The organism is Serinibacter arcticus, assembly GCF_004786095.1.
Classification (GTDB): Bacteria; Actinomycetota; Actinomycetes; order Actinomycetales; family Beutenbergiaceae; genus Litorihabitans; species Litorihabitans arcticus.
This window is the reverse complement of the sequence record NZ_RHPJ01000001.1, coordinates 400,082-456,361: the sequence shown is the minus strand read 5'-3', so window position 1 is coordinate 456,361 and position 56,280 is coordinate 400,082. Positions and strand designations below refer to the sequence as shown.

The 56,280-nt window shown below is 73.7% G+C and carries 54 protein-coding genes and 1 riboswitch (2 of these 55 only partly in view); of the genes, 30 read left to right on the top strand and 24 right to left on the bottom strand.

The window, feature by feature from the left end; translation table 11 throughout:
- On the bottom strand, positions 1 to 110 hold the 5' end (the start) of the coding sequence (purU, locus tag SERN_RS02140) for a formyltetrahydrofolate deformylase (protein WP_135848464.1). The gene continues 733 nt to the left of window position 1, outside the view; the window shows 110 of its 843 coding nt (coding positions 1-110); it begins with the start codon at positions 108 to 110; its stop codon lies beyond the left edge, outside the window.
- Positions 111 to 160: 50 nt separating this feature from the next.
- On the opposite strand from purU, the gene SERN_RS02135 reads away from it, so the two are divergent.
- The 3 genes from SERN_RS02135 to SERN_RS02125 all read left to right on the top strand — a co-directional run bounded on the left by SERN_RS02135 (position 161) and on the right by SERN_RS02125 (position 3,039).
- Positions 161 to 712: a GNAT family N-acetyltransferase gene (locus SERN_RS02135; protein WP_135848463.1), complete on the top strand. Its 552-nt coding sequence runs from the start codon at positions 161 to 163 to the stop codon at positions 710 to 712.
- 3 nt (positions 713 to 715) lie between these two features.
- Positions 716 to 805: riboswitch (ZMP/ZTP riboswitch) on the top strand.
- A 49-nt stretch (positions 806 to 854) separates the two neighbouring features.
- A complete protein-coding gene (gene glyA / locus SERN_RS02130) occupies positions 855 to 2,162 on the top strand; it encodes a serine hydroxymethyltransferase (protein WP_135848462.1) in 1,308 nt (435 codons plus the stop codon).
- Between the two features lie 10 nt (positions 2,163 to 2,172).
- Positions 2,173 to 3,039 carry a bifunctional 5,10-methylenetetrahydrofolate dehydrogenase/5,10-methenyltetrahydrofolate cyclohydrolase gene (locus SERN_RS02125; protein ID WP_135848461.1) on the top strand — a complete coding sequence of 289 codons (867 nt, stop codon included), beginning with the start codon at positions 2,173 to 2,175 and terminating at the stop codon, positions 3,037 to 3,039.
- 167 nt (positions 3,040 to 3,206) lie between these two features.
- Here the strand turns inward: SERN_RS02125 and SERN_RS02120 are convergent, their stop codons facing one another.
- A complete protein-coding gene (locus SERN_RS02120; RefSeq protein WP_135848460.1) occupies positions 3,207 to 3,593 on the bottom strand; it encodes a hypothetical protein in 387 nt (128 codons plus the stop codon).
- A 118-nt stretch (positions 3,594 to 3,711) separates the two neighbouring features.
- On the opposite strand from SERN_RS02120, the gene SERN_RS02115 reads away from it, so the two are divergent.
- Positions 3,712 to 4,521: an exodeoxyribonuclease III gene (locus SERN_RS02115; protein WP_233251409.1), complete on the top strand. Its 810-nt coding sequence runs from the start codon at positions 3,712 to 3,714 to the stop codon at positions 4,519 to 4,521.
- 60 nt (positions 4,522 to 4,581) lie between these two features.
- Here the strand turns inward: SERN_RS02115 and SERN_RS02110 are convergent, their stop codons facing one another.
- From SERN_RS02110 to SERN_RS02085, 6 genes are all read right to left on the bottom strand, one after another.
- Positions 4,582 to 5,799 carry an ABC transporter permease gene (locus SERN_RS02110; RefSeq protein WP_135848459.1) on the bottom strand — a complete coding sequence of 406 codons (1,218 nt, stop codon included), beginning with the start codon at positions 5,797 to 5,799 and terminating at the stop codon, positions 4,582 to 4,584.
- Positions 5,796 to 6,488 (bottom strand): ABC transporter ATP-binding protein, encoded by a 693-nt coding sequence (locus SERN_RS02105; RefSeq protein WP_135848976.1) that lies wholly within the window; start codon positions 6,486 to 6,488, stop codon positions 5,796 to 5,798. The genes SERN_RS02110 and SERN_RS02105 overlap by 4 nt, the downstream gene beginning before the upstream one ends.
- A gap of 41 nt (positions 6,489 to 6,529) precedes the next feature.
- Positions 6,530 to 8,239, bottom strand: a complete 1,710-nt coding sequence (locus tag SERN_RS02100) for an efflux RND transporter periplasmic adaptor subunit (protein WP_135848458.1) — start codon at positions 8,237 to 8,239, stop codon at positions 6,530 to 6,532.
- A complete protein-coding gene (locus SERN_RS02095; protein ID WP_135848457.1) occupies positions 8,236 to 9,255 on the bottom strand; it encodes a hypothetical protein in 1,020 nt (339 codons plus the stop codon). Before SERN_RS02095 ends, SERN_RS02100 begins: the two co-directional genes overlap by 4 nt.
- Before the next feature lie 187 nt (positions 9,256 to 9,442).
- Positions 9,443 to 10,672, bottom strand: a complete 1,230-nt coding sequence (gene galK / locus SERN_RS02090) for a galactokinase (protein WP_135848456.1) — start codon at positions 10,670 to 10,672, stop codon at positions 9,443 to 9,445.
- Positions 10,669 to 11,469, bottom strand: a complete 801-nt coding sequence (locus SERN_RS02085; protein ID WP_135848455.1) for a DeoR/GlpR family DNA-binding transcription regulator — start codon at positions 11,467 to 11,469, stop codon at positions 10,669 to 10,671. Before SERN_RS02085 ends, galK begins: the two co-directional genes overlap by 4 nt.
- Positions 11,470 to 11,604: 135 nt before the next feature.
- Here SERN_RS02085 and trpS point away from each other — a divergent pair, with 135 nt between their 5' ends.
- The 3 genes from trpS (at position 11,605) to SERN_RS02070 (ending at position 14,495) form a co-directional block, all read left to right on the top strand.
- Positions 11,605 to 12,642 carry a tryptophan--tRNA ligase gene (trpS, locus tag SERN_RS02080; protein ID WP_135848454.1) on the top strand — a complete coding sequence of 346 codons (1,038 nt, stop codon included), beginning with the start codon at positions 11,605 to 11,607 and terminating at the stop codon, positions 12,640 to 12,642.
- The gene (locus SERN_RS02075; RefSeq protein ID WP_135848453.1) at positions 12,639 to 13,211 is read left to right on the top strand and encodes a 2'-5' RNA ligase family protein; all 573 of its coding nucleotides are present in this window, start codon (positions 12,639 to 12,641) and stop codon (positions 13,209 to 13,211) included. Before trpS ends, SERN_RS02075 begins: the two co-directional genes overlap by 4 nt.
- A gap of 90 nt (positions 13,212 to 13,301) precedes the next feature.
- Complete coding sequence (locus SERN_RS02070) at positions 13,302 to 14,495, top strand: YihY/virulence factor BrkB family protein (protein WP_233251408.1); 1,194 nt, start codon at positions 13,302 to 13,304, stop codon at positions 14,493 to 14,495.
- A gap of 95 nt (positions 14,496 to 14,590) precedes the next feature.
- Here the strand turns inward: SERN_RS02070 and SERN_RS02065 are convergent, their stop codons facing one another.
- The 4 genes from SERN_RS02065 to sdhC are packed head-to-tail and all read right to left on the bottom strand — an operon-like array spanning position 14,591 to position 18,082.
- The gene (locus SERN_RS02065; RefSeq protein WP_135848451.1) at positions 14,591 to 15,355 is read right to left on the bottom strand and encodes a succinate dehydrogenase iron-sulfur subunit; all 765 of its coding nucleotides are present in this window, start codon (positions 15,353 to 15,355) and stop codon (positions 14,591 to 14,593) included.
- Complete coding sequence (gene sdhA / locus SERN_RS02060) at positions 15,355 to 17,124, bottom strand: succinate dehydrogenase flavoprotein subunit (RefSeq protein ID WP_135848450.1); 1,770 nt, start codon at positions 17,122 to 17,124, stop codon at positions 15,355 to 15,357. Before sdhA ends, SERN_RS02065 begins: the two co-directional genes overlap by 1 nt.
- A gap of 56 nt (positions 17,125 to 17,180) precedes the next feature.
- Entirely contained in the window at positions 17,181 to 17,636 is a 456-nt protein-coding gene (gene sdhD, locus SERN_RS02055; RefSeq protein WP_135848449.1) for a succinate dehydrogenase, hydrophobic membrane anchor protein, read from the bottom strand.
- Positions 17,636 to 18,082: a succinate dehydrogenase, cytochrome b556 subunit gene (gene sdhC / locus SERN_RS02050; protein ID WP_135848448.1), complete on the bottom strand. Its 447-nt coding sequence runs from the start codon at positions 18,080 to 18,082 to the stop codon at positions 17,636 to 17,638. The genes sdhD and sdhC overlap by 1 nt, the downstream gene beginning before the upstream one ends.
- Before the next feature lie 183 nt (positions 18,083 to 18,265).
- Between sdhC and SERN_RS02045 the strand changes: the two genes are divergently transcribed.
- The 10 genes from SERN_RS02045 (at position 18,266) to SERN_RS02000 (ending at position 30,298) form a co-directional block, all read left to right on the top strand.
- On the top strand, positions 18,266 to 19,372 hold the full coding sequence (locus tag SERN_RS02045) for a mannose-1-phosphate guanylyltransferase (protein WP_135848447.1): 1,107 nt from the start codon (positions 18,266 to 18,268) through the stop codon (positions 19,370 to 19,372).
- A gap of 25 nt (positions 19,373 to 19,397) precedes the next feature.
- A complete protein-coding gene (locus SERN_RS02040; RefSeq protein WP_233251407.1) occupies positions 19,398 to 20,630 on the top strand; it encodes an amidohydrolase in 1,233 nt (410 codons plus the stop codon).
- Positions 20,631 to 20,828: 198 nt separating this feature from the next.
- Positions 20,829 to 21,962 (top strand): BMP family lipoprotein, encoded by a 1,134-nt coding sequence (locus SERN_RS02035; RefSeq protein ID WP_135848446.1) that lies wholly within the window; start codon positions 20,829 to 20,831, stop codon positions 21,960 to 21,962.
- A gap of 174 nt (positions 21,963 to 22,136) precedes the next feature.
- On the top strand, positions 22,137 to 23,813 hold the full coding sequence (locus tag SERN_RS02030) for an ABC transporter ATP-binding protein (RefSeq protein ID WP_135848445.1): 1,677 nt from the start codon (positions 22,137 to 22,139) through the stop codon (positions 23,811 to 23,813).
- Complete coding sequence (locus tag SERN_RS02025) at positions 23,810 to 25,138, top strand: ABC transporter permease (protein ID WP_135848444.1); 1,329 nt, start codon at positions 23,810 to 23,812, stop codon at positions 25,136 to 25,138. The genes SERN_RS02030 and SERN_RS02025 overlap by 4 nt, the downstream gene beginning before the upstream one ends.
- Complete coding sequence (locus tag SERN_RS02020) at positions 25,135 to 26,415, top strand: ABC transporter permease (RefSeq protein ID WP_135848443.1); 1,281 nt, start codon at positions 25,135 to 25,137, stop codon at positions 26,413 to 26,415. Before SERN_RS02025 ends, SERN_RS02020 begins: the two co-directional genes overlap by 4 nt.
- An 8-nt stretch (positions 26,416 to 26,423) precedes the next feature.
- Positions 26,424 to 26,885 carry a cytidine deaminase gene (locus SERN_RS02015; protein WP_135848442.1) on the top strand — a complete coding sequence of 154 codons (462 nt, stop codon included), beginning with the start codon at positions 26,424 to 26,426 and terminating at the stop codon, positions 26,883 to 26,885.
- An 84-nt stretch (positions 26,886 to 26,969) separates the two neighbouring features.
- The gene (locus SERN_RS02010) at positions 26,970 to 28,268 is read left to right on the top strand and encodes a thymidine phosphorylase (RefSeq protein WP_135848441.1); all 1,299 of its coding nucleotides are present in this window, start codon (positions 26,970 to 26,972) and stop codon (positions 28,266 to 28,268) included.
- A gap of 25 nt (positions 28,269 to 28,293) precedes the next feature.
- A complete protein-coding gene (locus SERN_RS02005; protein ID WP_135848440.1) occupies positions 28,294 to 29,151 on the top strand; it encodes a hypothetical protein in 858 nt (285 codons plus the stop codon).
- Positions 29,152 to 29,176: 25 nt separating this feature from the next.
- Entirely contained in the window at positions 29,177 to 30,298 is a 1,122-nt protein-coding gene (locus SERN_RS02000) for an adenosine deaminase (RefSeq protein ID WP_135848439.1), read from the top strand.
- 28 nt (positions 30,299 to 30,326) lie between these two features.
- Here the strand turns inward: SERN_RS02000 and SERN_RS01995 are convergent, their stop codons facing one another.
- Positions 30,327 to 32,123 (bottom strand): phospho-sugar mutase, encoded by a 1,797-nt coding sequence (locus SERN_RS01995; RefSeq protein WP_135848438.1) that lies wholly within the window; start codon positions 32,121 to 32,123, stop codon positions 30,327 to 30,329.
- Positions 32,123 to 32,965, bottom strand: coding sequence for a purine-nucleoside phosphorylase (locus SERN_RS01990; protein ID WP_233251406.1), 843 nt, complete (start codon positions 32,963 to 32,965; stop codon positions 32,123 to 32,125). Before SERN_RS01990 ends, SERN_RS01995 begins: the two co-directional genes overlap by 1 nt.
- Before the next feature lie 82 nt (positions 32,966 to 33,047).
- On the opposite strand from SERN_RS01990, the gene SERN_RS01985 reads away from it, so the two are divergent.
- Positions 33,048 to 34,616: an NAD(P)H-quinone dehydrogenase gene (locus tag SERN_RS01985; RefSeq protein ID WP_135848436.1), complete on the top strand. Its 1,569-nt coding sequence runs from the start codon at positions 33,048 to 33,050 to the stop codon at positions 34,614 to 34,616.
- A gap of 173 nt (positions 34,617 to 34,789) precedes the next feature.
- On the opposite strand, the gene SERN_RS01980 is transcribed toward SERN_RS01985, so the two are convergent.
- A complete protein-coding gene (locus SERN_RS01980) occupies positions 34,790 to 35,728 on the bottom strand; it encodes a hypothetical protein (protein WP_135848435.1) in 939 nt (312 codons plus the stop codon).
- A 297-nt stretch (positions 35,729 to 36,025) separates the two neighbouring features.
- Between SERN_RS01980 and SERN_RS01975 the strand changes: the two genes are divergently transcribed.
- From SERN_RS01975 to SERN_RS01955, 5 genes are all read left to right on the top strand, one after another.
- A complete protein-coding gene (locus SERN_RS01975; RefSeq protein ID WP_233251405.1) occupies positions 36,026 to 37,780 on the top strand; it encodes an ABC-F family ATP-binding cassette domain-containing protein in 1,755 nt (584 codons plus the stop codon).
- A 27-nt stretch (positions 37,781 to 37,807) separates the two neighbouring features.
- A complete protein-coding gene (gene dapE, locus SERN_RS01970) occupies positions 37,808 to 38,935 on the top strand; it encodes a succinyl-diaminopimelate desuccinylase (RefSeq protein ID WP_135848974.1) in 1,128 nt (375 codons plus the stop codon).
- A gap of 87 nt (positions 38,936 to 39,022) precedes the next feature.
- A complete protein-coding gene (locus SERN_RS01965) occupies positions 39,023 to 39,817 on the top strand; it encodes an LOG family protein (RefSeq protein ID WP_135848433.1) in 795 nt (264 codons plus the stop codon).
- A gap of 180 nt (positions 39,818 to 39,997) precedes the next feature.
- Positions 39,998 to 40,165 (top strand): DUF3117 domain-containing protein, encoded by a 168-nt coding sequence (locus SERN_RS01960; protein WP_135848432.1) that lies wholly within the window; start codon positions 39,998 to 40,000, stop codon positions 40,163 to 40,165.
- A gap of 20 nt (positions 40,166 to 40,185) precedes the next feature.
- Positions 40,186 to 41,787 (top strand): leucyl aminopeptidase family protein, encoded by a 1,602-nt coding sequence (locus tag SERN_RS01955; protein ID WP_135848431.1) that lies wholly within the window; start codon positions 40,186 to 40,188, stop codon positions 41,785 to 41,787.
- A 31-nt stretch (positions 41,788 to 41,818) separates the two neighbouring features.
- Here SERN_RS01955 and SERN_RS01950 read toward each other — a convergent pair whose 3' ends face one another.
- Complete coding sequence (locus tag SERN_RS01950; RefSeq protein WP_135848430.1) at positions 41,819 to 42,463, bottom strand: O-methyltransferase; 645 nt, start codon at positions 42,461 to 42,463, stop codon at positions 41,819 to 41,821.
- An 83-nt stretch (positions 42,464 to 42,546) separates the two neighbouring features.
- Here SERN_RS01950 and sigE point away from each other — a divergent pair, with 83 nt between their 5' ends.
- From sigE to SERN_RS01930, 4 genes are read left to right on the top strand one after another with little or no spacing between them, the layout of a single operon-like run.
- Entirely contained in the window at positions 42,547 to 43,170 is a 624-nt protein-coding gene (sigE, locus tag SERN_RS01945) for an RNA polymerase sigma factor SigE (RefSeq protein ID WP_233251404.1), read from the top strand.
- Complete coding sequence (locus SERN_RS01940; RefSeq protein WP_135848429.1) at positions 43,167 to 44,048, top strand: anti-sigma factor family protein; 882 nt, start codon at positions 43,167 to 43,169, stop codon at positions 44,046 to 44,048. Before sigE ends, SERN_RS01940 begins: the two co-directional genes overlap by 4 nt.
- The gene (locus SERN_RS01935; protein ID WP_199241474.1) at positions 44,041 to 45,411 is read left to right on the top strand and encodes a S1C family serine protease; all 1,371 of its coding nucleotides are present in this window, start codon (positions 44,041 to 44,043) and stop codon (positions 45,409 to 45,411) included. The genes SERN_RS01940 and SERN_RS01935 overlap by 8 nt, the downstream gene beginning before the upstream one ends.
- Positions 45,408 to 45,815: a twin-arginine translocase TatA/TatE family subunit gene (locus SERN_RS01930; protein WP_233251403.1), complete on the top strand. Its 408-nt coding sequence runs from the start codon at positions 45,408 to 45,410 to the stop codon at positions 45,813 to 45,815. Before SERN_RS01935 ends, SERN_RS01930 begins: the two co-directional genes overlap by 4 nt.
- Positions 45,816 to 45,859: 44 nt before the next feature.
- Here SERN_RS01930 and SERN_RS01925 read toward each other — a convergent pair whose 3' ends face one another.
- From SERN_RS01925 to SERN_RS01895, 7 genes are all read right to left on the bottom strand, one after another.
- On the bottom strand, positions 45,860 to 46,996 hold the full coding sequence (locus tag SERN_RS01925) for an Mrp/NBP35 family ATP-binding protein (protein ID WP_135848428.1): 1,137 nt from the start codon (positions 46,994 to 46,996) through the stop codon (positions 45,860 to 45,862).
- A 44-nt stretch (positions 46,997 to 47,040) separates the two neighbouring features.
- Positions 47,041 to 47,832: a response regulator gene (locus SERN_RS01920; protein ID WP_135848427.1), complete on the bottom strand. Its 792-nt coding sequence runs from the start codon at positions 47,830 to 47,832 to the stop codon at positions 47,041 to 47,043.
- The gene (locus SERN_RS01915) at positions 47,829 to 49,001 is read right to left on the bottom strand and encodes a sensor histidine kinase (RefSeq protein ID WP_135848426.1); all 1,173 of its coding nucleotides are present in this window, start codon (positions 48,999 to 49,001) and stop codon (positions 47,829 to 47,831) included. The genes SERN_RS01920 and SERN_RS01915 overlap by 4 nt, the downstream gene beginning before the upstream one ends.
- Before the next feature lie 10 nt (positions 49,002 to 49,011).
- Complete coding sequence (locus tag SERN_RS01910) at positions 49,012 to 49,809, bottom strand: ABC transporter permease (protein ID WP_135848425.1); 798 nt, start codon at positions 49,807 to 49,809, stop codon at positions 49,012 to 49,014.
- A complete protein-coding gene (locus SERN_RS01905; protein WP_135848424.1) occupies positions 49,806 to 50,708 on the bottom strand; it encodes an ABC transporter ATP-binding protein in 903 nt (300 codons plus the stop codon). Before SERN_RS01905 ends, SERN_RS01910 begins: the two co-directional genes overlap by 4 nt.
- Before the next feature lie 99 nt (positions 50,709 to 50,807).
- Positions 50,808 to 51,383: a DUF1003 domain-containing protein gene (locus SERN_RS01900; protein ID WP_135848423.1), complete on the bottom strand. Its 576-nt coding sequence runs from the start codon at positions 51,381 to 51,383 to the stop codon at positions 50,808 to 50,810.
- Positions 51,376 to 52,662 carry a magnesium transporter MgtE N-terminal domain-containing protein gene (locus tag SERN_RS01895; protein WP_135848422.1) on the bottom strand — a complete coding sequence of 429 codons (1,287 nt, stop codon included), beginning with the start codon at positions 52,660 to 52,662 and terminating at the stop codon, positions 51,376 to 51,378. Before SERN_RS01895 ends, SERN_RS01900 begins: the two co-directional genes overlap by 8 nt.
- A gap of 105 nt (positions 52,663 to 52,767) precedes the next feature.
- Here SERN_RS01895 and SERN_RS01890 point away from each other — a divergent pair, with 105 nt between their 5' ends.
- Positions 52,768 to 53,526: a general stress protein gene (locus SERN_RS01890; protein WP_135848421.1), complete on the top strand. Its 759-nt coding sequence runs from the start codon at positions 52,768 to 52,770 to the stop codon at positions 53,524 to 53,526.
- Positions 53,527 to 53,675: 149 nt separating this feature from the next.
- Here SERN_RS01890 and SERN_RS01885 read toward each other — a convergent pair whose 3' ends face one another.
- Entirely contained in the window at positions 53,676 to 55,226 is a 1,551-nt protein-coding gene (locus tag SERN_RS01885; protein ID WP_408640855.1) for an aminopeptidase P family protein, read from the bottom strand.
- A gap of 45 nt (positions 55,227 to 55,271) precedes the next feature.
- On the opposite strand from SERN_RS01885, the gene SERN_RS01880 reads away from it, so the two are divergent.
- Together SERN_RS01880 and SERN_RS01875 are read left to right on the top strand one after the other, a co-directional pair.
- Entirely contained in the window at positions 55,272 to 56,111 is an 840-nt protein-coding gene (locus tag SERN_RS01880) for a PHP domain-containing protein (RefSeq protein WP_135848419.1), read from the top strand.
- On the top strand, positions 56,108 to 56,280 hold the start of the coding sequence (locus SERN_RS01875; RefSeq protein ID WP_135848418.1) for a MarC family protein. It continues 445 nt past the right edge of the window; the window shows 173 of its 618 coding nt (coding positions 1-173); the start codon lies at positions 56,108 to 56,110; its stop codon lies off the right edge, out of view. The genes SERN_RS01880 and SERN_RS01875 overlap by 4 nt, the downstream gene beginning before the upstream one ends.

The following is a 56,280-nucleotide window of genomic DNA, read 5'->3' as shown; positions in this document are numbered from 1 at the left end:
TACTGCTGCGACTCCGTGATGTTGCCCTGCAACCGCGCCAGCACCCCGGCCACGGCGGCCACGATCCCGGGGCGGTCGGGGCAGGAGAGCGTGAGAATCCATGTCGTCACGTCCGTCACGCTACCGGGCTGCGGCCGCCCACTTCTGCCATGATCGAGGTATGAGCACCAGTGACGCCCTGCGCATCGACGTCGTGGACCCCGCCGACGCCGGAGAGCTCCTCACCGTGCGCCGCGCGGCCTTCGTGACCGAGGCCCAGCGGTACGGCGACCCGAACATCCCGCCCCTGACCCAGACCCTGGACGAGCTGCTCGAGGACCTCGGACGCTCCGACGTCGTCACGCTCGGAGGTTGGCAGGGCCACCGCCTCGTGGGCTCGATCCGCGTGGAGCTCGAGGGCGACCGCGCGACGCTCGGCCGACTCGCCGTCGTCCCCGACCAGCAGGGCACCGGCATCGGCACGCAGCTGCTGATGTCCGTGCTGCAGTACCTGCCGGAGCAGACCCAGGAGGTCTGGGTGTTCACGGGCAAGGACTCCAAGCAGAACCTCTCGCTGTACGCGACGCAGGGGTTCGAGCACGCCTACGACCAGCACACCGGCGAGCTCACCTACGCCTACCTCAAGAAGATCCTGGGCGAGGGCGACGACGAGGCCGCCGCCGACCCCGAGGACGCCGCGGCGACGCAGGACGCGACGCGCGCCCTGCAGTAGGCTGGTTCGCGTCGCGACTGGCGCCGGGTGGGATCGACCACCGGGGAGCGACGAGGTACGCCGATCACGGAATCGCCCGCCTGGGTCCCGCGGTCACCGGGATGCATCCGCACGCCCGTCGTACCGATGAAGGAGTCCTCCCATGAGCTCTGAGACCGACGTCCTGACCAACGCCGACATCGCGAACGCGACACTCGCCGAACTCGACCCCGAGATCGCGGCCGTGCTCGAGGGTGAGCTCGTCCGCCAGCGCGAGACGCTCGAGATGATCGCCAGCGAGAACTTCGTCCCGCGCGCCGTGCTGCAGGCGCAGGGGAGCGTGCTGACGAACAAGTACGCCGAGGGCTACCCCGGCCGCCGCTACTACGGCGGCTGCGAGGAGGTCGACATCGCGGAGAACCTCGCGATCGAGCGGGTCAAGAGCCTCTTCGGCGCCGGCTACGCGAACGTCCAGCCGCACTCCGGCGCGACGGCGAACGCCGCCGTGCTGCACGCGCTCGCCACCCCGGGTGACACCATCCTCGGGCTCTCGCTCGCGCACGGCGGCCACCTCACGCACGGCATGAAGATCAACTTCTCCGGCAAGCTCTACGACGTCGCCGCCTACGAGGTCGACGCGCAGACGCACCGGATCGACTACGACGCGCTGCGCGCCAAGGCCATCGAGTCCCAGCCCCGCGTCATCATCGCCGGCTGGTCGGCCTACCCCCGCCACCTCGACTTCGAGGCGTTCCGCTCGATCGCCGACGAGGTCGGTGCGCTGCTGTGGACCGACATGGCGCACTTCGCCGGCCTCGTGGCCGCCGGGCTGCACCCCAACCCGGTGCCGTACTCCGACGTCGTCTCCTCCACCGTCCACAAGACGCTGGGCGGCCCCCGCTCCGGCGTGATCCTCGCACGCGACGAGGAGCCGTGGGGCAAGAAGCTGAACTCCGCCGTCTTCCCCGGCCAGCAGGGCGGCCCGCTCATGCACGTCATCGCCGCCAAGGCCGTGGCATTCAAGATCGCCGCGGGCGAGGCGTTCAAGGACCGTCAGGCCCGCACGCTCGAGGGCGCGCAGATCATCGCGAACCGATTGAACGCGGCCGACGTCGCGGCCGCCGGGGTCTCGGTCCTGACCGGGGGCACCGACGTCCACCTCGTGCTCGTGGACCTGCGCAGCTCGCCGCTCGACGGTCAGCAGGCCGAGGACCTCCTGCACACCGCCGGCATCACGGTCAACCGCAACGCGGTGCCGTTCGACCCGCGCCCTCCGCGCGTCACCTCCGGCCTGCGCATCGGCACGCCGGCGCTCGCGACGCGGGGCTTCGGCGCCGAGGAGTTCACGGAGGTCGCCGACATCATCGCGACCGCCCTGATCGGCGGCGCGGCGACGGACGTCGAGGCGCTGCACGCGCGGGTGGATCGGCTGACCGCCGACTTCCCCCTGTACGACGGCCTCACGCAGTAGGGCGGCCGGCATGGCAGCCCTGATGATGCCGGGTCGGCCCGTGGCCGACGCCGTCCTGTCCTCGCTCGCGCCCCGCATCGCGGCGCTCGAGGGCGCCGGGCGGCGCCCGGGCCTCGGCACGATCCTCGTGGGGGAGGACTCCGCCAGCGCGGGGTACATCCGCATGAAGCAGGCCAAGGCGGCCGAGCTCGGGTTCACCTCGCCCCACATCCACCTCGGCCAGGACGCGACGCAGGCGGACGTGCTCGCGGCCGTGGCCGAGATGAACGACGCCGACGACGTCGACGCCGTGCTCCTCCAGCACCCGACCCCTCCCCAGATCGACTTCGACGCCGCGCTTCTGGCCCTCGACCCCGACAAGGACGTCGACGGCCTGCACCCCGTCAACATGGGCCGGCTCGCGCTCGGGATGCCCGGCCCCGTGCCGTGCACCCCGGCGGGGATCGAGGCGCTGCTGGCGCACTACGAGGTACCGATCTCGGGGCGCGAGGTCTGCATCCTCGGCCGCGGGACCACGCTCGGACGCCCGTTGGCGCTCCTGCTGAGCCAGAAGCGGCCGACGGCGAACGCGGCCGTCACCGTGGTCCACACGGGTGTGCCGGACTGGGCGGACTACACGCGCCGCGCCGACGTCGTCATCGCCGCCGTGGGCGTGCCGGGCATCCTGCGCCCCGAGCACCTCACGCCCGGGGTGACGGTCGTGGGCGGCGGGGTGCGGTACGAGGGCAAGAAGCTCCTGCCCGACGTCGACGAGTCCTGCGAGCAGGTCGCCGGTGCCATCACGCCCCGCGTGGGCGGTGTGGGGCCGACCACCATCGCGCTGCTGTTCCGCAACGCGGTCGAGGCGGCCGAGCGCCGGGCGGGTCTCGCGGCCTGAGGTCCGTCCGTCGGTCAGCCGACGAGGCCCTCGCTCCGCCACACCTCGACCCGGCCGCCCCGCCGCACCAGGACCTGGGTCGGGACCGGCAGCCCCCGCCGCGCGGCCGCGGCGGCGAGCATGCTCGCCCGGGTCCCGGCCGTGGTGGGGTCCGTGCGCGGGAGCTCCTACACGAGCACCGACCGCGGCGCGTCGAGCTGGTCCGCGAGGTGCTCCACGAAGCCCGCCAGCTGCTCGGCCTCGGCCTCCCCGAACCTCGGGGGCATCTCGATCTGGGGCAGGGCCGGCAGCTGCCGCCCGCCGGAGTCCAGGAGCAGCAGCCACCACCGGTCGACGAACGCGGTCTGCACGAGGCGGCGGACGCGGTCCTGCGCATCGGCGTCGGTCAGCACGGGACGGGTGGGGTCGATCGTGGCGGCGAGGATCTCGTCGAAGACGCGGTCGTCGAGGTCGGTCGTGCGGGTGGCGCGTGCCGTCGAGGCCGGACGAGGCGGGCGGGTTGCCCGGGCATTGGCGGCGTTTTGGGATCGTCTGGATCGCTTTGTCGATGTCATGGTCAACCGTGCCACGCCCGGGGCCACGGCCGCCACCACGGTCGTCGCGTCTGTGGACGACGTCCGTCGTCGCCCGCCGGTGCCGTGGATGTCGGCCCCGGGTGGCAGAGTGCCTGGCGTGCTGACCATCGCCACCATCAACGTCAACGGCCTGCGGGCCGCCGTCCGCCGGGGTATGCCGGCCTGGCTCGAGGAGCGTCGCCCCGACGTGATGCTCCTCCAGGAGCTGCGGGCGCCCGACGCCGTCGTGCGCGAGCTGCTGGGCGAGGGCTGGCACGTGACGCACGTCGAGGCCGCCGCCAAGGGCAGGGCCGGTGTCGCGATCGCGTCACGCCTGCCGTTCGAGGCCGTGCGCGAGGCCCTGCCGCTGCCGGACGGCGGGGAGGAGCCGGAGGGCGACGTCGGCCGCTGGGTCGAGGCGGACGTGCGGCTGGCGGACGGGCGCCTGCTGACCCTCGTGTCGACCTACCTCTACTCCGGGACGGCGGGCACGCCGTCGATGGATGCGAAGTACGCCCACCTCGACCGCGTCACGCAGCGCCTCACCGCGCTCGCCGCGCAGGAGCTGGCCGTGATCGGCGGCGACATCAACGTCGGCCACCGCGAGCTCGACATCAAGAACTGGAAGGGCAACCGCACGTCGGCGGGCTTCCTGCCGGCGGAGCGCGCCTACCTCGACCGCTGGTACGGGGAGCTCGGTCTGGTGGACGTGGCCCGCCGCGAGGCCGGCGACGTCGCCGGGCCGTACACGTGGTGGTCGTGGCGCGGCAAGGCGTTCGACAACGACTCGGGCTGGCGCATCGACGTCCAGGCGGCGACGCCGGCGCTGGCCGAGCACGTCGCGGAGTCCACGGTCGACCGCGCCGCCACCTACGACGCGCGCTTCAGCGACCACGCTCCGTACGTCGTGCGGTACGACGTGGGCTGACCGGACCCGGCTGCCCCGGACCCGGCTGCCCCAGACCCGGCTGTCTCGACCCCGGTTGGCTCAGAGCCCGCCGCGCAGCGCCGCGACCGGTTCGAGCGACGCGGCCTTGACCGCCGGGTAGGCGCCCGCGACGAGGCCGATGACGCCGCCCAGGAGCGCCGAGCCGATCGCGAGCGGCATGTCGATGATCGGCGTCCACTCCTGGGCGACGCTCACCCCCACCACGACGAACACGCCGAGAGCGGCTCCGATCAGGCCGCCGAGCAGGCCGACCACCACCGACTCCACGATGAACTGCGTCGCCACCTGACCGCGGGTCGCCCCGAGGGCGCGCCGCAGCCCGATCTCCCCGACCCGCTCCATCACCGACAGCAGCGTCACGTTCGCGATGCCGAGCCCACCCACGACGAGGGCGACCCCGCCGAGGGCGATGAACACGATGTTGATGTCGCCCCGGATGTTGCGCTGCAGCTCGCCGCCGGTGGGCGGCGCCTGCACCTCGACGTTCTCGGGGGTGTTGGGGGAGAGGGCGATCGGCACCTGCTCCGCCACGACCTCACCCGCACCCACCGCGATCCGCATCTGCAGCTCACCCGGGGCCGCGAGGCCGAAGTCGGTGCGGGCGGTCCCGAGCGGGAGGATGACGGCGTCGAGCAGGTCCTTGCGCCGGGCGGTGTCGTCCAGGATGCCGATCACGGTGTAGGCGTCCTCGCCGATGAAGATCGACGGCTGGGAGTCCACGCGGTTGATCGCGAGGCGTTCCGCGGCGCCGGAGCCGAGCACGACCACACGGTCGGAGCGGGCGTCGTGCCCGCCGTCGAACATCCGACCGGTGGCGAGCGTGGCTCGCACCCCGGCGAGGAGCTCGGGGCTGGTCGCCACGACGGCGGGGGGCACCCCGGCCACGGCCGTCGGGTCGACGATCGGCACCGCGGAGATGCGGGCACCGGCGACGTCGACGTCGGCCAGCAGTGCGGCGGCCTCGACACCGGCCAGGCGGGTGACGCGGTCGGGGGAGTCCCACGGGAGCGTCGTACGGGCGCGCGTCTCGCCGCCCATCGTCTGCGCCTCGCCGGCGCGGGCGACGGCCTGGGTCGCGCCGACGGCGTCGAACTGCCGCGCGATCTGGCCGGCACCGGTCTGGGCCATGCCCATCGTCACCACGAGCGCGGCGATCCCGAGGACCGTGCCGAGGATGGTCAGGAACAGCCGGCCGGGGCGGGCGCCGATGCCGTGCGAGGCCTCGACCGCCAGGTCGCGGACCGACAGGCGACTCATCGCAGGACCTCCAGGAGCCCGTCGGTGATGCGGACGGACCGCTGCGCGCGCGCCGCGACGTCGTCGTCGTGCGTGATGACCGCCAGCGTCAGGCCGTCGGCGTGCAGCTCGTCGAACAGGTCGAGCACCTCGCCCGACGTCGTGGAGTCGAGGTTGCCCGTCGGCTCGTCGGCGAGCAGCAGCCGGGGGTTGGTCACGACGGCGCGGGCCACCGCGACCCGCTGGCGCTCGCCGCCGGACAGCGTGGTGGGGCGGAACGTCAGGCGGTGCTCGAGGTGCACGCGCTCCAGCGCGGCGACGGCGCGGCCGTAGCGCTCGGCGCGCGGCACCCCGGCGTAGATGGTGGCGAGCATGACGTTCTCCAGCACCGTGCGGTGGGGCAGGAGGTGGAAGGCCTGGAACACGAACCCGATGCGGCCGGCGCGCAGCGCCGTGCGGCGCCGCTCGTTGACGGTGTGGCTGGGCTCGCCGTCCAGGAAGTACTCCCCGCCGGTCGGGCGGTCCAGGAGTCCGAGCAGGTTCAGCAGCGTCGACTTGCCCGAGCCGGACGGCCCGACGATGGAGAGGTAGTCGCCCTCCTGCAGCACCAGGTCGGTCGGGCGCAGGGCCACGACCGGCGGGTCGCCCGGGAAGGACCGGGTCAGCGCCCGCAGGTCGATCACCGGGGGCACGGGCGCCGCGCCGAGCACCTCGGTGCCGGCCGGATCGACCGCCGCGACGTCGGCGGTCGTCACTGACCCACCACCACGCGGTCGCCTGCCTCCAGCGGCTCCTCGCTCGAGACGATCTCGGCGTAGCCGGAGGCCGTGAGCCCCGTCGTGACGACGACGAGCTCGGGCTCCTCGGCGCCCTCGCGCGCCACCTCGACGCGGGTCTCGCCGCCGGGGCCCGCCGTCAGGGCGGCCACCGGCACGGCGAGCACCTCGCCCGCCGTCGAGCTCACGGGGATGCGGATGCGGACGTTGGTGCCGGCCAGCGCGGAGCGCTGCTCCTCGGTGAGCTCGCCGGGGAGCAGGACCACCTGGGCGCGGTCGGCCGCGGCGGCGCCCCCGCCCGTGCCGTCGGAGCCGCTCGAACCACCGTCGGAGCCGGAGGCCCCGTCGGAGCCACCCCCGCCCGTCTCTCCGGCGTCCGCGCCGATCTCGGCGATGGTCGCGGGCACCGGGACGTCGCCGACGAGGAGCTCGGCCGCCTGGCCCACGGCCAGCAGGTCGGCGTCCGCCTGGGCCAGGTTGGCGGCGATCTCGAGCGTCGCGCCCGAGATCGTCATCACGGGACCGGTGACGGTGGTGCCGCGCGCGGCGGTCACGGAGTCGATGCGGCGGGGGAACGAGGAGACGTAGACGACCTCGCTCGCGGGCATCGGGGTCAGGACGTCCTGGCGAGCGGTGTCCAGTGCGGTGTTGGCGTCCTCGAGCGAGCGCTCGGCGGCGTCGCGCGCGGCGACCTCCGCGGAGGTGTCGGGAGCGGCGAGCCCCTCCTCGCGCAGCGCCCGGGCGAGCGTGACGCCGCCCTCGGCCGAGGCGACGCTGAGCGCGCACGGCTCCTTCGGAAGGGCCGCGCCCGTCTCGGGGTCGGTCGGTGCGGGGGCGGCGGCGCACGCCTTGGCCTCCTCCAGGCCGCGCTGCGCCTCGGCCACGGCGTTGTCGAGCTGGATCCGCTCGGAGCGGGGCGCGCCGGCGGCCGCCGTCGTGACCGCGGCGCGGGCGGACTCCAGGCCGGAGGTCGCGCTGCGGACCTGCTCCTCGGCCGCCTCGAGCGACTCGGCGGCGCCCTCGGGCGGTTCGGGCGCCGGGTAGCCGGCGCGGGCGTAGAGGCGCTCGACGGCGCCGGCCATCGTGGCGTCGTAGACCTCGCCGCCGCCGGCCTCCAGGCCGAGGGAGTTCAGTGCGTCGCGCAGCTGGAGCACGTCGGGTCCCGTGGCACCCGAGCGGATCGTGCGGTAGACGGGGAAGGACCCCGGCAGGGTGACGACCGGGCGGCCGGCGACCTCGAGGACCACGGCGGCCGCGTCGATCGTCGCACCGACCTCGGGGACGGCACCGGTCACGACGGCGGGTCCGCCCAGGTCCGACGTCTCCACGGTGACCTCGACGGCGTCGTCGTAGCGCGCGTCACCGCGGGCGACCACGTCGCTCGAGAGCGCGCGCAGCTCCACGGGGACGGTGATGAGCCCGGCCTCGGGCGGCTCGGCGTCCGCCGCCGCCTGCGCGGGCGAGATCACGAAGCGTCCGAGGACGAGGCCGGCCGCCAGGGCGACGACGGCGGCGGCCGCCACCACCCAGACGGTCCGGTTCAGCGGGGTGCGGGCACCCCGCGGCTCGGCGTGCAGCGGCGCAGGAGTCACCGGTTCGGGCTCGCCGACCTCGCTGAGATCGAGCTCGCGGGTCGCGTCGTCACCGCCGGGCTCGTCCCGACCCCGGCGCCCCCGCAGCCTCACTGCTCGGCACCCGCGAGGGCCTCGGAGAACGCCTCGAGCTCGGCGCGGTTCTCGTCGACGAACTCCTGCTCGATCTCGAACTGGACGCGCATCTGCTCCGTGGCGAAGTCGGTCTCGTCCTGGCAGGTGTAGTCCGCGGTGGCGAGCGCGATCTCCTGCTCCTTGGCGGTCGCGAGCTCGTCCTCGGTGGGGCCCGTGTAGTCGGGGTCGTCCTGGTTGTCCTCCCAGAACGAGTTCTGCAGGTTCATGATGCTGTCCATCGACTCCTGCGGGGTCGCGAAGTCGGCGTGGCCGGCGTCCGCCATGCACGTCGCCCAGGCCTCGTTGATCTCGGCCATCCGGGGGTCGCTCTGCGCCTGCTCGTACGTCGCGCTCATCGCGGTCATCAGCTCCTCCCAGCGGGGGTCGGAGTAGACGTCCATCGTGGCGGCCTGGTCGCTCTCGACCTCGTACACCTGGTGCTGCGCGGAGCCGTAGCAGCCGCTGTCCTCCCAGTTGTACTCGGTCTCCATCTCGGCGTCCTCGTCGTACTCGACCATCGGCCCGCTGAGAGCCTCGTAGTAGGCGGTCTGCTCGGACTCCGACATGGACTCCACGTAGTCCTGGTTCGGGTCGACGAACTCCTCGGGGTTCTCCTCGGCCTGGTCCTCCCAGGTGAAGAAGCCGTAGCCGTTCTGGCGCGCGTTCTCGACGGCGTCGTAGTCCTCGTCCATCTGCGGGCCGAAGGAGACCGAGCCCGAGCTGTCCATCGGCGTGTACTCGAAGCCCTGCTCCGCCATGCACTCCGCCACGAGCTGCTCGATGCGGGCGCTCTCCTCCGCGTACCGGGCCTCCTCGGCCTCCTGGTCGAACTCGGCTTCCTCGCCGGTGGTGAAGAACTCGGCCAGGGGCGAGTCCTCGTAGGTGAGCTCGCCGCCGTCGCCCGAGCCACCGCCGTCGCCCGATCCACAGGCCGTGAGGCCGAGCGCCAGAGCCGCGGCAGCGGCCGGCATCCAGATGGTCCGTGAATGTGACATCGATGTCTCCCTTACCTGGTAACCCCCGAGTGAGGTCACCATATCCGTCCGGACGGTCCCGGGCGGTGGATCCAGGGTTGCGTTTCGATTGCGTTTGCACATCGTCCCGGGGGATGAGCGCGGTAGGACGCGGGTACGACGACGGCGTGACCCCGAGCGGGGCCACGCCGTCGTCGTCGGACCGCGGTCAGGCGGCGGGGCCGGCCGCCCGCGAGGTGAGGAAGGCCGGGGCGCCGAAGCCGTGGTCGGCGTAGGCGGCGACGACGGCGTCGGCCACCGCCGCGCTGGTCCCCGCGGGGACGAGCGCGATCGACGAGCCGCCGAAGCCACCGCCGGTCATGCGCGCACCGAGGGCGCCGGCGGCCCGCGCCGCCTCGACGGCGACGTCCAGCTCGGGCACGGTCACCTCGTAGTCGTCGCGCAGCGACGTGTGCGAGGCGTCCATCAGGACGCCGAACGCGCCCCAGTCGCCCGCCCGCATGGCCACGTGCGCCCGACGGGTCCGGTCGATCTCGGTGAGCACGTGGCGCACGCGACGGCGCGCGACGTCGTCGGTCAGCACGGCGTCCGCGGCGGCGACGGCGCCGTCGACCCCGCCCTCGGCCGCGTCGAGCCAGTGCCGCAGGGTCGGGACGCCGAGCGCCTCGGCCGCCGCGTCGCACGTGGCGCGACGCGACGCGTACTGGCCGTCGTTGAGGCTGTGCGGCGCGCGCGTGTCGATGACGAGCAGCTCGCAGCCCTCCGGCGCGAACGGCTCGTGGTGGACCGAGCTGTCGAGGCAGTCCAGCGCGAGCGCGAAACCGTCGCGAGCGCGCAGCGACGCGGCCTGGTCCATACCGCCGGTGGCGGCGCCGGCGATCTCGTTCTCGGCGCGGACGCAGGCGGCGGCGAGGACGACCCTGCCCTCGTCGTCGCCCCCGAGGCCGAGGCCCAGCAGCGAGTCGAGGCCGATCGCCAGCGACGCCTCCAGCGCGGCGGAGGAGGACAGGCCGGCGCCGAACGGCACGCACGAGTCCACGGCGACCTCGAAGCCGGGCACGGTGCGCCCGCTCTGCCGCAGCGCCCACGCCACCCCGGCGAGGTAGGCGCCCCACCCCTGCACGGTGCCGGGCGCGACCTCGTCGAGGTCGCACTCCCAGACGCCCTGACCCTGCGCCGAGACCAGGCGCACCCTCGAGTCCTCGCGCAGCGACACGGCCGCCCACGTCCGGTGCTCGATCGCGATCGGGAGCGCGAGGCCGCCGTTGTAGTCGGTGTGCTCGCCGATGAGGTTGACGCGGCCCGGCGCCGAGAACGTCCCGGCGGGCTCGGCGTCGAAGGTGGCGGTGAACAGCGCGCGCACGCGGGCGGCACCGTCCGCCGCCTCCCAGGCGGGCAGCCACACGGGAGCCGGGGCGGGGGTGGTCGGGCTGGTCATCGGGTTCCTTCCGAGGTCGGGGCGAGGTGGACGTCGACGACGTCGCGCAGGTGGTCGAGGGCGTCGGCCGGCAGGCCGTCGTCGGTGACGAGGAGGTCGACGGCGTCCCACCGCACGATGGTGCGCAGCGCCGTCGTTCCCCACTTGCTGGAGTCGGCGGCGACGACGACGCGGCGCGAGGCGCGCACGAACGCCGTCAGCGTCTCCGCCTCCGCGAGCGTGGGTGACGTCAGGCCGGCGATGGCGTCCATGCCGCTGACGCCCATGACGAGCAGGTCGAGGTGGAAGGAGTCGCACACGGCGGCGGCCACCGGTCCGACCAGTGCGGCCGACGGCGTCGGCTCGCCCCCGGTGACGACGACGGCGGGACGCTGCGGGTGCGCGAACAGCACGTCGGCCGCGGGCGGCGAGTTGGTCAGCACGTTCAGGGTGGCCAGGTGGGGGAGCCGGGTGAGGGCGCCCGCGACGGCGGCGGTCGTGGTGCCGGCTGTCAGGCCGAGCGACGTGCCGGGCCCGACGAGTGCGGCGACGGCGGTGGCGATCGCGAGCTTCTGCGCGCCGGCCCGCGCGGCCTTGTCGGTGAAGGCGGGCTCGGCGGCGCTGCCCTCGCGCGCGACCGCGCCGCCGTGCACGCGGGCGAGGTGGCCCTGCTCGGCCAGGGCGGTGATGTCCCGGCGGATCGTCATCTCGGACACGCCCAGCCGCGCCACCAGGTCGGTCATCCGCACCGCACCCGTCCGGGCGACCTCGTCGCGGATCGCGGCCCGCCGCTGATCGGCGAGGAGGGGGGTGTCCATCAGCCGATTCTGCCACCGTTCTGCCCCGATCCGCGCAGAACCGGTCAGGCTCGCCCAGGAACGGACACGGCGCCCGGTCGACGGTCCGGTCCCGACGGTTCGGTCCCGACGGGGGTGGGATGCCAAGATGGATCAATGACCGCCCGCGCCACGCGTCCTCGCGTCTTCTCGGCCATGCAGCCGACGGCCGACTCCCTGCACCTGGGGAACTACCTCGGAGCGCTCCGGCAGTGGGTCGCGCTGCAGGAGGACCACGACGCGATCTACTCCGTCGTCGACCTGCACGCGCTGACCGTCTCGCCCGACCCGGCCGCGCTGCGGCACCGCAGCCGCCTCACGGCCGCGCAGTACCTGGCGGCCGGTGTCGACCCCGAGCGCTCGCTCCTGTTCCTGCAGTCGCACGTGCCCGAGCACACGCAGCTCGCGTGGATCCTGTCGTGCGTCACGGGCTTCGGCGAGGCGTCGCGCATGACGCAGTTCAAGGACAAGTCGGCGAGGCAGGGGTCCGAGGGCACGACCGTCGGCCTGTTCACCTACCCCGTCCTGATGGCGGCCGACATCCTGCTCTACGACACCGCGCTCGTGCCGGTCGGGGAGGACCAGCGTCAGCACCTCGAGCTCGCGCGCGACGTCGCGCAGCGCCTCAACGGCCGGTTCGGCGACGTCGTGCGCGTGCCGGAGGCCTCCATCGTCAGGGCGACGGCGAAGATCTACGACCTGGCCGAGCCCACCGCCAAGATGAGCAAGTCCGGTCACGCAGGCGGCCTGGTGGAGCTCCTCGACGAGCCGAAGGTCATCAGCAAGCGGATCAAGGCGGCCGTCACGGACGCCGACACGGTGGTCCGGTTCGACCGCGAGGCCAAGCCCGGCGTGTCCAACCTGCTGACCATCCACTCCGCGCTGTCGGGAACGAGCATCGCCGACCTCGAGGCCGAGTTCGCGGGCAAGATGTACGGCCACCTCAAGGTCGCGGTCGCCGAGGTCGTCGTCTCGGCGTTCGCGCCGATCCGCGAGCGCGTCACCGAGCTCCTGGCCGACCCCGCCGAGCTCGACGAGATCCTGGCCGACGGCGCCGCGAAGGCCCGCGCCATCGCGGGCGAGACCGTCGCCCGCGTGTACGACGCCGTCGGACTCGTCCCCGCCGCGAACCCCGCGGTCAGCCTGGCCCGATGACGGAGCAGACGCTCTCGTTCCGCTCGCCGTTCGCCGACGGCACGAGCGTCGGCGTGGCCATCGAGGTGCCCTCCCCGTACCGGGAGTGGCTGCGCGACCTGCGCGAGCGGTTCGCGACCGACGCGGACACCGAGATCATCCCGCCCCACATCACGCTGGTACCCCCGGTCACGCTGCCGACCTACGACCTCACGGACGTGGAGAAGCAGCTGCGGGCCGCCGCCCGCAGCGTCGCTCCCTTCACGGTCGAGCTCGCCGGGTCCGGGAGCTTCCGTCCCACCACGCAGGTCGTCTACGCGGCCCTGGCCCGGGGTGCGGCGAGCTGCGACCGGCTCCAGGAGGCCTCCCGCCGCGGTCCGCTGGAGCTCGACCTGCGCTTCGACTACCACCCGCACGTCACGGTCGCGCACGACGTCCCGCCCGAGGACCTGGACGCCGCCGAGACGGAGCTGGAGCACTTCCGCGCCCAGTTCGAGGCGACGTCCTTCGTGCTCTACGAGCTCGGACCCGACGGCGTGTGGCACACGATCCGCACCTTCGACCTGGTCGGACGCGACCACCTCGGGTGACACTGGTCGGAGCCGGTCGAGGTCGGACCGGCAGCGGCGGGATCACCGGGCGGCCGCCCGCGTGCGGGGGCGATGACAAGGAGCGTGACCGTGGCAGGCATCATCCCTCGGATCCAGGAGATCGTGGCGAGGTTCCAGGCCACCCGGGCGGGCCGCATGAACGCACGCTACGGCGCGGCCCGCGGGGCGCAGCTCGCCGGCGGCATCGCCTACGCGGCCCTGTTCTCGGTCTTCTCGGCGCTGACGATCGCGTTCACGGTCGGTCTGCGGATCATCGGTGAGAACGACGAGCTCCGGCAGGCCGTGCTCGACGCTGTCGACGACGCGCTGCCCGGGATCATCAAGACCTCCGAGGATCCCGACGCCCCCGGCATCCTCAGCCCCGACTCGCTCACCATGACCACCGGTCTGTCGATCACGAGCGTGATCGCCGCCGTCACGCTGCTGCTGTCGGCGCTGGCCGTGATGGGGGCGCTGTCCGGCTCGATCCGCGCGATGTTCGGGCTCGTCGCGCCGGCGGGCAACCTCGTCCTGGCCAGGCTGCGGGACCTGCTCGGGTTCGTCGTGCTGGGCCTGTCGGTGTTCGTCACCGCCGCCCTCGGCATCGCCTCGGGCGCCGCGGGCTCGTGGGTCACGTCGCTGCTCGGGCTGGAGTCCTCGGTCGGGGCGTTCCTCGTCAGGGCGCTGGGGCTGCTGTGCGCCTTCGGCGTGGACCTGCTGGTCTTCGTGGCCCTCATCCGCGTCGTCGGGGGTGCGCGGCCGCCCCGGCGCGACCTGTGGATCGGCGCGGGCATCGGGGCCCTCGGGGCCGGCGTGATCCGGCTGCTCGGCACCTCGCTCGTGGGCGGTGCCGGCGCCAACCCGCTCCTGGGGGCGGCCGTCGCCGTCGTGACCCTGCTGCTGTGGGTGAACCTGGTCGCGCGCCTGACGCTCTACGTCGCGGCGTGGACCGCCAACCCGCCCTCCCCGACGGCGGACAGCGCCGACCCCGCGGCGCTGCACGTGAACCAGACGCCGAACTTCGTCACGCTGTCGGCGCCGCGCACGCTCGACTGGGACTTCGACCCGCGCACCGGCGTCGTGCTGCCCGCGGAGGCGGGACGCGAGGAGCGCGAGACCCTGGCGCGCGAGCGGCAGGAGCGCGCCGCGCAGCTGGAGGCGGCGCTGGCGGCAAGCCAGGAGGAGGGGTCGTGGCTCGAGCGCCGGCTGGCGACCCGGCGCGCGCGGCGCGCGGCGCGCGACGTGCGTCGGACCGTCGGGTCGGACTCGCCCGACGACGTCTGACCCCGGCACCACCCCCACGCACGACGACGGGCGCGCCTCCTCCTGGGAGACGCGCCCGTCGTCGTGCCGGCGGCCGGGGCCGCGAGGGGTGTGGATCAGAACGTGCGCGTGACGATGGCCCGCTTGACCTCGGCGATCGCCTTGGTGACCTCGATGCCGCGCGGGCAGGCCTCGGAGCAGTTGAAGGTCGTGCGGCAGCGCCACACGCCCTCCTTGTCGTTGAGGATCTGCAGGCGCTGCGTGCCGCCCTCGTCGCGGCTGTCGAAGATGAACCGGTGCGCGTTGACGATCGCGGCCGGGCCGAAGTACTGCCCGTCGGTCCAGAACACGGGGCAGGACGTCGTGCACGCCGCGCAGAGGATGCACTTGGTGGTGTCGTCGAACCGCGCGCGCTGCTCGGCGGACTGCAGCCGCTCGGCGCTCGGCTGGTTGCCCGTGGTGATGAGGAACGGCATGACCTCGCGGTAGGAGGCGAAGAACGGCTCCATGTCGACGATGAGGTCCTTCTTCACCGGCAGGCCCTTGATCGGCTCGACGGTGATCGGCTTGGACGTGTCGAGATCCTTGAGCAGGGTCTTGCACGCGAGCCGGTTCTTGCCGTTGATGCGCATCGCGTCGCTGCCGCAGATGCCGTGGGCGCACGACCGCCGGAACGCGAGCGAGCCGTCCTGGTCCCACTTGATCTTGTGGAGGGCGTCCAGCACGCGGTCGGTGCCGTGCATCGTGAGCGTGAACTCCTCCCAGCGGGCCTGGGGGTTCTCGACGTCGGGGTCGTACCGCTCCAGGCGCATCGTCACCTCGAACGAGGGGATCTCACCCATGTCCGTTGCTGCCTCGGGGGCGTCGGCGAGCGCGGTCATCAGTACTTCCTCTCCATCGGCTGGTAGCGCGTGACGACCACCGGCTTGTAGTCCAGGCGCACCGTGGAGTCGGCGACGCCGTCACCCGGCTGCGTGGGGTAGGCCATCGTGTGCAGCATGAACTCGGCGTCGTCCCGGTCGGGGAAGTCCTCGCGGAAGTGACCGCCGCGCGACTCCTTGCGAGCCAGCGCCCCGACGACGACGACCTCGGCCAGGTCGATGAGGAAGCCGAGCTCGATCGCCTCGACCAGCTCGGTGTTGTAGGAGGTCCCGCGGTCGGAGACCCCCACCCGGCCGTAGCGGTCGCGCAGCGCGGTGATGTCCTTGAGCGCCTGGATCAGGGAGTCCTCGGTCCGGAACACCTGGGCGTTGAGGTCCATCGACTCCTGCAGCGCCTTGCGGATCGCGGCGACGTTCTCGGTGCCGGCCCCGGCGCGGATGCGCACGAGCTCGGCCTCGATGTCGGCCTGCGGCGCCTCGGGCAGCTCCACGAGCTCGGCCGTCGCCGCGTACTCGGCGGCGGCGATGCCGGCGCGCTTGCCGAACACGTTGATGTCCAGCAGTGAGTTGGTGCCGAGCCGGTTCGAGCCGTGCACCGACACGCACGCGACCTCGCCAGCGGCGAACAGGCCGGGGACGACGTCGGTGTTGTTGCGCAGCACCTGGGTGGTGATGTTCGTCGGGATGCCGCCCATGGCGTAGTGCGCCGTCGGGTAGACGGGAACCGGCTCGGTGTACGGCTCCACACCCAGGTAGGTGCGGGCGAACTCCGTGATGTCGGGGAGCTTCGCGTCGATGTGGGCGGGCTCGAGGTGCGTCAGGTCGAGCAGCACGTAGTCCTTGTTCGGACCGGCCCCGCGGCCCTCGCGCACCTCGTTGGCCATCGAGCGGGCGACGATGTCGCGCGGCGCGAGGTCCTTGATGGTGGGGGCGTAGCGCTCCATGAACCGCTCGCCGGCGGCGTTGCGCAGGATGGCGCCCTCGCCGCGTGCGGCCTCGGACAGCAGGATCCCGAGGCCCGCCAGGCCTGTCGGGTGGAACTGGAAGAACTCCATGTCCTCCAGCGGGATGCCGCGGCGGTAGGCCACGGCCATGCCGTCACCCGTGAGGGTGTGGGCGTTGGAGGTGGTCTTGTAGACCTTGCCGGCACCACCGGTGGCGAACACGATCGACTTGGCGCGGATCACGTGGATCTCGCCCGTCGCGAGCTCGTAGGCGACCACGCCGGCGGCGCGGACGTCGTCGTCGGTGGCGGGGTCACCCGTGAGGATGACGTCGAAGACGTAGAACTCGTTGAAGAACTCCACGTCCTGCTTGACGCACTGCTGGTACAGCGTCTGCAGGATCATGTGACCGGTGCGGTCCGCGGCGTAGCAGGACCGGCGCACGGGAGCCTCGCCGTGGTTGCGCGTGTGGCCACCGAAGCGGCGCTGGTCGATCTTGCCCTCGGGCGTGCGGTTGAAGGGCAGACCCATCCGCTCGAGGTCGAGGACGGCGTCGATCGCCTCCTTCGCCATCACCTCCGCCGCGTCCTGGTCGACGAGGTAGTCGCCGCCCTTGACGGTGTCGAAGGTGTGCCACTCCCAGTTGTCCTCCTCCACGTTCGCCAGCGCGGCGCACATCCCGCCCTGGGCCGCTCCGGTGTGGGAGCGCGTGGGGTAGAGCTTGGAGACGACGGCGGTGCGGGCGCGTCCGGATGACTCCAGGGCCGCGCGCATGCCGGCGCCGCCGGCGCCCACGATCACGACGTCGTAGGTGTGCGTCTGCACGTGTACTTCCTTTGCGTACGGGGGCTGAGCGGGGTGGTGCGGGTGGTGCTGGTGGATCAGGCCGAGCAGAACGACGGCAGCAGGTCCGCGGGCGAGCCCACCGGGCACGGGTCGAACGTGAAGATCACCAGGGTGCCCATCACGACCGTCACGACGAGCGCGACGTACAGGAGTGCCTTCAGCACGATGCGCGTGACGTCGCGCTCGGCGTAGTCGTTGATGATCGTGCGCACGCCGTTGGTGCCGTGGATCATGGCGAGCCACAGCATCAGCAGGTCCCAGACCTGCCAGAACGGCTCGGACCACTTGCCCGCGACGAACGCGAAGTCGATCGCGGCGACGCCGTCACCCACCATGAGGTTGACGAACAGGTGGCCGAAGATCAGCACGATCAGGATCACGCCGGAGACGCGCATGAACAGCCAGGCGTAGAGCTCGGTGTTGATGCCGCCGCGCATCGCCTGCGACCGCTTGGCGCGGGGGGAGGCGACGTCGGGGATGGTGCCGGTCATCAGTGGCCCCCGAAGACGTTGGAGAGGTGGCGCGGCAGGAAGCCCGCGAGCGCGACGACGGTCAGGCCGACGACGACCCACAGCATGACGCGCTGGTAGCGCGGACCCTTGGCGGTGAAGTCCACCAGGATGATCCGGATGCCGTTGAACGCGTGGAACAGGACGGCGGCCACGAGGCCGACCTCGCCGAGTCCCATGATGGGCGTCTTGTACGTGCCGATGACCTCGTTGTAGACCTCGGGCGAGACCCGCACCAGCGCGGTGTCCAGCACGTGCACGAGGAGGAAGAGGAACAGCAGCATGCCGGTGACGCGGTGCAGGACCCAGGACCACATGCCCTCGGTACCGCGGTAGAGGGTGCCCAGACCCTTCTTGCTGCCGCGACCGCTGCTGCGGGGTGGCGGCGGCGGGGCCGAGGTGGGTGGGACGGTGGGGGCGCTGGCCACGGTGCTTGGCCTCCTGACGAGTGGCGGGTCTGCGGTTCCTACTGTAGTGACAGTTCGACACCTCGCGCGCCGTCGGATGTGCCCGCACCGGCCGTGACCTGCGGCTGAGGGTGTCCTTACCCGTTGCCGGGTCGGCGGCGCGGGTGCCCGGATCGAGCGGGCGAGGGCCGCTAGGGTCGGCGCATGACCCCCATCGAGGACCTCTACGCCATCGTCCCCGCGGGGGGTGCCGGGACCCGGCTGTGGCCCATGTCACGTCGCTCCCGCCCGAAGTTCCTGCTCGATCTCGTGGGCACCGGTCGCACCCTGCTGCAGGGGACGATCGACCGGCTGCTCCCGCTCACCGGTGCCGACCGCGTGGTCGTGGTGACCGGGCTCGACCACCTCGGGGCCGTGGCGGAGCAGCTGCCGGAGGTGTCGGCCGCCAACCTGGTGGCCGAACCGAGCCCGCGCGACTCCATGGCCGCCATCGGGCTGGCCGCGGCGATCCTGCAGGAGCGTCACGGCAGCGTGCTGGTCGCCTCGTTCGCGGCCGACCACGTGGTGCCCGACGTCGAGGGGTTCTCCGCCGCCGTCCGGCACGCCGCTGTCGCTGCCCGTGCCGGGTACGTCACCACGATCGGCATCACGCCCACGGCACCGTCGACGGCGTTCGGCTACATCCGCTCCGGCGCCCCGCTCGAACCCGCTGAGGGCGGACCGACCGCTCGTGTGGTCGCCGAGTTCGTCGAGAAGCCCGACGCCGAGACGGCGGCCGGCTACCTGGCCGCGGGCGACGTCGCCTGGAACGCCGGGATGTTCGTGGTGCGCACGGACGTGCTGCTGGGCCACCTCGAGCGGCTCCAGCCCCCCCTCGCGGCCGGGCTGCGCGAGATCGCCGCCGTCTGGGACACGGGGGACCGGGGCGAGGTCCTGGCGCGCGTGTGGCCCACGCTGACCCGCATCGCCATCGACCACGCGATCGCGGAACCGGTGGCGGCCACCGGGGGCGTCGCCGTCGTGCCGGGGGCGTTCACGTGGGACGACGTCGGTGACTGGGCCTCGCTCGCCGATCTCGTGCCGGCCGACGCCGAGGGGGTGCGCCGCATCGGCGCCGACGCAGGCGTGGTGGCGGTCGACTCGCCCGGGGTCTTCGTCAGCGCGGACCGACCGGTCGCGGTCGTCGGGATCCCGGACGCCGTCGTGGTGCTCACCGACGACGCCCTCCTGGTGACGACCGCCGCGCACGCGCAGCGGGTCAAGGCCGCCGTCGACGTGCTCAAGGAGCGTGGACGCGCCGATCTGACGTGAGGTCGCGGCGGTAGGGTCGTCTCCCGTGTCAACCCACCTGCGCGCCACCTTCGACCGACTCGACACCGTCCTCGCCGAGCGGGCCGACCGGCTGCTCGAGGTGCGCCGCGAGATCCACCGCCACCCCGAGGTCGCCTGGACCGAGCACCGCACCAGCGAGCTGGTCCACGCCGAGCTGACCGCCGCGGGGCTCCGCCCGCGCCGCGTCGGCGCCACGGGCATCGTGTGCGACATCCCCGGCGTCGACGGCGACCGCCGCCTCGTCGGGCTGCGGGCCGACCTCGACGCGCTGCCCATCCCCGAGGAGACGGGCCTGCCCTGGGCCTCGGAGCGCAGCGGCGTCTCGCACGCGTGCGGTCACGACGTGCACACCGCCGGCGTGCTCGGCGCCGGGCTGGCCCTCGCCGACCTCGCCTCGCGCGGCGAGCTGCCCGTCGGCGTCCGGCTCGTCTTCCAGCCGGCCGAGGAGGTCCAGCCCGGCGGCGCCGAGATGTTCCTCCAGCACGGGGTCCTCGAGGGCGTCGAGCAGATCTACGCCGTGCACTGCGACCCGAAGATCGAGGTCGGGACGATCGGTTCGCGCATCGGCTCCATCACCTCGGCCTCCGACCCCGTCACGGTCACGCTCCGCTCGCACGGCGGCCACACGTCCCGACCGCACATGACGGGCGACGTCGTCTACGCGCTCGGCCAGGTGATCGCGCAGGCCTCCGGCGTGCTCGGCCGCCGGATGGACCCGCGCGCGGGCGTCAACCTCACCTGGGGCGCCGTGCACGCCGGCAGCGCGACCAACGCGATCCCCACCTCGGGCACGCTCATGGGCACGCTGCGCGTGCTCGACGTGGCCGAGTGGGAGCGCGCCGGCACGCTCCTGGACACCGCGATCGCGCAGATCGTCGCGCCCTACGGCGTCGAGGTCGAGGTGGACCACGTGCACGGCGTGCCCCCGACCGTGAACGAGGCCGGGTGCGTCGCCCACATCGAGGAGGCGGCGCGCGACGTCGTCGGGGAGGACGGCGTCCACCTCACCGAGCAGTCGCTCGGCGGCGAGGACTTCGGCTGGTACCTGCACCGCGTGCCCGGCGCGATGGTTCGCCTCGGGGTGCGCGCGCCGGGAGCGCCCCTGACCGACCTGCACCGCGCCGACCTCGTCGTGGACGAGCGCGCCGTCGTCATCGGGGCCAGGATGCTCGCGCGGACGGTGGTGCTCGCGGGGCACGCACCCGCCCCGGCGCCGATCGTCGCGCCCGTCGTCTGAGCCGCACGGGTCCCGAGGCACGAAGGGCACGGTTCGGTCACGATTGACCTGGATCGTCCCAGTCCGTGACACGGCCGACACATTCGCGACCTATGGTGTGCCGGTGCCGCCCGCGAGGCGGCCCCCTGCGGACGGTCTCCGACGCAGCGACCCAAGACGCGTCACGCCCCGGCGGGACGAAGACTCTGAGGAGTGCATGTGAAGAAGTCGATCATCGCCGTGGCAGGCGCCGCCGCCGTGGCGCTCACGCTGGCCGCCTGCGGCACCCCGACCGACGAGGCCACCACGGGCGGCTCGTCCGAGACCTCCGCGAGCGAGGACGGCTCCGAGACGTCTGCTGCCCCCACCGGCGACGTCGTCGACGGCTTCAAGGCCTGCATGGTCTCCGACCAGGGCGGTTACGACGACCAGTCGTTCAACCAGTCGGGCAAGGAGGGCATGGACCGCGCCGCGGACGAGCTCGGCGTCGAGACCAACGAGATCGAGTCCACCTCGGACTCGGACTACGGTCCCAACATCGACAGCCTCATCGCGGACGGCTGCACCTACATCATCGGTGTCGGCTTCCTCCTCGAGCCGGCCATCCAGTCCGCCGCCGAGGCGAACACCGACATCCAGTTCGGTCTGATCGACTCCTCGCTGAGCAACGACGACTTCTCCCCGCTCGAGCTCCCGAACGTCAAGCCGCTGCTGTTCAACACGGCCGAGGCCTCCTTCCTCGCCGGCTACCTCGCCGCGGGCATCAGCGAGTCCGGCACCGTCGGCACGTTCGGCGGCCTGCCGATCCCGTCCGTCCAGATCTTCATGGACGGCTACGCGGACGGCATCGCGAAGTACAACGAGGACAACGGCACCGACGTGTCGCTCCTCGGATGGGACAAGGAGGCCCAGACGGGCTCCTTCACCGGTGACTTCGAGAACCAGGCCAACGGCACCACCACGGCCCAGGGCTTCATCGACCAGGGCGCCGACGTCATCATGCCCGTCGCCGGTCCGGTCGGCCTCGGTGCGGCCACGGCCATCGAGGGCGGCGGCGCCACGATGATCTGGGTCGACTCCGACGGCTTCAACTCCACCGACTACGGCGACATCATCGCCACCTCGGTCATGAAGGAGATCGGTCAGGCCGTCTTCGACTCCATCTCGGAGGCCTCCACGGGCAGCTTCGACGCGACGCCGTACGTCGGCACGCTCGAGAACGAGGGCGTCGGCCTGGCCGAGTTCCACGACTTCGCCGACTCCGTGCCGCAGGAGCTGCAGGACAAGATCGCCGAGTACCGCGACCAGATCATCGCGGGCGACCTCGTCGTGGAGTCCGTCAACACCCCGTGATCCGGGGCCACCGCTCGCGCTGAGCGGTCACCACCAGCACCACCGCGGGGCGGGCCACTCGGCCCGCCCCGCGGCGCGCCGGTCCCGTCCGGGCGCCGTCGGTGCGTGTGGAATCATCGACTTCCCCCGCCGCCCGTCCCGCGGTGGGCGACGAGTACCTGAGGAGGCCCGCCGATGCGTCTCGAGCTCCGAGGCATCACCAAGCGGTTCGGAACGTTCACGGCCAACGACGGCATCGACATGGTGGTCGAGCCCGGCGAGATCCACGCGATCCTGGGCGAGAACGGCGCCGGCAAGAGCACCCTGATGAACACGCTGTACGGCCTGTACGAGCCCGACGCCGGTCAGATCGTCATCGACGGCGAGCCGGTCGTCTTCTCCGGCCCTGGCGACGCGATGCGGGCGGGCATCGGCATGGTGCACCAGCACTTCATGCTCGTGCCCGTCTTCACGGTGGCCGAGAACGTGGTCCTCGGCCAGGAACCCGTCGGCAAGGGCCTCATCGACCTCAGGCGCGCGCGGCAGATCGTGCGGGAGACCTCGGAGATGCTCGGGTTCGCGATCGACCCCGACGCGAAGATCGAGGACCTCCCCGTCGGCGTCCAGCAGCGCGTCGAGATCGTCAAGGCGCTGTCCCGCAACGCCAAGCTCCTCATCCTGGACGAGCCCACCGCCGTGCTCACGCCCCAGGAGACCGACGAGCTGATCGAGATCATGCGCCGCCTCGCGGCGGCCGGCACGTCGATCCTGTTCATCACGCACAAGCTGCGCGAGATCCGTGCCGTCTCCGACAGCATCACGATCATCCGCCTCGGCAAGGTCGTGGGCAGCGCGACGCCGTCGGCCACGGAGTCCGAGCTCGCCTCGCTCATGGTCGGGCGCAGCGTCAGCCTCGGCGTCGCCAAGGAGCCCGCGCAGCCGCGCGAGGACGTGCTCGAGGTGCGCAACCTCGTGGTGCGGGACACGCACGGCGTGCCGGTGGTCAACGACGTCTCCTTCACCGTGGCGAGCGGCGAGATCCTCGCCGTCGCCGGGGTCCAGGGCAACGGCCAGACCGAGCTCACCGAGGCGATCCTCGGCATCCAGAAGCCCGCGTCCGGCTCGGTCGTGCTGCGGGGGGAGTCGCTGGAGGGCAAGGGTGTGCGCGAGCGGCTCGACTCCGGGCTCGCGTACGTGCCGGAGGACCGCTCCACCGACGGCGTCGTGGGGGAGTTCTCGATCGTGGAGAACCTCGTGCTCGACCGCATCGGTGCCGCCCCGGTCTCGCGCGGGGGCGCGCTCGACATGCGTTTCCTGCGCCGCAACGCCGACGAGCTCGTGAAGGAGTTCGACGTCCGCACCACCTCGGTCGACCGCGCCGTCGGGACGCTCTCGGGCGGCAACCAGCAGAAGGTCGTGCTGGCCCGCGAGCTCTCCCGCCCGCTGTCCCTCCTGGTGGCCTCGCAGCCCACGCGCGGCGTCGACGTCGGCTCGATCGAGTTCCTGCACGACCGGATCGTCTCCGAGCGCGACAAGGGCGCCGCCGTCGTCATCGTCTCGACCGAGCTCGACGAGGTGCTCGCGCTCGGCGACCGCATCGCCGTGATGTGCGGCGGCGAGCTCGTCGGGATCGTCCCCGGCGGTGAGAGCCGCGACGTGCTGGGCCTGATGATGACCGGTATCGGACCGGAGGAGGCGCGCCAGCGCGCCGCCGAGCACCACACCCTGCTGGGCGAGGCGGACCTGGAGGCGGAGGCCGAGGCGGGAGCCGTGCTCGACGCCCCCGCGGCGGACGCCGTCGACGCCCCGGCGACCGAGAGTTCGACCACCCGCTCTGCCACCACCACCTCTGCCGGTGAGGAGAACCGATGAGCACGCCGAAGGAGCCGCTGGGCCCGACGCCGGCCCAGGACCCCCTGGAGCCCGTCGAGCCGCAGTCAGCGGCGGACGACGAGATCGGCACCACCGCCACCGGCCAGCCGGCGCGCACGCCCGGCTTCGGGGAGACCTACCTCCGCGAGGTGCTGTCCTCCTCCTGGCTGCTGACGCTGCTGGCCATCGTGCTGGCCGTGCTGCTGGGAGGTGTGCTGATCATCGCCACCGACCCCGCCGTCCAGGAGGCCGCCGGCTACCTCTTCGCCCGACCGAGCAGCTTCTTCACCGCCGCGTGGGAGGCCGCGTCGCAGGCCTACCTGGCGCTGTTCCAGGGCGCGATCTACGACAGCCAGGCCGCCACGTTCACCCGGGCGATCCGGCCGATCACCGAGACGCTGACGATCGCGACGCCGCTGATCCTCGCCGGGCTCTCGGTCGGCCTCGCGTTCCGCGCGGGCCTGTTCAACATCGGTGGCCAGGGCCAGGTCATCCTCGGTGCCGTGCTGGCGACCTGGATCGGCTTCGGCCTCGACCTGCCCCCCGTGGTCCACCTGGTGCTCGCCCTGATCGGCGGCGCCGTCGGCGGCGCGTTCTGGGCCGCGATCGCCGGTGTGCTGAAGGCGCGGACCGGCGCGCACGAGGTGATCGTCACGATCATGCTCAACAACGTGGCCGCGTACCTGGTGCTGTGGGTCGTGACCACCCAGATCTTCGCCGGCGGCACGTCGGGCACCTCCAAGCCGGTCGGCGAGAACGCCCGCCTGCCCGCGCTGCTTCCCGAGCCGTTCCGCCTGCACCTCGGCTTCGTCCTCGCGCTCGTGCTCGCCGCCGTCGTGTGGTGGCTGATGGAGCGCTCGACGCTCGGCTTCAAGCTGCGCGCGGTCGGCTCCAACGCCCGCGCTGCGCGCACCGCCGGCATCTCGGTGGGTGCGATGACCGTGCTGGCGATGGCGATCGCCGGCGGTCTGGCCGGTCTCGCCGGCGCCAGCCAGGTGCTCGGCACCGAGGGCTACCTGACGGCGTCCGTGGCCGGCACGATCGGCTTCGACGCCATCACCGTGGCCCTGCTCGGTCGCAGCAAGCCGCTCGGCACCGTCCTGGCGGGCCTCCTGTTCGGTGCGCTGGCCGCCGGCGGCCGTCTCATGCAGACCCGCACCGGCACCCCGCTGGACCTCGTGCTCGTCCTGCAGTCCTTCATCGTGCTGTTCATCGCGGCCCCGCCGCTGGTGCGCACGATCTGGCGGCTGCCGAAACCCGGGGCCAGACGCGAGAAGCCGTCACCCACGTCCACGACGCCCGTCACGGCAGGAGCTGACGCATGAGCGCGACCGCCACCGTCACCGGCACCACCGCACCGACCCGCGCGGTCGTCCCCAGCGAGATCCGCCGCACGGGCTATCTGCTCATCGGCATCGCGGCGCTCGCGGCCCTGCTGGCGGTCCTCGTGCCGTCGGGCGACAGCAGGATCCGCATCTCGACGTCGGCCGACGCGCTGCAGATCCCGATCTTCGCCGTTCCCGGCAAGGTCACGGCGATCGTCCTGACGCTCGTCGTCGTCGGCCTCGCGGCGTACGGCTTCCGGCTCACCCAGCGCGGGACGAGGGTCCCGGTGTGGGTCGTCGCGACGGCGGGCGCGCTCGCGTTCGTCGTCCTCCTCCTGCTCCTGAGCGCCGGCAAGGACCAGGTGGTGCCGATCACGGGCCTCCTGGCAGGCACGCTGCTCCTGGGAACACCGCTGGTGTTCGGCGCGCTGTCCGGCGTGGTCTGCGAGCGCGTCGGCATCGTCAACATCGCCATCGAGGGTCAGCTGCTCGCCGGGGCGTTCGCCGCGGCCGTGGTCGCCTCCATGGCGGGCAACGCCTATGTCGGCCTGATCGCCGCACCCGTGGCGGGTCTCGCCGTCGGTGCCCTGCTGGCGTTCTTCTCGATCCGCTACCAGGTCAACCAGATCATCGTCGGCGTCGTGCTGAACGTGCTGGTCGTCGGCATCACGAGCTTCCTGTTCTCCACCGTGCTGAGCGACAACCCGAACCTGAACTCGCGGCTCGGGCTTCCGGTGCTGCCGATCCCGCTGCTGTCGGAGATCCCGGTCGTCGGTCCGGTCCTGTTCCGCCAGAACCTGCTGGTCTACCTGATGTTCGCCATCGTCATCGCGCTGCAGATCCTCATCTTCCGCAGCCGGTGGGGCCTGCGCCTGCGCTCGGTCGGCGAGCACCCCAAGGCCGCCGACACCGTCGGCATCGACGTCAACCGCACCCGGTGGCGCAACACGCTCCTGGGTGGTGCGATCGCCGGTCTGGGCGGGGCGTTCTTCACCGTCGCCTCGGGCCTCGCGTTCGGCAAGGACATGACGGCGGGCAACGGCTTCATCGCGCTGGCCGCGATGATCCTGGGCCGGTGGAGCCCGAAGGGCGCCGTCGTCGCCGCGCTGATGTTCGGTCTGTCCAAGCAGCTCGGCCAGTTCATCCAGCAGCTCCAGGCGCCCATCCCGCCGCAGTTCCTGCTGATGCTGCCCTACGTCGTCACGATCCTCGCCGTCGCCGGTTTCGCCGGCCGGGTGCGCGCACCCGCGGCCGAGGGCGTGCCCTACGAGAAGTGAGCGGGAGCATGGATCACGCGGGCACGACGGACCCGACCGACCCGACCGACTCAGCCGACTCAGCCGTCGACTGGGAGTCGCTGCGCGCGGCGGCGCGCGAGGTCATGGAGCGCGCGTACGTGCCCTACTCGCGCTACCCCGTGGGTGCGGCGGCGATCGTGGACGACGGTCGCGTCGTCGTCGGCTGCAACGTGGAGAACGCCGCGTACGGCGTGACGCTGTGCGCCGAGTGCTCGCTCGTCTCGGCCCTGGTGGTCGGCGGCGGCGGGCGCCTGGTGGCGTTCACGTGCGTGGACTCGCGGGGAGAGACGCTCGCCCCGTGCGGACGCTGCCGCCAGCTCCTGTGGGAGCACGGCGGCCCCGAGCTTCTCGTGGACACCGCGTGGGCGGGCATCGTGCCGATGTCGCAGGTCCTGCCCGGCGCGTTCGGTCCCGACGACCTCGCGATCGGCCGGCGGCCGACCTCCTGACCGACCGGTCGGGACGGCCCGCCGACCGGCCCCGATCTACCTGACCACCCTGACCCGCACGACTGCAGCGACCGAGGAGGAACCGTGGCCGAGAAGTTCGACGCCGTCGACGTCATCCGCACCAAGCGTGATGGTGGTGCCCTGTCCGACGCCCAGATCGACTGGGTGATCGACGCCTACGTCCGGGGCGTCGTCGCGGAGGAGCAGATGGCCGCCCTCGCGATGGCGATCCTGCTGCGCGGCATGAGCCGCTCCGAGATCTCGCGCTGGACGTCCGCCATGATCGCGAGCGGTGAGCGCATGGACTTCTCCGCACTGCGCCACCCCACCGTGGACAAGCACTCCACCGGCGGCGTGGGGGACAAGATCACGCTGCCGCTCGCGCCGCTGGTCGCGGTCTTCGACGTCGCGGTCCCGCAGCTGTCCGGGCGCGGGCTCGGGCACACGGGCGGCACGCTGGACAAGCTCGAGGCCATCCCCGGCTGGCGGGCCGCCATGAGCAACGAGCAGATGATGACGCAGCTCGACGACGTCGGGGCGGTGATCTGCCAGGCGGGATCCGGCCTCGCGCCCGCCGACCGCCGCCTGTACGCGCTGCGCGACGTCACCGGCACCGTCGAGGCGATCCCGCTCATCGCGTCCTCGATCATGAGCAAGAAGATCGCGGAGGGCACCGCCGCGCTCGTCCTGGACGTCAAGGTCGGCTCCGGTGCGTTCATGAAGGACCTCGACGCCGCGCGCGAGCTCGCGCGGACGATGGTCGCCCTCGGGCACGACGCCGGGGTCGACACGCGTGCGCTGCTGACCGACATGTCGACGCCGCTCGGCCTGACCGCGGGCAACGCGATCGAGGTCGCCGAGAGCGTCGAGGTGCTCGCCGGCGGCGGTCCCTCCGACGTCGTCGACATCACCCTCGCGCTCGCCCGCGAGATGCTCGACGCCGCTGGCCGCCCCGACGCCGATCCCGAGGCGGCGCTGCAGGACGGCCGCGCGATGGACGTGTGGAGGCGGATGATCCGTGCGCAGGGCGGCGACCCCGACGCCGCGATGCCCGTCGCGAAGGAGTCCGAGACGGTGCTCGCGCCGGCCGACGGCGTGCTGGTCGGTCTGGACGCGCTGGCCGTCGGCGTCGCCGCGTGGCGCCTGGGTGCCGGACGTGCGCGGCGCGACGACGTCGTGCAGGCCGGGGCGGGCGTCGTGCTGCACGCCAAGCCGGGTGCGCTCGTGCGCGCCGGTGAGCCGCTGATGACGCTGCTGACCGACACGCCCGACAGGTTCGAGCGCGCGCGCGAGGCGCTGGCCGACGCCGTGACGATCGCGCCGGAGGGTTCGCGGCCCCCGGCGACCGACGGCGTCGTGCTGGAGCGCATCACGGCCTCCTAGTCGCGCCGACCCGTAGCGTGATCCCGTGAGCCGACACGACTGGACGCTGAGCGCCGCCCGCCCGCTGCTGGCCGCCGCGGGGGTGGGGGAGCGCGCGCTGCCCGATCCCGGCGCCGTGACCCGACCGCCCGAGGCGGTGGGGAGGCTGGCGCGCGAGGTCGCGCTGTCGCCCGCCCAGAAGCGGCTGGCGCACGCGCCGCTGCGCGGGGGACGCGTCGGCGTGCTGCGGTGGGACGGCGTGCCGATCACGCAGGGCCCGACGTCGTGCGGCGCGATGTCGCTGCTGGTCCTGGCCGCCGCCGGGGATCCGGTGCTGGCCGCGTGGCTGACGACCGGGGCGCGTGTGGGGTCCTCGCCGCCGCCCGAGCTGGTCCGCGCATCGCGCGAGGACCTCGCCGCGCCGGGGGTGTCGCAGCGCGTGGCCGTGGCGGAACGACTGCTGTTCGCGCAGGCGCGCTCGCGCGCGATCGGGCCGCTGCCCTGGCCGGCCGCGATCGGCACGCCGCCCTGGACCGCGGCGCGGACTGCTCGGTTCCGCGGTGTGAGCTACACCCACACGGCCGTGCACGACGCGGACGTGGCCCGCACGCGCGCCGTGCTGGAGACGGTGCGGCGCGCGTGCGAGCTCGGGATCCCCGTGCCGCTGTACACGGGCGGCGACGTGGCCAAGGGCCTCTCGACGGCGATCCCGCGCCACGTGGTGCTCGCGGTGCCGAGCGCGCGGTCGCGGGCCGGCGAGCTGCGCATCTACGAGCCCTCGGGAGGCCGGGTCCACGCCGTCGCGATCGAGGCGCTGCTGGCGCGACGGCGATCGATGCCCGCGCTCGGCCACTGGAGCCACGTGGTGTGGGCGGTGCTGCCGAGCTCGGCGTTCGGGGGCTGAGCGGCACGGCGCTACCGTTGCCACCATGAGCAACGACGACCTCCACGACGCCCCGCCCGCCCTCACCGAGGCGATGATCTGCACGCTTCCCAAGGTCCTGCTGCACGACCACCTCGACGGTGGCCTGCGCCCGACCACGATCATCGAGCTCGCCGAGCAGGTGGGGCACGAGCTGCCCGCGAACGACCCGGACGCGCTGGCGGAGTGGTTCGTCACCTCGGCCGACTCCGGCTCCCTCGTGCGCTACCTCGAGACGTTCGAGCACACCATCGCCGTGATGCAGACCGTGGAGGGCCTGCGACGCGTGGCGCGCGACGCCGCCGTGGACCTCGCCGCCGACGGCGTCGTCTACGCCGAGCAGCGGTACGCCCCCGAGCAGCACCTGCGCGCCGGCCTCACGCTCCAGGAGGTCGTGGACGCGGTGCAGCAGGGCTTCGACGACGGCGTCGCCGAGGCCGCCGAGGCGGGCCACACCATCACGATCGGGACCCTCATCACCGCGATGCGGCACGCCGACCGCGGCGTCGAGATCGCCGAGCTCGCGGTCGCCAACCGTGATCGCGGTGTCGTCGGCTTCGACATCGCCGGCGCCGAGCTGGGCTTCCCGGCCTCGAACCACGCCGAGGCGTTCGCGGCGCTGCGGCGCGAGAACTTCCCCTTCACGATCCACGCGGGCGAGGCCGACGGCGCCTCCTCGGTCTGGGACGCGGTGCAGCAGGGCACGCTGCGCCTCGGTCACGGTGTGCGCCTGGTGGAGGACATCGTCCGACCGCCGCACGAGGACACCGACCACGCGCAGCTCGGCCGCCTGTCGCAGTGGGTGCTCGACCGCCAGATCCCGCTCGAGGTCGCGCCGTCGTCCAACCTTCAGACGGGGATCGCCGGCACCATCGCCGAGCACCCGGTGACGTTCCTGCGCGACCTCGGCTTCGCCGTCACGATCAACACCGACAACCGCCTGATGTCGGCGACCTCGATGAGCCGCGAGTTCAGCCTGCTGGCCGCCGAGGCCGACTGGACGCTCGACGACCTCGAGCAGGCCACACTCGTGGCGGCGTTCAACGGCTTCGCGCACCGGGACGTGCTCGAGCGGATCGTGGCCGAGCAGATCATCCCGGGCTACGACGCGGCACGCGAGCAGGACTGAGCCCGGCGCCGGGCCGCTCGGCCCGGCCCTACAGGCCCGTCGCGACCCGCACGTCGTCGGCGATCGCGGTCAGCCGCGCCGCCGCCAGGGCCCGTGCCCGCTCGAGCGCGCTGCCGTGCGCGAGGCTCGCGCCGTCCTCGACCGGCACGAGCACCTCGAGGTAGGCCTTGAGCTTCGGCTCGGTCCCGCTCGGTCGCACGATCACGCGCGAGCCGTCCGACGTCTCCAGCAGCACCCCGTCGGTGCCGGGCACCGTGTAGGCGCCGCCGTTGACGCCGTCGGGGTCCGGCACCTCGAGACCGTCACCGAGGTCGACCACGCGCGAGACGGCGCTGCCGCCCAGCGTGGCCGGGGGCGCGGCGCGCAGCCGTCCCATCGCCTCGCCGATGAGGCTCAGGTCCGTCACGCGGACGGTGACCGGCGCCGTCGCGTGGAGCCCGTCGCGCACGGCGAGCGCGTCGAGCTCGCCCTGCAGGTCGGAGCCGCGCTCGCGCGCCGCGGCCAGCAGCGTCACGACGGCGACCGCCGCCGAGATGCCGTCCTTGTCGCGGACAGCCGCGGGAGCGACGCAGTAGCCGAGCGCCTCCTCGTAGCCGAACACCAGCCCCGGCACGCGGGAGATCCACTTGAAGCCGGTCAGGGTCGCGCGGTGGCGCAGCCCGTGCGCGCGGCCGATCGCGGCGAGCTGCCGCGAGGACACGATCGAGCACGCCAGGACCGCGTCCTGCGCGGCAGGTGTGCCGGCGAGTGCGGAGGCGACCTGCTCGCCGAGCAGCGCACCCGTCTCGTCACCGGACAGCCGGCGCCACCCGCCCTCGGCGCCGGCGTCGGGGATGGCGACGGCGCACCGGTCGGCATCGGGGTCGACGGCGATGATCACGTCCGCGTCCAGGTCGCGCGCGCACCGGAACGCCAGGTCCATGGCGCCGGGCTCCTCCGGGTTGGGGAACGCGACGGTGGGGAACGCGGGATCGGGCTCAGCCTGCTCCGGCACGGTGTGCAGGTCGGTGACGCCCGCGGCGACCAGCGCGCTGGTGAGCGTGGCACCGCCGACGCCGTGCATCGCCGTCGTGACGACGCGCAGCGATCCGACGCCGGGGTGACCGACGCCCGCCGCACCCGCGGCGAGGGCGGCCAGGTAGGCGGCGTGCACGTCGTCGTCGAGCACGGTCCAGCCCCCGGCGGCGCGCGGGATGTCCGCGACCTGCTTGACGGCGGCGATCCCGGCGGCGATCGCGGCGTCGTACGGCGGAACGATCTGCGCACCCTGGCCGGCGTCCGTCACGATCCGGCCGCCGAGGTAGACCTTGTAGCCGTTGTCGGCGGCGGGGTTGTGGGACGCCGTGACCATGACTCCGGCGTCGGCGCCGAGGTGGCGCACCGCGAAGGCGAGCACCGGCGTCGGCCACTCCTGCGGCATGAGGAGCGCCTCGCCGCCCGCGGCGGTGACGACGGCAGCCGTGTCGTGCGCGAAGACGCTGCTGTAGTGGCGCGCGTCGTAGCCGATCACGACGCGCGGACGAGCGCCCCGGGCCTCCCCGCCGTCCTGCTCGGCCAGGGTGCGCGTCAGGTAGCTCGTCAGCCCAGCGGCCGCACGCAGCACGACGGCGCGGTTCATCCGGTTGCTGCCGCCGCCGATGGCGCCGCGCAGCCCGGCCGTGCCGAACTGCAGCGTGCCGGCGAAGCGGTCGATGAGGTCGGCCGACGCGGCGTCGTCACCCTGCTCGGCGGCGTGGCACAGCGCCGTGATCTCGGCCGCGGTGGCCTCGTCCGGATCGTCGAGCACCCAGGCCCGGGCGCGGGAGAGAGCGTCCTGCAGCGGCATCAGAGCTTCCTGACGATCGCGGCGAGGAGGGCGCTGATGCGCGGTCCGGCGAGCCGGCCGGCCTCGATGACCTCCTCGTGCGAGAGCGGGTCGGGCGAGATGCCCGCAGCGGCGTTCGTGACCAGCGAGATGCCGAGGATCTCCAGGCCCGCCTGACGCGCGGCGATCGCCTCGAGCGACGTGCTCATGCCCACCAGGTGCCCGCCTAGCACCCCGGCCATGCGGACCTCGGCCGGCGTCTCGTAGTGCGGTCCGCGGAACTGGACGTAGACGCCCTCGGCGAGCGACGCGTCGACCTCGCGGGCCAGGTCGCGCAGGCGCGCGGAGTACAGGTCGGTGAGGTCGACGAACGTGGCGCCCTCGAGCGGGGAGGCCGCCGTGAGGTTGATGTGGTCGTTGATGAGCACCGGGGTGCCGGGGGCCCACTCGGGCACGAGCCCGCCGCAGCCATTGGTCAGCACGACCGTCCTGGCGCCCGCGGCCGCCGCGGTGCGCACGCCGTGCGCGACCCGCCGCACACCCTTGTCCTCGTAGAAGTGGGTCCGCGAGCCGAGCACCAGCGCGTACCGGTCCTCGCCGTCGCCGTCGGCCTCGATGCGGACGGAGCGGATGCTCGCACCGTGTCCCGCGACGGCGGGGGCGCTGAAGCCGACGACGTCGGCGGCCGGGACCTCGGCGACGGTCTCGCCGAGGAGGTCGGCGGCGCCGCCCCACCCGGAGCCGAGCACGAGGGCGACGTCGTGGCGCGCGATTCCCGTCGCGTCCGCGATCTGGCGGGCCGCAGCCTCCGCGACGGCGAACGGGTCGGTGGCGGGATCGTCGATGTCGATGGTGGCAGTCACGAGGGAACGGTATCGCCAGGACCTGGGACGGGGCGAGCGCGGGTGGGAGCGCCCGGTGGCCGCGAGCCGCCACAATGGGCGCATGACGTCAACGACACCCGAAGCGACGCCGACCACCTCGACCACCGCGCCTGCCGCGTCTCCGGCGCCGGAGACGGCACCGGCCGTTCCGGCAGCGTCCGCCGACGGCTCGGGGAGCACGACGAACGTCCCGAACGCGACCAACCCCGGGACGTCGAACCGCGGCCCGTCCTCGACCCGGCGCGGCAGCCAGGTGGTCATCGTCGGCGGTGGCCCCGGTGGTTACGAGGCGGCGCTCGTCGCGGCCCAGCTCGAGGCCGACGTGACGCTGGTCGAGCGGCAGGGGATGGGCGGCGCGGCGGTGCTGACCGACGTCGTCCCCTCCAAGACCCTCATCGCCACGGCGGAGTGGCGCGCCCTCGTGGAGAGCGCCGACGAGCTCGGCATCCACATGGGCGAGCTGCGGCACGCGGCGCTCGAGGTCGACCTCGGCGAGGTCAACGCGCGCGTGCTGGCGCTCGCGAAGCAGCAGTCCGGCGACATCCGCGCGAACCTCGAGCGCCAGGGCATCCGGATCGTCGACGGCACGGGTCGGCTCGCGTCGCCCGACACCGTGGTGGTCGCGGGCGAGGGGGAGGACGAGGAGGAGCTGCACGCCGACGTCGTCCTCCTGGCCACCGGTGCCGCGCCGCGGGAGCTGCCGACGGCGATTCCCGACGGCGAGCGCATCCTCACGTGGACGCAGGTCTACTCCCTCGACGCGATGCCCGAGCGGCTCGTGGTCGTCGGGTCCGGGGTGACGGGTGCCGAGTTCGCCGGCGCGTTCAGCGCGCTCGGCGTCGACGTGGTGCTCATCTCCAGCCGCGACCGGGTGCTCCCGGGTGAGGACGCCGACGCCGCGGAGCTGATCGAGAACGCGTTCCGCCGTCGGGGCATGGAGGTGCTGTCGCGCTCGCGCGCCGCGGGCGTCGAGCGGCGGGGCGACGGCGTCGTGGTCACGCTCGACGACGGGCGCGAGGTCCTCGGGTCGCACTGCCTGCTCGCCGTCGGCGGCATCCCGAACACCGCCGGCCTCGGTCTCGCGGGGTCGGGCGTCGCGACCACCGGCAGCGGGCACATCGTGGTCGACCGCGTCTCGCGGACCACGGTGCGCGGCGTCTACGCCGCGGGTGACGTCACGGGCGTGCTCCCGCTCGCGTCGGTCGCGGCGACCCAGGGCCGCATCGCGATGTGGCACGCGCTGGGCGACGCCGTCGCCCCGCTGGACGTGCGCCGCGTGCCCGCGACGGTGTTCACCTCTCCCGAGATCGCGACGGTCGGCGTCAGCGAGGTCGACGCCGCTGCGCACGACGCCCGCGTCACCACCGTGCCGCTCGCGCGCAACCCGCGCGCCAAGATGCTCGGCATCCACGAGGGGTTCGTCAAGGTCGTCTCCCGCGAGGGCTCGGGCTCGGTGCTGGGCGGCGTGGTCGTGGCGCCGCGCGCCAGCGAGCTGATCCACGTGCTGACGCTCGCCGTCGCCACGCGCACGACCGTGGACCAGCTCGCGAGCGCGATGACGATCTACCCGTCGCTGTCGGGCTCGATCGCCGAGGGTGCGCGCCAGCTGCACGCCCGACTGACCGACTGACGCGCCGCGCCGCGCCGCCCCGCCCCGCCCCGCCCCGCCCCGCCGCGAGCGAACCTCCTCCGACGGCGAGAGCGACCCGAGGGCGCTGAGAGCGACCCGCCCCAGGTCGTCCTCAGCCCGCACGGGTCGCTCTCGCGGGAGCGGGAGCGGGAGCGGGGGCGGGGGCGTCGCAGTCACGCTCGCGCCTCGAGGGCGCGTCGTACGCGCGGGAGGTAGTGCCAGGCCGGTTGACCGGTGCGCACGTCGACCACCGACCACCCGGCCTCGAAGACGTGCTCACGACGAACCGCCTCGGACACGGGGTCGGCGCCGCGGAGGTACTTCCCGCGACCGTGCACCTCCACCCCGACCTTCTGGTCGATCCATCCCATGTCGAGCTCGAACGCGCCGCCCGGGGTGTCGACGACGACCAGCGTCGAGGGCACCGGGAGCCCCGCCGCGACGATCTCCGCACGAACGACGCTCTCGGCGGGCGAACCCACGGTGGGCTGACCGAGCGCGACGATCTCGCGGGCGGCTCGCACGCCTCGGCGACCCCGGAGTCGATGAAGGATGCGCTCCATCTCACCCCTGTCGGCTCCGATGACGAGGGCGGAGTCGACGACGGCCAGGGCACGGGCGAGGGGCAGCGTCCGGGCGCAGTCGACGGCTGTTCGCTCGACGGAGGTCACAGGCAGGCCGAGGAAGTCACGGATCTCGTCGTGCGGCAGGTCGGACCGGTACCGACGGAGCGTCACGTCGGCGTGGGCCGTCGAGGAGATCGGACCGACCTGGGTGACCTCGACGACAGCGTCGTGGCGGGGAGGCACCCAGAGCCCGGCGAGGAGCCCGGCGCTGCGGTGGCTGATCGCGAACGCCGTCGACATCCGCGATCCGACGGCCACGATCGCTGCCAGGAGCGCGTCGTCACCCGCTGCCGGCGAGGACGGTGGCCCGTACAGCCCGCGTCGGACCCGCTCGGCCCTCCCCGAGCGCTGGGCCGCCTCGACGCGTCCGCGCCACGCCTCACCCGTCCGCCACAGGGTGGGGAGGGTCGGGGGCGCGATCGGTTCACCTCGAACCGGGGAGGTGAGCCCGTCGTACAGCTCTCGCCTGATCACCCCGCTGGTCATCTCCCCACGGTGCAGCCCGAAGCGCACCCGGACGACCCCGGCGGCAGAGCTCGTGGACGAAGGTCCCCTCCGACGACCGTGGGGACAGTCCGCGAGGGCGACCTGTTCGTCGTGGGAGCGACGTGTCTCCGGTCGCTCCCACGACGCACGGGTCGCTCTCGCGAGGGGGGAGTGGGCGGCCGAGGACCTGGCGGCGGGGAAATGAGGTCGACGGCCCGGGAAGGGCCGCCTAGCGTGGGGGCGTGCTCAGCTGATCCGCCCCGCGTCCGAGTCCCCTCGACACCTCAGGCAGGTTCCGTGCCAGCACCGCTCCCACCCCCCTCGTCCACGCGGACGACCCCGTCCGGCCCCGTCCTCGCCGCCCGCGGCGTCTCGTTCGCCCACCCGGGCGACGGCGCCGCCCACCCCGTCCTGACCGACGTCACGCTGCAGGTCGACCCCGGCCACCGCACCGGGCTCGTCGGCGAGAACGGGTCTGGCAAGTCCACGCTGCTGCGACTGCTCGCGGGCGACCTCGTGCCCGACGCCGGCACCGTCGCCCGGCCCGACGACCTCGGCGTCCTCGCGCAGGAGCTTCCCTACGCCGGGCACACCCCGGCGGGTCGCGTGGTCGAGCACGCGCTCGCCGCCGTCCGGGCGATCGAGCGCGAGCTCGACGCCGCGGGCGAGGCGCTCGCGGCGGGCGACGACGGCGCGACCGCCCGGTACGAGCGCGCCCTGGCGGCGGCCGAGGCCGCCCAGGTCTGGGACGCGGACGCCCGCGCGGGGGCGATGCTCGGCGGCCTCGGGCTCGCCGTCGTGCTGGACGACCCCGAGCGCGCCGTCGGCACGCTCTCCGGAGGGCAGCGCACGCGCCTGCACCTCGCCGCGCTGCTCGTGCGCAGCCCGAGCGCGCTCCTGCTCGACGAACCCACCAACCACCTGGACGACGACGCCGCGGACTTCCTCGCCGGCGTCCTGCGTGCCGGGACCGGCGCCGTGCTCATGGCCAGCCACGACCGAGCCTTCCTCGACGCCGTCGCGACCGAGATCGCCGACCTCGACCCCACCGCCCGCGCGGTGGGCGAACCGGCCGGGATCGTCCTCACGGGCGGCACGTTCACCGATCACGTGGCCGCGCGGGCCGCCGCGCGCGCGGCGTGGCAGACCCGGTACGAGGCCGAGCAGGAGGAGATCACCCAGCTGCGCCACACCGTCGCCGTCACGGCTCGTCAGGTCGCGCCGGGGCGCGGCCCCACCGACAACGACAAGTTCATCACCCGGTTCAAGGGCGCCCGCGTCGAGCGGACCGTCTCGCGCCGTGTGCGCGACGCCGCAGGCCGGCTCGCCGACCTCGAGCGCGACCAGGTGCGCAAGCCTCGGCCGGCGCTGCGCCTGTCGATGCCGGCCTCGCTCACGAGCGGCACGTCGGGCAGCGCCTCCGACACCCCTGCGCCCGGCGGCCTGCTCGCCTGGGCGCGCGACGTCGTCGTGCCGGGAAGGCTCGACCTCCCCGCCGCGGGAGTCCCCGGCATCGAGCTGACGGCCGGCTCCCGGCTGCTGCTGACGGGGGGCAACGGGGCAGGCAAGTCCACGCTGCTGCACGCGCTCGCCGGCGACCTCGAGCCGGCGTCCGGACACGTCGGCACGATGCACGGCGTGCGGGTCGGCCTGCTCGAGCAGGACCTCGCGCTGGCGGGTGAGCGGCGCACGCCGCGCGACCTGCTGACGCTCGTCCAGCACCCGGGCACGACCTCGTCCGACGACCAACGCCCGGTCGACGCCTACGGTCTCCTCGCGCCGCGCGACCTCGGCCGCCCCGTGGCCGACCTGTCCGTCGGCACCCGGCGCCGCGTGGTCCTGGCGATGCTGCTCGCGCAGGCGCCCGACGTGCTCCTGCTGGACGAGCCGACCAACCACCTCGCCCTGGCCCTCGTCGACGAGCTGCTCGCCGCGCTGCGGGCGTGGCCGGGCGCCGTCGTCCTCGCCTCGCACGACCGGTGGCTGCGGGAGCACTGGGACGGCGACGTCGTCCACCTCGCGCCACCCGCGCCGCCCACGGCTCCCGCGTAGGGTCGAGGAGTGACCCACGCGACCGCCATGCTGCCCGACCTGAGGACCGTCGACCCCGTCGAGCTCACGCGCCTCCTGTGCGACATCCCCTCCGTGAGCGGTGACGAGGCCGCGATCGCCGACGCGATCGAGGTCGCGCTGCGGTCCCTGCCGCACCTCGAGGTCCTGCGCGACGGCGACGCCGTCCTGGCACGCACCTCGCTCGGCCGCGCCAGCCGCGTGGTCGTCGCCGGTCACATCGACACCGTCCCGGTCCAGGGCAACCTCCCGACGCAGGTGCGGACCGCGTCCGCCGCCGAGGGCGAGGTCCTGTGGGGCCGCGGGACCGTCGACATGAAGGGCGGCGTCGCCGTCGCCCTCCACCTGGCCGCCACGGTCACCGAACCCGCCGTCGACGTCACCTACGCCTTCTACGACCACGAGGAGGTCGAGGCCGAGCTGAACGGGCTGGGCCGCATCGCGCGCCACCACCCCGACTGGCTCGCGGCCGACTTCGCGATCCTCGGCGAGCCCACGGCGGGTCACGTCGAGGGCGGCTGCAACGGGACGATGCGCCTCGAGGTCGCGACGGCGGGGCGCACCGCCCACTCGGCGCGCGCCTGGCGCGGCCACAACGCGATCCACGACCTCGCCCCCGTGCTGGCGGCGCTCGCGGCCCACGAGAGCGAGACGGTCACCGTCGACGGGCTCGACTACCGCGAGGGCCTGGGGGCCGTCGGCATCGGCGGCGGCATCGCCGGGAACATGATTCCCGACGCCGCGGTCGTCACCGTGAACTACCGCTTCGCCCCCTCGCGCAGCGCCGACGACGCCGAGGCGTACGTCCGCACCGTCCTCGCCGACGCCCTGGCCGGGCTGGACGGCGCGACCGTCACCGTCACGGACGTCGCCCCCGGCGCCCGCCCCGGGCTCGACCACCCCGTCGCCGCCGCGTTCGTCGCAGCCGCCGTCGCGGCCACCGGCGCCGAGGTGAACCCGAAGTACGGCTGGACGGACGTGGCCCGCTTCTCCGCGCTGGGCGTGCCCGCCGTCAACTTCGGCCCGGGCGACCCCAACCTCGCGCACGCGGACGACGAGCGCTGCCCGACGGCGCAGATCACCGCCGTCGCGACGGCGCTGCGTGCGTGGCTCGCGCCCGAGCGCGCGGCAGACTGACCCCTCGCACCCGACCCGCACCCGACCCGCACCCGACCCCGCGCCCGGCCGCGACGCCGGACGCCCCCGACCCGGAAGGCACCGCTGATGAGCATCTCCGGCACGAACCGCCGCACCTACCAGAAGGGCCCCGTGACCCTGCGCGGGGAGCAGGTGCCCGCGACCACCACGGACGAGCGCCTGCTCGGGACGGACGACGGCGCCTGGGTGCACTCCGACCCGTGGCGCGTGCTGCGGATCCAGTCGGAGTTCGTGGAGGGCTTCGGCGCGCTCGCCGAGCTCGGCCCGGCGGTGAGCGTGTTCGGCTCGGCGCGCATCCGCGAGGGTGAGCCGGAGTGGGTGCTCGCCGAGGAGGTCGCACGCGAGCTCGTCGACGCCGGCTACGCGGTCATCACCGGCGGCGGTCCCGGCCTCATGGAGGCCGCGAACAAGGGCGCGCACGAGGCGGGCGGCGTGTCGGTCGGGCTCGGGATCGAGCTGCCGTTCGAGCAGGGGATGAACGCCTACGTCGACCTCGGTGTGAACTTCCGGTACTTCTTCGTCCGCAAGACGATGTTCGTCAAGTACGCCTCCGGCTTCATCGTCCTGCCCGGTGGTTTCGGCACGTTCGACGAGCTGTTCGAGGCCATCACGCTCGTCCAGACCGGCAAGGTGCGCCAGTTCCCGATCGTGCTGGTCGGGACGGCGTTCTGGGGCGGCCTGCTCGACTGGCTGCGCGCCACCGTCCGCGAGCGCGGGCTGGTCGGCGACCACGACGTCGACCTCCTGCACGTGGTCGACTCGCCCGCCGAGGCGGTTCGCATCGTCTCCGAGGTGGCGGCCGAGCTCGCGCGGCAGGAGCGCGAGTCGACGGCGGAGGCCGCCGCGGAGGGTGCCGACTAGCGTCGGCGCCGCACAGCGCCTTCACAGGTCCGTCGCGTCCTGGTGCGCGTGGGAGCGCGCCCGTGCCACGCGGGAGCGGGCCAGGGTGTCCTACAATGGACCCGCCAGGGTGACCAGGGGGTCATCGTCGGCAACGGCTGACCAGCAGGTTCGCCGACAACGACGGAGGGATCCGCAACGATGGCCGCCATGAAGCCCAGAACGGGTGACGGACCTCTCGAGGTCACCAAGGAAGGCCGCGGCATCGTCATGCGCGTGCCGCTCGAGGGTGGCGGCCGCCTGGTCGTCGAGCTCAAGGCCGACGAGGCCAGCGCGCTCAAGGAAGCCCTCGCCGGCGTCGTCGGCTGACCTGGCCCCACTCAGCGGCCGTGGTCGAGCAGCTCGGCGTGACCCTTCCCGGGACCGAGGTCCTGGGTCTGTCCCTCTCGCGTGCCGCGCTCGAGGGCGAGTGGGACGCCGTCGCCGTCCCCGTCGCCCCCGGGGGTGACGAGGAGGGCGTCCAGCCGCGTGCCGGCACCGCCGACGCCGCGGCCATGTACGGCATCGACCTCGCGGACCTCGCCGAGCTGACGGGGGCGACGGGTGCCGCGGGCGACGTGGTCGTCGTCCCGCTGCCGAAGCTCCTGGCGGGCTCCTCGATCTGGTCGCCGCTGCCGCGACGTCTCGTGCTCGTGGGGGTCGGTGACTCCGGTCCCGCGGCGCTGCGGACCGCGGGGGCGGCCATGGCGCGCGCCGTGACCGGACGCGTGCTGACGACGGTCGGACTCGAGGTGCGTCGGCCACGGGGCAGTCACGACGTGCCGGGCGCCGCCGCCGTCGTCGAGGGTGCGCTGCTGGCGACGGCGTCGGCGTTCCGCCGGAAGGCCGCCTCCCCGCCCGCACGACTGACCTCGCTGACCTTCGCCGCCGGTACGGCCGCCGCGCGGGTGACCCGCAGCGTCGACGTCGGCGAGACGCTCGCCCGCGGCACGATGATCGCCCGCGTGCTGGCCGCCACGCCCGCCGACGTCGCCACACCCGCGTGGATCGCCGACCGGGCCGTGGAGCTCGCCGCCGGTGAGGGCCGGCTGACCGTCGAGGTCCACGACGAGCGCTGGCTCGCCGAGAACGGGTTCGCCTCCGTGATCGCGGTGGGGGCCGAGTCGCCGTCGCCGCCGCGCCTGGTCGTGGTGACCTACGAGCCGTCGACCGCCGGCACCGGCACCGACGCCGGCGCCGGCGCCGGACGCACCGGTGACGCGAGCACGATCGCCGTCGTCGGCAAGGGCATCACGTTCGACACCGGTGGCCTGGCGCTCAAGCCGCGCGAGTCGATGGTGCCCATGAAGACCGACATGACCGGGGCCGCCGTCGCGCTCGCCACGGTCGTCACCGCCGCGCGCCTCGGGATCGGCCACAGCGTCGTCGCGGTGCTGCCCCTGGCGGAGAACTCCTTCGGCGGTGCCGCCTACCGGCCGGGCGACGTGATCCGGACCTGGGACGGCACGAGCGTCGAGATCGGCAACACCGACGCCGAGGGTCGGATGGTCCTGGCGGACGCGCTGGCCTGGACCGCGGACACGTTGCGGCCCGACGTGCTCGTCGACGTCGCGACCCTCACCGGGGCGGCCACCTCCGCGCTGAGCCGCACGCACGCCGCGCTCTTCACGCCGCAGGACGACGACGCCGCAGCCCTCGTCCTCGCCGGCGAGGCCGCGGGGGAGCGGGTCTGGCGGATGCCGCTGGTGGCGGACTACGCCGCCGCGCTGCACTCCGAGGTGGCCGACGTCAGCCACGTCACGACCGATCCGACGATGCGGGCGGGCGCCGTGACGGCGGCGCTGTTCCTCGAGCGGTTCGCGCACGGGCTGCCGTGGATCCACCTCGACATCGCCGGACCCGCCCGATCGCCGAAGGCGCGGCACGAGGTGCCGCAGGGGGCGACGGGCTTCGGCGTCCGGCTCCTCGTGGGGTGGCTGCGCGCTCGCTGACCGGCACCCGGCCGATCAGCGAGCCGCCGCGTCAGCGCTTGACGGCCACCAGGAGTCCGCCGCCGCTCGGCACGAGCGAGACCGCGAGGTCCTCGTCGGCGTTGAGCTGGCGCACGAGCTCGCGCACGGCCACCGTGTCGGCGTCGCGGCGGGCGGGGTCTGCGACGCGGTCGTACCAGAGGGCACGGGTGACGGCGAGCGTGCCTCCCGGGCGCAGCAACCGTCGGGCCTGCTGGACGAGGTCGCCGAGGTCGGCGACGTCGGAGTCCAGCAGGACCAGGTCGTAGTTGCCGTCGGCGAGGCGCGGCAGGACGTCGAGCGCCCGCCCCGCGATCGTGCGGGTGCGCGAGGACGGCACCCCGGCCGCCGCGAACGCCCGGCGAGCCTCGCGCTGGTACTCCACCTCGACGTCGATCGTCGTCAGGACGCCGTCGCGCGCCATCCCGGCGAGCAGCCAGACACCGCTCACGCCGGTGCCCGTGCCGATCTCCACGACGTGCCTCGCCGAGCTCGCCGCCGCGAGCACGCGCAGCAGCGCGCCGGTCGCCGGGCTGACCGCGTCGATGCCGAACTCCGCCGCGCGCTCCCGGGCCGCAGCCGCGGCCTCGGGCTCGAGGACGAGGTCCTCGGTGTAGGCCCAGCTCTGGGCCTTGTCGGCCCTCTCGGCTCCCGCCATGATGAGGCTCCTCTCGTCTGCAGCCATCGTAGGTGTCGCCGACGTCGGACGCGGTCGGGACGTGCCCGACGCCGTAGACTCTGGTGACCATCGACGTGAGGACATCCGTGCAGGCCGAGGAGTGGCACCCGCCCACCTGGGACGAGATCGTGCGCCAGTACACGCCCCAGGTGTACCGGCTCGCCTACCGGCTGACGGGCCAGGTGGCCGACGCCGAGGACCTGACGCAGGAGGTCTTCCTCCGCGTCTTCCGCTCGCTGGACTCCTACACGCCCGGGACGTTCGCGGGCTGGCTGCACCGCATCACGACGAACCTGTTCCTGGACCAGGTGCGGCGGAAGGCTCGTAACAAGACGTCCGCCCTGGGTGAGTACGACGCCGACGCCCCCCGCGCGGCGCGCGCGGACGAGCCCGAGCGGGGCTTCGAGATCGGCAACCTCGACGTCGACATCCAGGCGGCGCTCGACGACCTGCCGCCCGAGTACCGCGCCGCCGTCGTCCTGCGCGACATCGAGGACCTCACGTACGAGGAGATCGCCGACGTGCTCGACATCTCCCTCGGCACCGTGCGTTCGCGGATCCACCGGGGCCGCGCACGGCTGCGGACCTCGCTGGCGCACCGCTCGCCGGCGGAGACCGCGGCGTCGGTCGACAGCGACCGCCGCGGCTCGTCGTTCCCGCGCCTGACGCCGAGGCCGGCCCAGTGATCGGGCCGTTCGGGCACCTGGGCGCCGACGCCTGCGCGTTCGCCGACGGCAGTCTCGACGAGGCGCGCACGGCCTGGGCCGAGGCCCACCTCGAGCGCTGCGAGGACTGCGCCGCAGCGGTGCGCGAGCAGCGTCGCCAGCGCCGCGTGACGGGTTCGCTCGGCGACGTCGAGGTGCCGTCCTCGCTGCAGGACCGGCTCCTGGCGCTCTCGGAGGGTCGGCCCGAGACCGATGCCGACGAGCAGGACGCGCCCCGCCCGCTGCGCGGCGAGCTCGCCCCCGCGCCCTGGGCCGGCGGTGCCGCGTCCCGCACCCGACGCGCGACGGTCAGGGTCGTCGCCGTCGCGGCGGTCTCGGTGCTCGGGGTCGGAGTCGCGGCGGGTGGCTCGCTGATGGCCATCGGGGCCACGCGCACGACCTCGCCCGAGCGGCTGACAGCGCTGGCCGCCGTCGCGCCCGCCGTCGCGACCTCGCGCGTCGCGCCCGTCTCCACCGCACGCGCCGACGACGTCTGGCCGACGGGCTGGACCTCACCGGACGCGCTGCCCGACGGCGCCCGCGTCTCCGCCGTCCACGACCTCGACACCGGCGACCTGCGGGTCGACCTGGTGGTCGACGGTCAGGACGTCACCGTGCTCGAGTCCGAGGGTGTCCTCGGGCTGACCGACGTCACCGTCACGCGCAGCGTGCGGATCGGCGACCTGGAGGCCCACCTCGTCGGCAGCTGGTGGGTGGCCCAGGCGGGTTCCGAGATCGTCGCCGTCACCGCGGCCGACGACGACGTCAGTCTCGCCGTCATCGGCGAGTTCGACTCCTCGGGCTCCACGGGCGTGCTCGAGAGCATCACGCGGGGCTGGCAGGTGATCGCCGGTGGCTGATCCCACGCGCGAGCCGCAGCAGGCCTGGCCGTGGCCGACCCCCGAGGAGGAGGCCGCGGCGCGGCCCCTCGACACCGGCGGTCAGCACGTGAGCCCCGACCAGGGCTCCTGGTACGGCGGCCCCGGTCCCGTGCCGTCGCCCCCCACCGCCACGGGCGGATCTCCCGGTGGCCGCCGGGGCCGCCGCTCCCGACGTTCCGCGACCGATGATCGGACGCGGCGCGGGGTTCCGGCCGGCGTCGTCGTCGTGCTCGTGACCCTCGCGCTGCTGCTGGGCACCCTGACCGGGCTGGTCCTGGCCCCCCGGTTCGGCATCGAGCCGATCGCGGACGGTGCCGCGCCGACGGCGCCGGACCCGACCTCGGCGCCGTCCACCCCCTCGACGCTCGTCCCGCCGCCTCCCGATGCGACCGGCGGCACGGCCGCCGTCGGGATGGACATCTCCGCGATCGCGGCGCAGGCGCTCCCCAGCACCGTGGCCATCGAGGTCCGCGCGGGTGACGCCGGCTCGAGCGGTTCGGGCTTCGTCCTCCGCGAGGACGGCCACATCCTGACGAACGCGCACGTGGTCGGTGCGGCCGTCGGCGGCGCCGCCGAGCTGACCGTCGTCTTCAGCGACGGCGAGCAGGCGCCCGCCGAGATCGTCGGCATCACCACGGACTACGACCTCGCGGTCCTCAAGGTCGACCGCACCGACCTGGTCCCGCTCGCGCTCGGCGACTCCGACGAGGTCCAGGTCGGCCAGAGCGTCGTGGCGGTCGGCGCCCCGCTCGGACTGCAGGGCACCGTGACGTCCGGCATCGTCAGCGCGCTGAACCGCCCGGTGCAGGCGGGCGACGCCGAGCAGACCTCCTTCATCAACGCGATCCAGACCGACGCCGCCATCAACCCGGGCAACTCCGGTGGTCCTCTCCTCGACTCGCAGGGACGCGTCATCGGCATCAACTCGGCCATCGCGCAGCCGCCGGGGCAGAACGCTGCGGGCAGCATCGGTCTCGGGTTCGCGATCCCGAGCAACCAGGCGCGGCGCACCGCCGAGCAGCTCATCGCCGAGGGCGTCGCGACCTACCCCGTGATCGGTGTGCTGCTGGACTCCACCTACACCGACGTCGGGGTCAAGGTGGCCGAGCAGGCCGCCAACGGCGTCGAGCCGATCACTCCCGGCAGCGCCGCGGAGCAGGCGGGGATCCAGCCGGGCGACGTGATCGTCGCGATCAACGGGACCCCGGTCACCGTGCCGGACGAGCTCATCGTCGCGATCCGGGCACGCGCCCCGGGGGAGACCGTCTCGCTGACGGTCCGCGAGGCCGCGGGCGATCGCGACGTGCTCGTCGTGCTGGGCGAAGCGAGCTCCACTCCGTGATCTCGTTCCCCAACCCCTGGGAGCTGGGGATCCTGGTGGTGGTGGTGCTCCTGGTCGTCGGACCAGAACGCCTGCCCGCGTTCGCCGCGCAGCTGGGGCGGCTCGTTCGCGAGCTGCGCGACCTGGCGCGCGGCGCGACGGAGCGCGTGCGCGAGGAGATGGGCGACAGCTTCGACGACCTCAAGGACCTCGACCCGCGCCAGTACGACCCGCGTCGCATCGTGCGCGAGGCGCTGATGGACGATCCGCCGGCCGCGCGCCCCGCCTCGCGCTTCGTCGCTCCCGAACCGCCCGCGACGCCGCCCGGCCGGCCGGCGCCGTCGACCGGCTCCGGTGCGGGTGCCGTGTCCGGCGGCGCGGTCGCGGCCGGGGGCGCGACGCCGTTCGACGACGAGGCGACCTGAGGCGATCTGGCGCGACCTGCGCGGTCGCGTGACGGGCCGCCGGCTCAGACCACGTCGAGGCTGAGCCGCTTGCCCGCCAGCCCGCGCTCCTTGACGGCCAACCGCTTGGCCAGGCCGCGCAGCGCACGCACGCCCTCGCCGTCGGCGTCCGTGATCGCGGCGGGCGTGCCGCCGTCGCCGCCCTCGCGCACCTGGACGTCGAGCGGGACCTGCGCGAGCAGGTTGACCCGGTAGCCGAGCGCATCCGTCAGCCGGTCCGCGACGGCCTCGCCGCCGCCCGAGCCGAACAGCTCGAGCCGGCTGCCGTCGGGCTGCGTCAGCCAGGACATGTTCTCCACGACGCCGACGACGTTCTGGCGCGTCTGCGCGGCCATCGACCCGGCGCGGGCGGCGACGTCGGCGGCGGCGGCCTGCGGCGTCGTGACGACCAGGAGGTCGGCGCCGGGGACGAGCTGCGCGACCGAGATCGCGATGTCACCCGTGCCGGGCGGGAGGTCCAGCAGCAGCACGTCGAGGTCGCCCCAGAAGACGTCGGCGAGGAACTGCTGGAGTGCGCGGTGCAGCATGGGCCCGCGCCACACCACGGGCTGGCCGGGGGCCGCGAACATGCCGATCGAGATGACCTTCACGTCGTGCGCGACGGGCGGCAGGATCATGTCGGAGACCTTGGTGGGGGAGTGCGTCACCCCGAGCATCAGCGGGATCGAGAAGCCGTAGATGTCCGCGTCCAGGACGCCGACGCGCAGCCCCTGCTTCGCCATCGCGACCGCCAGGTTCGCCGTCACGGTGGACTTGCCGACCCCGCCCTTGCCGGAGGCGACCGCGATGACGCGGGTCAGCGAGCCGGGCTGGGAGAACGGGATCACGGGTTCGGCCGTGCCGCCGCGCAGCTTGGTGCGCAGCTCCGTGCGCTCGTCGTCGGTCATCACCGTCAGCTCGACGGCGACGCTCGTGACCCCCTCGACGGCGGCGACGGCCTCGGTCACGTTGCTCGTGATGGTGTCGCGCAGCGGGCAGCCCGCCGTCGTGAGGGCGACGCCGACGACCGCGGCTCCGGTGTCGCCGTCGAGGCTGACGTCCCTGACCATGTCGAGCTCGGTGATGGGGCGGCGGATCTCGGGGTCCAGCACGCCCGCGAGTGCCTGGTGGATGGCGTCGAGGCGGGGATCGGTGCTCACCACTCGAGTGTAGGTCGGGCGCTCGGCGGCCCGTCAGGGGCGGCGGGTCAGGTCCGGCGTGACTCCGGTCGCTCGAGCAGCCCGAGCTCCATCGCGCGCGTCACGGCGCGGGTGCGGTCGGACACCTCGAGCTTCGCGAACACCCGCAGCAGGTGGGACTTCACGGTGGCCTCGCCGATGAACAGGCGGCGGCCGATCCCCGGGTTGGACAGGCCGTCGGCGACCAGGGCCAGGACGTCGCGCTCGCGGTCGGTGAGGGTGGGGGCGTCGGCGGCGGGGGCGGGGGGACCGGAGGGAGCTGCGGCGGGAGCGGCCGTGGCGCGCACGTCGACGGCGGCTGCCGGTGCCGCGTCCGCGACGGGCTGCTCGCGCACGCGCGCCACGAGCGCCGTCGCCACGCTGGGCGAGAGCGGCGACGTTCCGGCGGCGACGGCGTGGATGCCCGCGACGATCTCGGCGGGCGGTGCGGCCTTGATGAGGTACCCGCTGGCACCCGCCTCGATCGCGGCGAGGATCTGGTCGTCGGTCTCGTAGGTGGTCAGCACGAGGACGCGCGGGCGGGTCCCACCCCCGGCGAGGACGCGAGCGGTCGCGGCGACGCCGTCGAGCACCGGCATCCGCAGGTCCATGAGGACGACGTCGGGCCGCAGCCGGGCGGCGAGGTCGACCGCGGCCGCCCCGTCGCCGGCCTCGCCCACGACCTCGATGCTCGGCTCGCCCGCGAGCAGACCGACGATGCCGGCACGGACGATGGGGTGGTCGTCCGCGACGAGCACGCGCACACGCCGGGGCGTGCCGTCGTCGTCCGCGGCGGCGACGTCGCCGCCCGACGCCGTCACGCGTGCCCCCCGGGCGACGTGGTCGGAACCGACCCCGTCGGCACGAACGCGCGCAGCACGCTGCCGCGTGGCTCGCGCGGTCCGAACGACACCCAGCCCCCCACGAGGGCCAGGCGGTCGTCCAGCCCGCTCAGGCCGTACCCCGTGCTCGTGCCGGGGGCGGCTGCGGGGCCGACGCCGTCGTCGCCCACCTCCAGCGCGACCCCGCCCTCGCCGTCGGCGACCGTGACCCAGGCCCGCGACGCGTGCGCGTGCTTGCGGACGTTGGCCAGAGCCTCCTGGACGGTGCGCAGGACGACGACCTCGTGCTCGCGCGGCAGGGCGGACGGCGTCGCGTCGAGCACGACGGCGAGCCCTGTCTCCCGCTCGAATCCCGCGGTCACCCGGGCGAGCGCGTCGGCGAGAGCCGCCGTCGGGGCGTACTCGGCGACCAGGGCGCGGGACTCCGCCAGGGCGCCCGCGGCGAGGTCGGCGATGAGGGCGAGGTCGGCCGAGGTGGCCGCGGTGGCCGTGGTCGCGGCGTGCTCGCGCTGCGTCCGCTGCACGACCATCACGAGACCGGTGAGGCTCTGGGTGACCGTGTCGTGCAGCTCGCGCGCCACGCGCGCCCGCTCGCCGTCGACCCCCGCCGCGCGCTCGAGCGCCCGGACCTCCTCCTGCGTCTGCTGCAGCTCCTCCACGAGCGCGGCGCGCTCGTTCGCGTACCGGTAGACGCTCGAGAACCAGGCCCCCATCGCGATCGAGAAGCCTGCCGACACGACCCCCGTCACGGCCCCGTTCAGCCAGCTGCCCGGACCCAGACCGGTGCCGACGGCGACCGCCACCCCGAGCGCCACGGTCCGGAGCAGACCCGACCGGAAGCCGGTGCTCAGGCGCCACAGCAGCGGGTAGGCGGCGATCTGGATGAAGGCCGAGGTGGGGGAGGCCGCGCACGCGAGACCGACGAGGGTGAGCACGACGACGCCGTAGGCGTGGGCGCTGCACGTCCCCTCGGCCTCGATCGCGCGGTACCCCCAGGCGACGTGCGCCACTCCGAGCGCCACCAGGGCTGCCACCGCGAACGCGACACCGCCGCCGCCGTCCGGGTCTCGGTCGATGACGACCAGCACGCCGATCACGGCCACCGCGGCAACGGTGCCGATGGTCCACCAGCGGCTCGAGGCGATCATGCTGCCATTCTCACGCGTCGCGCCTGATCCAGCGGAACGTCAGCCGCGACAGGACCGCGCCGAGGACCAGCCAGACCACCAGGGCGAGCGCGACCTGCCCCAGACCCCACGTGCCGCCGCGCTCCAGCACGTCGAAGCTCTCGGGCAGGAACACCGAGCGCATGCCGCGCGCCATCCACGCCAGCGGGAACAGGGCGCCGACCGTGCGGACGCCGTCGGGGAGCTGGAAGTCGGCGACGTACACGCCGGAGATGAACTGCAGCACGGTGACCATCGGGATGACGACCGCGCTCGCGCTGCGCCCCGAGCGGGGCACGGCCGACAGGGCGATCCCGAGCAGGGAGCACGCGGTCAGACCGAGCAGGAAGACCCAGGCGAACGTGAGCCAGCGGGCGGGATCGGTGGGGAGCTCGACGCCGAACACGAGGGTCGCCACGAGCAGGAGCGCCGCGACCTGGGCGACGGCGGTGACGAGGACCTGGCCGAACTTGCCCAGGAGGTAGGTCACGGGACTCATCGGGGTGCCGCCGAGCCGCTTCAGCCGACCGTCGCCCTTCTCCATCGCGATGTCGATCGCGAGGTTCTGCACGCCCGACAGCAGGACGCCCGCGGCGATGAGACCGGGCAGGAAGTACGTGGCCATCGGGATCGTGGTGCCCCCGGCGTCCGCCTCGCCCGCAAAGATCGCCGAGAACAGCACGAGGAAGATGACGGGGAACAGGAACGTGAAGAGCATCGTGTCGCCCTGGCGGACGTAGCCGCGGACCTCGTGCGCGATGCGGGTGGGGGTGAGGGCGAGCGCGGTCATCGCGCGACCTCCGTCGCTGCGGCGGCGAGGGAGGACGTCGCCGCCGGCAACGCCGTTGCGACGAGGTCGAGGTAGACGTCCTCGAGCGTCGGCCGGGTGACCGTCAGCTCGTGCGGTTCGCCGTCGAACCGTCCGACGAGCTCGGCGACCAGGGCGGCGGGCGCCCCGGTGCGACGGGTGCGGAGCTCGCCGTCGTCCTCCCGCCAGCGCACGACAGGGACGCGCGAGGTCGCCCCGCCGATCTCCTCGACGCGGCCGATGTCGGCCAACCGGCCACCGATGATGACGCCGACGCGGTCGGCCAGCTGCTCGGCCTCGTCCAGGTAGTGGGTGGTGAGCAGGATCGTGGTGCCCTCCTCGGCGAGCGAGCGGACGAGGCGCCAGAACTCGTGCCGCGCCTGCGGGTCGAAGCCGGTGGTGGGCTCGTCCAGGAACAGCAGCTCGGGACGACCGATGACGCCGAGCGCGACGTCGACGCGTCGCCGCTGTCCGCCCGACAGCTTCCCGATGCGGGTGTCGGCCTTGGACTCGAGCCCGACGGCGGCGATCACCTCGTCCACGCCGCGCGGGCGCGGGTAGTAGCGCGCCGCCTGGGTGAGCTGTTCGCGGACCGTGTGGACGCCACCCTCGGGCAGATCCTGCAGCACGATGCCGAGGCGGGCGCGCCAGTCCAGCCCGCCGGTGCCGGGGTCCGTCCCGAGGACGCTGACGGCGCCGCCGGTCCGGCGTCGGTAGCCCTCGAGGATCTCGATGGTGGTGGACTTCCCCGCACCGTTCGGGCCCAGGAGCGCGAACGTCTCGCCCCGGTGGATCTCGAAGGAGAGGTCATCGACGGCCACGACGTCGCCGTAGGACTTGTGCAGGCCGTCGACCACGACGGCGGGGGGTGTGCTGGTCATGCATCCAGCCTGGCGCGGCGGCAGCGACGGCGGCAGCCACCGACCGGTGGGTTCGTCCCCACCGGTCGGTGGGGGCGAACGGACGTCCGGTGCCGTCGGCTACCGGCGGCGGTCGGGAGAGCTGTCGCCGGGCGCGGCGCCGGGCGTGCCGCCGTCGTCGGTCCGCTCGGCGCGGATCTCCTCCCGCAGGTCCTCCAGCAGGTCGCGCAGCTCGCCACGCACGTAGTCGCGCGTCGCGACGTCCTGCAGCGCGAGCCGCAGCGAGGCCATCTCGCGGGCCAGGAACTCGGTGTCGGCGAGGTTGCGCTCGGTGCGCTGGCGGTCCTGCTCGGCAGCGACGCGGTCGCGGTCGGTCTGCCGGTTCTGCGCCAGCAGGATCAGCGGCGCGGAGTAGGAGGCCTGCAGCGACAGCATGAGCGTGAGCAGCGTGAATCCGAGGGCGTAGCTGTCGAATCGCAGGTTCTCGGGTGCCAGCGTGTTCCAGGTCAGCCAGAACACGCAGAACACCGTCATGTAGACGAGGAAGCGCGGGGTGCCGAAGAACCGCGCGATGCCCTCGGCGTTCTTGCCGACGTCGACACCCCCGTTCCGCGAGGGACGACGGCGGCCGAACAGGCCGCCCGTCTTCTCCAGCGGGGAGTCGAGCCGGTCGGACCGGTCGCCGCGCTCAGCCACGGCCGCCGCCCGGGGTCAGCGACGCGTCGGTGAGCGCGTCGTCCGCGTCCCGCCAGTCGTCGGGCAGCAGGCGGTCGAGCACGTCGTCGGCCGAGACGGCACCGAGCAGGCGGTGCTCCTCGTCCAGGACCGGCAGGGCCGTGAGGTTGTACGTCGCCATCAGTCGCGTGACCTTGCCGAGCGGATCCGTGGGCAGCACCCACTCGATGTCGCGGTCGAGCAGGGTGCCGACGGCGTCGTGCGGGGGTTCGCGCAGCATCGCCTGCAGGTGCACGACGCCGAGGAAGCGCCCCGTGGGCGTCTCGAGCGGGGGCCGGACGACGAACACCAGCGTCGACAGGGCGGGGGAGAGGTCACGACGGCGCACGTGCGCCAGCGCCGACGCGATCGTCGCCTCGGGGCCGAGGATCACGGGCTCGGTCGTCATCAGACCACCGGCCGTGTGCTCGCCGTAGGCGAGGAGTCGGCGGACGTCGTCCGCCTCCTCGGGCTCCATGCGCTCGAGCAGCTCCCTGGCGGTCTCGGCGGGCAGCTCAGCAACGAGGTCGGCGGCGTCGTCCGGCTGCATCACGTCCAGCACGCGCGCGGCCCGGTCCGTCTGGAGGGAGACGAGGATCCCGACCGAGTCCTCGTCGGAGAGCTCCTCCAGGACGTCGGCCAGACGCTCGTCGTCGAGCTCCGAGGCCACCTCGAGGCGCCGCTGGTCGGGCAGGTCGTGCAGCACGTCGGCGACGTCGGCCGGCTTGAGGCCCTCCAGCGTGGCGAGCAGGGCGGAGGCACCCTGACCCGGGCGCTGCTCGGTCAGGCCGGTGACGGAGTCGGCGTCGACCAGGAGGGTCTCGCCGCGTCGCCAGCGCAGACCGCCGGCGACGGTGCGGCGGACGAAGAGCTTGGTGACATCCCAGTCGCGACCGCGGCGCAGCTCGATCGCGAGGTCCTCGAGGCGCGCGTCGCCGCCGCCGTCGTTCTCGGAGAGCAGGAGGCTGCGGTCGAGCAGCTGCCCGACCACCTGCGTCTCGCCAGCACGCTGCTCGAACCGACGCATGTTCACGAGGCCGGTGGTGATGACGGAGCCGGCGTCCATGCTGGTCACGCGGCTGAGCGGCACGAACACGCGGCGCTTGCCCGCCACTTCGACCACGAGTCCGACGGCGCGCAGCGCCCCCGTGGAGCGGTGGACGACGACGACGTCGTGCACCTTGCCGACCTGGTCGCGGTTGGGGTCGAACACGCCGGTACCTGCCAGGCGCGCGGCGAAGACGCGGGAGGGAGTGCTCACGGCCTCCAGGGTAGGGCGTGGGGCCGGGCCGCGGGACGGCGCGCCACGGCACGACGCCCAGGAGACGTCCAGGCAGGATCCAGCAAATAGCGCCACAATGAGGGCATGTCCCTCAACGATCCCCGCGCGATGCGCGTCCCCACCCCGCCGCAGGGCGTCGAGATCGCCTCGTTCCCGACCTACCTCGAGGCGCAGAAGGCGGTCGACGTGCTGGCCGACGGCGCGTTCACCGTGCAGGCCGTGACGATCGTCGGCTCCGACCTGCGCATGGTCGAGCGCGTGACCGGCCGGCTGTCCTACCCGCGCGTGGCCGCCGCCGGTGCGCTCTCGGGCGTCTGGTTCGGTATCTTCATCGGTCTGCTCTTCAGCCTGTTCGCCGGCTCCGAGGGCAACGTCCTCGGCACGATCGTGACCTGCGCCGTCATCGGTGCGGCGTTCGGGTCGCTCTTCGGGGTCATCTCCTACTCCTTCACCGGCGGGAAGCGCGACTTTGTCTCGTCCTCGCAGGTGGTGGCCAGCCGCTACTCGGTGCTGTGCCTGCCCGACCTCGCCGGCGACGCCCGCGCGATGCTGACGAAGGCGCAGATCCCGCTGTCGGGCGGCGGGGCGTTCGGTCAGGGGCAGCAGGTCCAGTCCCCGCAGGGGCAGTTCGGTCAGCAGGGTCAGTTCGGTCAGCACACGCCCCAGCAGCCCGGCCCGTACGGCCAGCAGGCCCCGCAGGGTCAGCAGCCTCAGCCGCAGCCGGGCCAGGCGCCCCAGCAGCAGCCCGGCCAGGCGCCGCAGCAGCCCCAGCAGCCCGCCCCCGAGCTGAACGAGCCCCCGCGCTACGGTCAGCGCATCGAGGACGACCGCCCGCAGCAGTAGCCCGGGGCCCGGCCACCAGCCGACCCCCGCCCGACCGCCCGACGGCCCTTCGCCGTCGGGCGGTCGTGTTCGTGCGCGCCACCTGTCGCTTGCCTGAGCGCGAAGCGACCGGAGCCGCGCAGAAACGGGCGGCGGGCGGCGGAGCGCCGTCAGCGACCGCGCGCGACCTCCGCCATCCACGCCTCGACGTCCTCCGACGCTCGCGGCAGCGCGGCCGACAGGTTCTCGTAGCCGTCGGCCGTCACCAGGACGTCGTCCTCGATGCGGACACCGATGCCGCGGTACTCCTGGGGCACCGCCAGGTCGTCCGCCTTGAAGTACAGGCCGGGCTCGATGGTGAAGACCATGCCGGGCTCGAGCACGCCGTCGAGGTACATCTCGGCGCGCGCCTGCGCGCAGTCGTGCACGTCGAGTCCGAGGTGGTGGCTCGTGCCGTGCGGCATCCACCGCCGGTGCTGCTGACCCTCGGGCGTCAGCGACTCGGCCGCGCTCACGGGCAGCAGGCCCCACTCCTCCAGGCGCAGCGCGATGACCTCCATCGCCGCGGCGTGGATCTCGCGGAATCTGATCCCCGGCCGGACGACGGCGAACGCCGCGTCGGCCGCCTCGCGCACCGCCTCGTAGACCCGGCGCTGGACCTCGGTGAACTCGCCGGAGACCGGCAGCGTGCGCGTGACGTCGGCGGTGTAGAGCGAGTCGACCTCGACCCCGGCGTCGAGCAGCAGGAGCTCACCCGAGGTGACGGTGCCCGTGTTGCGGATCCAGTGCAGCGTCGTGGCGTGGTCGCCGGCGGCGGCGATCGTGTCGTACCCGACGGCATTTCCCTCCTCGCGCGCCCGGGCCGCGAACGCACCCTCGACCACGCGCTCGCCCCTGGCGTGCCCGGTGGCGCGGGGGAGGGCGGCCACGACGTCGGCGAACCCGCGGATCGACGCGTCCACCGCGAGCCGGAGCTGCTCGATCTCCCACGCGTCCTTGACCAGGCGCAGCTCGGAGACGACGCCGGCGAGCTCGTCGTCGAACGCCGACTCCTCGTAGGTGTCGTGACCGTTCTCGGCGGCGACGACGTCCACCAGCGTCCCGACGGCGTCGTCCGCCCCGCGCAGCACGCGCAGGTTCACGCCCGGCGTGGAGGCGTCCTTGGCGACGGCGTCGCGCAGGTCGTCGATGTGCGCGGTGCGGATGCCGGTGAGCGCCTCGGCCTCCTCGAGCGTCCAGCGCCTCCCGACCCAGAACTCGCCGTAGCGCGCGTCGGCGTAGAACTCCTCGCTGTCGCGGGGGGCCAGCGGTCGCGTGTAGAGGACGGCCTCGTGGCCGTCGGCAGCCATCCCGTCGTCGCCGGTCCCGTCCTCGTCGGACGCGACCGGGTGCAGCACGAGCACGGCGTCGGCCTCCTGGTCGGTGCCCAGACCCGTGAGGTGGGCGAACGCGGCGTGCGGCCGGAAGGCGTAGTCGGTGTCGTTGGAGCGCACCTTGAGCGAACCGGCGGGGAGCACGAGGGTGTCGCCGGGGAACTGCTCGCCCAGGCGGGCGCGGCGTGCGGCGGCGTACGGCGCCGACTCCAGCGGTGCCGGCACCCCCTCGCTCGCGGGGGCCCAGGAGGAGCCCATGAACTCGCGGAAGGAGGCGGACGTGGGGCGCTGCGACCGGTTGCTGCCGCGGTCGCTGACGGGCTGCTGCTGCTCACTCATGCGGTCCATCGTCCCACCATCCGACCCGGCGCCCCGGCGGTAGAGTCGAGCCTCGTGCCCATCGACCTCCACACCCACTCGTCCGTCTCGGACGGGACGCAGACGCCGACGGAGCTCGTGCACGCCGCCGCGGCGGCGGGGATCGACGTCCTGGGACTGACGGACCACGACACCACGGCCGGCTGGGACGAGGCCGCGACGGCGGCCCGCGAGTGCGGGATCGCGCTGGTGCGGGGCGCCGAGCTCTCCACGCGCACGGGGTGGACGAGCGTGCACCTCCTGTCCTACCTGCACGACCCGACCGACGCGCCCCTGGCGAGCGCGCTCACCCTCTCCCGCACCGCGCGCGTGCGGCGGGCCGAGACGATCGTGGACCGGCTCGCCCGCGACTTCCCGCTCACCTGGCGCGACGTGAGCGCGCAGGTCGCCCCCGGTGCGACCGTCGGGCGGCCCCACATCGCCGACGCGCTCGTGGCCGTGGGTGCTGCACCGTCGCGCGACGCCGTGTTCGCGGACATCCTCGGCGACGGCAGCCCCTACGTCGTCCCCTTCGAGATGCCCACCCCGCACGAGATGATCGCTCTCGTGCTGGCCGCGGGCGGGGTGCCCGTGCTGGCGCACCCGTTCGCGCACCTGCGCGGGGCGAGCCTGGACGCCGCGGAGATCGCGGAGCTCGCCGCCGTCGGGCTCGTGGGACTCGAGGTCGACCATCGCGACCACGACGAGCGCGACCGCGCCGCGCTGCGCGACCTCGCGCGCGAGCTCGACCTCGTGGTCACCGGCTCCAGCGACTTCCACGGCACCGGCAAGCTGAACCGTCTGGGGGAGAACACCACGGCGCCCGCATCGCTCGAGGCGATCGCCGAGCGCGGACGGCTCGAGGTCCTGCGATGAGCTGGATCGACCTCGCCCTGTTCACGACGACGTTCCTGACGCTGTTCGTCATCATGGACCCGCCGGGCACGGTGCCGGTGTTCCTCGCCCTGACCTCGTCGATGAACCGCACCCAGCGGATCGCGGCCGCGCGGCAGGCGATCCTCGTGGCGCTCGGCGTGATCGTGGC

What these genes read in the sequence shown, in the direction of transcription:
- SERN_RS02000 (WP_135848439.1), top strand. Translation starts at nt 29,177, where the DNA reads ATGAGCAACGACGACCTCCACGACGCCCCGCCCGCCCTCACCGAGGCG.
- SERN_RS02075 (WP_135848453.1), top strand. Translation starts at nt 12,639, where the DNA reads ATGACGGAGCAGACGCTCTCGTTCCGCTCGCCGTTCGCCGACGGCACG.
- SERN_RS02110 (WP_135848459.1), bottom strand. Translation starts at nt 5,799, where the DNA reads ATGAGTCGCCTGTCGGTCCGCGACCTGGCGGTCGAGGCCTCGCACGGC.
- galK (WP_135848456.1), bottom strand. Translation starts at nt 10,672, where the DNA reads ATGACCAGCCCGACCACCCCCGCCCCGGCTCCCGTGTGGCTGCCCGCC.
- SERN_RS02125 (WP_135848461.1), top strand. Translation starts at nt 2,173, where the DNA reads ATGGCAGCCCTGATGATGCCGGGTCGGCCCGTGGCCGACGCCGTCCTG.
- SERN_RS02015 (WP_135848442.1), top strand. Translation starts at nt 26,424, where the DNA reads ATGGATCACGCGGGCACGACGGACCCGACCGACCCGACCGACTCAGCC.
- SERN_RS01890 (WP_135848421.1), top strand. Translation starts at nt 52,768, where the DNA reads ATGTCCCTCAACGATCCCCGCGCGATGCGCGTCCCCACCCCGCCGCAG.
- SERN_RS02085 (WP_135848455.1), bottom strand. Translation starts at nt 11,469, where the DNA reads ATGGACACCCCCCTCCTCGCCGATCAGCGGCGGGCCGCGATCCGCGAC.
- SERN_RS01950 (WP_135848430.1), bottom strand. Translation starts at nt 42,463, where the DNA reads ATGGCGGGAGCCGAGAGGGCCGACAAGGCCCAGAGCTGGGCCTACACC.
- SERN_RS02020 (WP_135848443.1), top strand. Translation starts at nt 25,135, where the DNA reads ATGAGCGCGACCGCCACCGTCACCGGCACCACCGCACCGACCCGCGCG.
- SERN_RS01960 (WP_135848432.1), top strand. Translation starts at nt 39,998, where the DNA reads ATGGCCGCCATGAAGCCCAGAACGGGTGACGGACCTCTCGAGGTCACC.
- SERN_RS01995 (WP_135848438.1), bottom strand. Translation starts at nt 32,123, where the DNA reads ATGCCGCTGCAGGACGCTCTCTCCCGCGCCCGGGCCTGGGTGCTCGAC.
- trpS (WP_135848454.1), top strand. Translation starts at nt 11,605, where the DNA reads ATGACCGCCCGCGCCACGCGTCCTCGCGTCTTCTCGGCCATGCAGCCG.
- sdhD (WP_135848449.1), bottom strand. Translation starts at nt 17,636, where the DNA reads ATGACCGGCACCATCCCCGACGTCGCCTCCCCCCGCGCCAAGCGGTCG.
- SERN_RS02095 (WP_135848457.1), bottom strand. Translation starts at nt 9,255, where the DNA reads ATGTCACATTCACGGACCATCTGGATGCCGGCCGCTGCCGCGGCTCTG.
- SERN_RS01965 (WP_135848433.1), top strand. Translation starts at nt 39,023, where the DNA reads ATGAGCATCTCCGGCACGAACCGCCGCACCTACCAGAAGGGCCCCGTG.
- SERN_RS01905 (WP_135848424.1), bottom strand. Translation starts at nt 50,708, where the DNA reads ATGACCAGCACACCCCCCGCCGTCGTGGTCGACGGCCTGCACAAGTCC.
- SERN_RS02120 (WP_135848460.1), bottom strand. Translation starts at nt 3,593, where the DNA reads ATGACATCGACAAAGCGATCCAGACGATCCCAAAACGCCGCCAATGCC.
- SERN_RS01985 (WP_135848436.1), top strand. Translation starts at nt 33,048, where the DNA reads ATGACGTCAACGACACCCGAAGCGACGCCGACCACCTCGACCACCGCG.
- SERN_RS01910 (WP_135848425.1), bottom strand. Translation starts at nt 49,809, where the DNA reads ATGACCGCGCTCGCCCTCACCCCCACCCGCATCGCGCACGAGGTCCGC.
- SERN_RS02065 (WP_135848451.1), bottom strand. Translation starts at nt 15,355, where the DNA reads ATGACCGCGCTCGCCGACGCCCCCGAGGCAGCAACGGACATGGGTGAG.
- SERN_RS02135 (WP_135848463.1), top strand. Translation starts at nt 161, where the DNA reads ATGAGCACCAGTGACGCCCTGCGCATCGACGTCGTGGACCCCGCCGAC.
- SERN_RS02030 (WP_135848445.1), top strand. Translation starts at nt 22,137, where the DNA reads ATGCGTCTCGAGCTCCGAGGCATCACCAAGCGGTTCGGAACGTTCACG.
- SERN_RS02045 (WP_135848447.1), top strand. Translation starts at nt 18,266, where the DNA reads ATGACCCCCATCGAGGACCTCTACGCCATCGTCCCCGCGGGGGGTGCC.
- SERN_RS01980 (WP_135848435.1), bottom strand. Translation starts at nt 35,728, where the DNA reads ATGACCAGCGGGGTGATCAGGCGAGAGCTGTACGACGGGCTCACCTCC.
- SERN_RS01915 (WP_135848426.1), bottom strand. Translation starts at nt 49,001, where the DNA reads ATGATCGCCTCGAGCCGCTGGTGGACCATCGGCACCGTTGCCGCGGTG.
- glyA (WP_135848462.1), top strand. Translation starts at nt 855, where the DNA reads ATGAGCTCTGAGACCGACGTCCTGACCAACGCCGACATCGCGAACGCG.
- SERN_RS02025 (WP_135848444.1), top strand. Translation starts at nt 23,810, where the DNA reads ATGAGCACGCCGAAGGAGCCGCTGGGCCCGACGCCGGCCCAGGACCCC.
- dapE (WP_135848974.1), top strand. Translation starts at nt 37,808, where the DNA reads ATGCTGCCCGACCTGAGGACCGTCGACCCCGTCGAGCTCACGCGCCTC.
- SERN_RS01885 (WP_408640855.1), bottom strand. Translation starts at nt 55,226, where the DNA reads ATGGACCGCATGAGTGAGCAGCAGCAGCCCGTCAGCGACCGCGGCAGC.